This window comes from Paenibacillus sp. HJGM_3 (genome assembly GCF_045062745.1).
Taxonomy (GTDB): domain Bacteria; phylum Bacillota; class Bacilli; order Paenibacillales; family NBRC-103111; genus Paenibacillus_AA.
The window spans coordinates 115,343-173,013 of the sequence record NZ_JBJGED010000012.1; the positions used below are offsets into that span (position 1 = coordinate 115,343).

At 59.3% G+C, this 57,671-nt stretch carries 48 protein-coding genes and 2 tRNA genes; 36 read left to right on the forward strand and 14 right to left on the reverse strand.

What is annotated here, in order from left to right:
* Positions 1–125: 125 nt before the first annotated feature.
* Positions 126–1,115: a helix-turn-helix domain-containing protein gene (locus tag ACI5FR_RS15270; RefSeq protein ID WP_405455653.1), complete on the forward strand. Its 990-nt coding sequence runs from the start codon at positions 126–128 to the stop codon at positions 1,113–1,115.
* 63 nt (positions 1,116–1,178) lie between these two features.
* Here ACI5FR_RS15270 and greA read toward each other — a convergent pair whose 3' ends face one another.
* Together greA and asnB are read right to left on the reverse strand one after the other, a co-directional pair.
* On the reverse strand, positions 1,179–1,652 hold the full coding sequence (gene greA / locus ACI5FR_RS15275) for a transcription elongation factor GreA (protein WP_405455655.1): 474 nt from the start codon (positions 1,650–1,652) through the stop codon (positions 1,179–1,181).
* Positions 1,653–1,860: 208 nt separating this feature from the next.
* Positions 1,861–3,711 (reverse strand): asparagine synthase (glutamine-hydrolyzing), encoded by a 1,851-nt coding sequence (gene asnB, locus ACI5FR_RS15280; protein ID WP_405455658.1) that lies wholly within the window; start codon positions 3,709–3,711, stop codon positions 1,861–1,863.
* 268 nt (positions 3,712–3,979) lie between these two features.
* On the opposite strand from asnB, the gene ACI5FR_RS15285 reads away from it, so the two are divergent.
* Complete coding sequence (locus tag ACI5FR_RS15285; protein WP_405455661.1) at positions 3,980–5,020, forward strand: GNAT family N-acetyltransferase; 1,041 nt, start codon at positions 3,980–3,982, stop codon at positions 5,018–5,020.
* 191 nt (positions 5,021–5,211) lie between these two features.
* On the opposite strand, the gene ACI5FR_RS15290 is transcribed toward ACI5FR_RS15285, so the two are convergent.
* Positions 5,212–6,111 (reverse strand): D-alanyl-D-alanine carboxypeptidase family protein, encoded by a 900-nt coding sequence (locus ACI5FR_RS15290; protein ID WP_405455663.1) that lies wholly within the window; start codon positions 6,109–6,111, stop codon positions 5,212–5,214.
* A 176-nt stretch (positions 6,112–6,287) separates the two neighbouring features.
* Here ACI5FR_RS15290 and ACI5FR_RS15295 point away from each other — a divergent pair, with 176 nt between their 5' ends.
* Positions 6,288–8,213, forward strand: coding sequence for a WD40 repeat domain-containing protein (locus tag ACI5FR_RS15295; protein WP_405455665.1), 1,926 nt, complete (start codon positions 6,288–6,290; stop codon positions 8,211–8,213).
* Here the strand turns inward: ACI5FR_RS15295 and ACI5FR_RS15300 are convergent.
* From ACI5FR_RS15300 to ACI5FR_RS15320, 5 genes are all read right to left on the reverse strand, one after another.
* Positions 8,210–9,865 carry a GDSL-type esterase/lipase family protein gene (locus ACI5FR_RS15300; protein WP_405455667.1) on the reverse strand — a complete coding sequence of 552 codons (1,656 nt, stop codon included), beginning with the start codon at positions 9,863–9,865 and terminating at the stop codon, positions 8,210–8,212. The genes ACI5FR_RS15295 and ACI5FR_RS15300 overlap by 4 nt on opposite strands.
* 100 nt (positions 9,866–9,965) lie before the next feature.
* Positions 9,966–11,090, reverse strand: a complete 1,125-nt coding sequence (locus ACI5FR_RS15305) for a sensor histidine kinase (protein WP_405455670.1) — start codon at positions 11,088–11,090, stop codon at positions 9,966–9,968.
* The gene (locus ACI5FR_RS15310; RefSeq protein ID WP_405455673.1) at positions 11,080–11,778 is read right to left on the reverse strand and encodes a response regulator transcription factor; all 699 of its coding nucleotides are present in this window, start codon (positions 11,776–11,778) and stop codon (positions 11,080–11,082) included. The genes ACI5FR_RS15305 and ACI5FR_RS15310 overlap by 11 nt, the downstream gene beginning before the upstream one ends.
* Before the next feature lie 193 nt (positions 11,779–11,971).
* Positions 11,972–12,045 (reverse strand) — tRNA-Arg (locus ACI5FR_RS15315).
* A 16-nt stretch (positions 12,046–12,061) separates the two neighbouring features.
* Positions 12,062–12,132 (reverse strand) — tRNA-Gly (locus ACI5FR_RS15320).
* Positions 12,133–12,308: 176 nt separating this feature from the next.
* Here ACI5FR_RS15320 and ACI5FR_RS15325 point away from each other — a divergent pair.
* From ACI5FR_RS15325 to ispG, 5 genes are all read left to right on the forward strand, one after another.
* On the forward strand, positions 12,309–13,262 hold the full coding sequence (locus ACI5FR_RS15325; RefSeq protein ID WP_405455676.1) for a hypothetical protein: 954 nt from the start codon (positions 12,309–12,311) through the stop codon (positions 13,260–13,262).
* A gap of 140 nt (positions 13,263–13,402) precedes the next feature.
* Positions 13,403–14,704, forward strand: a complete 1,302-nt coding sequence (gene tig, locus ACI5FR_RS15330) for a trigger factor (protein ID WP_405455678.1) — start codon at positions 13,403–13,405, stop codon at positions 14,702–14,704.
* A gap of 219 nt (positions 14,705–14,923) precedes the next feature.
* Positions 14,924–15,505 carry an ATP-dependent Clp endopeptidase proteolytic subunit ClpP gene (gene clpP / locus ACI5FR_RS15335; RefSeq protein WP_405455680.1) on the forward strand — a complete coding sequence of 194 codons (582 nt, stop codon included), beginning with the start codon at positions 14,924–14,926 and terminating at the stop codon, positions 15,503–15,505.
* Positions 15,506–15,523: 18 nt separating this feature from the next.
* Positions 15,524–16,792, forward strand: coding sequence for an ATP-dependent protease ATP-binding subunit ClpX (clpX, locus tag ACI5FR_RS15340; protein WP_405455683.1), 1,269 nt, complete (start codon positions 15,524–15,526; stop codon positions 16,790–16,792).
* 116 nt (positions 16,793–16,908) lie between these two features.
* Positions 16,909–18,006, forward strand: a complete 1,098-nt coding sequence (gene ispG / locus ACI5FR_RS15345; protein ID WP_405455685.1) for a flavodoxin-dependent (E)-4-hydroxy-3-methylbut-2-enyl-diphosphate synthase — start codon at positions 16,909–16,911, stop codon at positions 18,004–18,006.
* Here the strand turns inward: ispG and ACI5FR_RS15350 are convergent, their stop codons facing one another.
* Entirely contained in the window at positions 18,007–18,762 is a 756-nt protein-coding gene (locus ACI5FR_RS15350) for an N-acetylmuramoyl-L-alanine amidase family protein (protein WP_405455687.1), read from the reverse strand.
* A 147-nt stretch (positions 18,763–18,909) separates the two neighbouring features.
* Here ACI5FR_RS15350 and lonB point away from each other — a divergent pair, with 147 nt between their 5' ends.
* From lonB to hemB, 13 genes are all read left to right on the forward strand, one after another.
* Positions 18,910–20,628, forward strand: coding sequence for an ATP-dependent protease LonB (gene lonB / locus ACI5FR_RS15355; RefSeq protein WP_405455689.1), 1,719 nt, complete (start codon positions 18,910–18,912; stop codon positions 20,626–20,628).
* Positions 20,629–20,819: 191 nt separating this feature from the next.
* Positions 20,820–23,156 (forward strand): endopeptidase La, encoded by a 2,337-nt coding sequence (lon, locus tag ACI5FR_RS15360; protein ID WP_405455690.1) that lies wholly within the window; start codon positions 20,820–20,822, stop codon positions 23,154–23,156.
* 16 nt (positions 23,157–23,172) lie between these two features.
* Positions 23,173–23,787 (forward strand): ribosome biogenesis GTP-binding protein YihA/YsxC, encoded by a 615-nt coding sequence (gene yihA, locus ACI5FR_RS15365; RefSeq protein WP_405455692.1) that lies wholly within the window; start codon positions 23,173–23,175, stop codon positions 23,785–23,787.
* Positions 23,788–24,196: 409 nt separating this feature from the next.
* The gene (locus ACI5FR_RS15370; protein ID WP_405455694.1) at positions 24,197–24,724 is read left to right on the forward strand and encodes a non-ribosomal peptide synthetase module; all 528 of its coding nucleotides are present in this window, start codon (positions 24,197–24,199) and stop codon (positions 24,722–24,724) included.
* A gap of 142 nt (positions 24,725–24,866) precedes the next feature.
* Complete coding sequence (locus ACI5FR_RS15375) at positions 24,867–25,448, forward strand: zinc ribbon domain-containing protein (RefSeq protein ID WP_405455695.1); 582 nt, start codon at positions 24,867–24,869, stop codon at positions 25,446–25,448.
* A gap of 339 nt (positions 25,449–25,787) precedes the next feature.
* On the forward strand, positions 25,788–26,189 hold the full coding sequence (speD, locus tag ACI5FR_RS15380; RefSeq protein WP_405455698.1) for an adenosylmethionine decarboxylase: 402 nt from the start codon (positions 25,788–25,790) through the stop codon (positions 26,187–26,189).
* A gap of 153 nt (positions 26,190–26,342) precedes the next feature.
* Complete coding sequence (locus tag ACI5FR_RS15385) at positions 26,343–26,885, forward strand: S-adenosylmethionine decarboxylase (RefSeq protein WP_405455699.1); 543 nt, start codon at positions 26,343–26,345, stop codon at positions 26,883–26,885.
* 177 nt (positions 26,886–27,062) lie between these two features.
* Positions 27,063–28,481, forward strand: a complete 1,419-nt coding sequence (gene hemA, locus ACI5FR_RS15390) for a glutamyl-tRNA reductase (protein ID WP_405455702.1) — start codon at positions 27,063–27,065, stop codon at positions 28,479–28,481.
* 30 nt (positions 28,482–28,511) lie between these two features.
* On the forward strand, positions 28,512–29,339 hold the full coding sequence (locus ACI5FR_RS15395) for a cytochrome C assembly family protein (RefSeq protein ID WP_405455705.1): 828 nt from the start codon (positions 28,512–28,514) through the stop codon (positions 29,337–29,339).
* Between the two features lie 6 nt (positions 29,340–29,345).
* Entirely contained in the window at positions 29,346–29,993 is a 648-nt protein-coding gene (locus tag ACI5FR_RS15400; protein ID WP_405455706.1) for a precorrin-2 dehydrogenase/sirohydrochlorin ferrochelatase family protein, read from the forward strand.
* 66 nt (positions 29,994–30,059) lie between these two features.
* Complete coding sequence (hemC, locus tag ACI5FR_RS15405) at positions 30,060–31,019, forward strand: hydroxymethylbilane synthase (RefSeq protein WP_405455806.1); 960 nt, start codon at positions 30,060–30,062, stop codon at positions 31,017–31,019.
* A gap of 9 nt (positions 31,020–31,028) precedes the next feature.
* Positions 31,029–32,558: a uroporphyrinogen-III C-methyltransferase gene (gene cobA, locus ACI5FR_RS15410; RefSeq protein WP_405455709.1), complete on the forward strand. Its 1,530-nt coding sequence runs from the start codon at positions 31,029–31,031 to the stop codon at positions 32,556–32,558.
* A 68-nt stretch (positions 32,559–32,626) separates the two neighbouring features.
* Positions 32,627–33,619, forward strand: a complete 993-nt coding sequence (hemB, locus tag ACI5FR_RS15415; RefSeq protein WP_405455711.1) for a porphobilinogen synthase — start codon at positions 32,627–32,629, stop codon at positions 33,617–33,619.
* Between the two features lie 82 nt (positions 33,620–33,701).
* Here hemB and ACI5FR_RS15420 read toward each other — a convergent pair whose 3' ends face one another.
* On the reverse strand, positions 33,702–33,860 hold the full coding sequence (locus ACI5FR_RS15420; RefSeq protein ID WP_405455713.1) for a hypothetical protein: 159 nt from the start codon (positions 33,858–33,860) through the stop codon (positions 33,702–33,704).
* 243 nt (positions 33,861–34,103) lie between these two features.
* On the opposite strand from ACI5FR_RS15420, the gene hemE reads away from it, so the two are divergent.
* Genes hemE through hemG form a run of 3 tightly spaced genes read left to right on the forward strand, consistent with a single transcriptional unit; the run spans position 34,104 to position 37,601 of the window.
* The gene (hemE, locus tag ACI5FR_RS15425; protein WP_405455716.1) at positions 34,104–35,186 is read left to right on the forward strand and encodes a uroporphyrinogen decarboxylase; all 1,083 of its coding nucleotides are present in this window, start codon (positions 34,104–34,106) and stop codon (positions 35,184–35,186) included.
* Positions 35,187–35,189: 3 nt separating this feature from the next.
* Positions 35,190–36,116, forward strand: coding sequence for a ferrochelatase (gene hemH / locus ACI5FR_RS15430; RefSeq protein WP_405455718.1), 927 nt, complete (start codon positions 35,190–35,192; stop codon positions 36,114–36,116).
* Between the two features lie 42 nt (positions 36,117–36,158).
* Positions 36,159–37,601, forward strand: coding sequence for a protoporphyrinogen oxidase (gene hemG / locus ACI5FR_RS15435; protein ID WP_405455720.1), 1,443 nt, complete (start codon positions 36,159–36,161; stop codon positions 37,599–37,601).
* Between the two features lie 113 nt (positions 37,602–37,714).
* Here hemG and ACI5FR_RS15440 read toward each other — a convergent pair whose 3' ends face one another.
* Entirely contained in the window at positions 37,715–38,383 is a 669-nt protein-coding gene (locus tag ACI5FR_RS15440; protein WP_405455722.1) for a Crp/Fnr family transcriptional regulator, read from the reverse strand.
* Positions 38,384–38,476: 93 nt separating this feature from the next.
* Here ACI5FR_RS15440 and hemL point away from each other — a divergent pair, with 93 nt between their 5' ends.
* Complete coding sequence (hemL, locus tag ACI5FR_RS15445) at positions 38,477–39,778, forward strand: glutamate-1-semialdehyde 2,1-aminomutase (protein WP_405455724.1); 1,302 nt, start codon at positions 38,477–38,479, stop codon at positions 39,776–39,778.
* 177 nt (positions 39,779–39,955) lie between these two features.
* Here the strand turns inward: hemL and ACI5FR_RS15450 are convergent, their stop codons facing one another.
* On the reverse strand, positions 39,956–41,530 hold the full coding sequence (locus ACI5FR_RS15450) for a phosphodiester glycosidase family protein (protein WP_405455726.1): 1,575 nt from the start codon (positions 41,528–41,530) through the stop codon (positions 39,956–39,958).
* Positions 41,531–41,802: 272 nt separating this feature from the next.
* Between ACI5FR_RS15450 and ACI5FR_RS15455 the strand changes: the two genes are divergently transcribed.
* Together ACI5FR_RS15455 and ACI5FR_RS15460 are read left to right on the forward strand one after the other, a co-directional pair.
* A complete protein-coding gene (locus ACI5FR_RS15455) occupies positions 41,803–42,678 on the forward strand; it encodes an RluA family pseudouridine synthase (protein WP_405455728.1) in 876 nt (291 codons plus the stop codon).
* A 92-nt stretch (positions 42,679–42,770) separates the two neighbouring features.
* The gene (locus ACI5FR_RS15460) at positions 42,771–44,141 is read left to right on the forward strand and encodes a LysM peptidoglycan-binding domain-containing protein (protein WP_405455731.1); all 1,371 of its coding nucleotides are present in this window, start codon (positions 42,771–42,773) and stop codon (positions 44,139–44,141) included.
* A gap of 100 nt (positions 44,142–44,241) precedes the next feature.
* Here the strand turns inward: ACI5FR_RS15460 and ACI5FR_RS15465 are convergent, their stop codons facing one another.
* The gene (locus ACI5FR_RS15465) at positions 44,242–44,406 is read right to left on the reverse strand and encodes a hypothetical protein (RefSeq protein ID WP_405455734.1); all 165 of its coding nucleotides are present in this window, start codon (positions 44,404–44,406) and stop codon (positions 44,242–44,244) included.
* Between the two features lie 636 nt (positions 44,407–45,042).
* On the opposite strand from ACI5FR_RS15465, the gene ACI5FR_RS15470 reads away from it, so the two are divergent.
* The 4 genes from ACI5FR_RS15470 (at position 45,043) to ACI5FR_RS15485 (ending at position 52,234) form a co-directional block, all read left to right on the forward strand.
* Positions 45,043–47,715, forward strand: coding sequence for a valine--tRNA ligase (locus tag ACI5FR_RS15470; RefSeq protein WP_405455736.1), 2,673 nt, complete (start codon positions 45,043–45,045; stop codon positions 47,713–47,715).
* A gap of 30 nt (positions 47,716–47,745) precedes the next feature.
* A complete protein-coding gene (locus ACI5FR_RS15475) occupies positions 47,746–49,122 on the forward strand; it encodes a bifunctional folylpolyglutamate synthase/dihydrofolate synthase (protein WP_405455738.1) in 1,377 nt (458 codons plus the stop codon).
* Between the two features lie 8 nt (positions 49,123–49,130).
* Complete coding sequence (murC, locus tag ACI5FR_RS15480; RefSeq protein ID WP_405455740.1) at positions 49,131–50,528, forward strand: UDP-N-acetylmuramate--L-alanine ligase; 1,398 nt, start codon at positions 49,131–49,133, stop codon at positions 50,526–50,528.
* A gap of 215 nt (positions 50,529–50,743) precedes the next feature.
* Positions 50,744–52,234 (forward strand): SPOR domain-containing protein, encoded by a 1,491-nt coding sequence (locus ACI5FR_RS15485; protein ID WP_405455742.1) that lies wholly within the window; start codon positions 50,744–50,746, stop codon positions 52,232–52,234.
* Between the two features lie 62 nt (positions 52,235–52,296).
* Here ACI5FR_RS15485 and ACI5FR_RS15490 read toward each other — a convergent pair whose 3' ends face one another.
* Positions 52,297–53,784 carry an N-acetylmuramoyl-L-alanine amidase gene (locus tag ACI5FR_RS15490; protein WP_405455744.1) on the reverse strand — a complete coding sequence of 496 codons (1,488 nt, stop codon included), beginning with the start codon at positions 53,782–53,784 and terminating at the stop codon, positions 52,297–52,299.
* 227 nt (positions 53,785–54,011) lie between these two features.
* On the opposite strand from ACI5FR_RS15490, the gene ACI5FR_RS15495 reads away from it, so the two are divergent.
* From ACI5FR_RS15495 to ACI5FR_RS15515, 5 genes are all read left to right on the forward strand, one after another.
* A complete protein-coding gene (locus tag ACI5FR_RS15495; RefSeq protein WP_405455745.1) occupies positions 54,012–54,254 on the forward strand; it encodes a DUF4321 domain-containing protein in 243 nt (80 codons plus the stop codon).
* A 35-nt stretch (positions 54,255–54,289) separates the two neighbouring features.
* Positions 54,290–54,877: a Maf family protein gene (locus ACI5FR_RS15500; RefSeq protein ID WP_405455747.1), complete on the forward strand. Its 588-nt coding sequence runs from the start codon at positions 54,290–54,292 to the stop codon at positions 54,875–54,877.
* A 25-nt stretch (positions 54,878–54,902) separates the two neighbouring features.
* Positions 54,903–55,640, forward strand: a complete 738-nt coding sequence (locus tag ACI5FR_RS15505; RefSeq protein WP_405455749.1) for a glycerophosphodiester phosphodiesterase — start codon at positions 54,903–54,905, stop codon at positions 55,638–55,640.
* 253 nt (positions 55,641–55,893) lie between these two features.
* Positions 55,894–56,583, forward strand: a complete 690-nt coding sequence (radC, locus tag ACI5FR_RS15510; RefSeq protein ID WP_405455750.1) for a RadC family protein — start codon at positions 55,894–55,896, stop codon at positions 56,581–56,583.
* A 54-nt stretch (positions 56,584–56,637) separates the two neighbouring features.
* Positions 56,638–57,669, forward strand: coding sequence for a rod shape-determining protein (locus ACI5FR_RS15515; RefSeq protein WP_405455753.1), 1,032 nt, complete (start codon positions 56,638–56,640; stop codon positions 57,667–57,669).
* The last annotated feature ends 2 nt before the right edge of the window (positions 57,670–57,671 follow it).

Genomic DNA, 57,671 nt, shown 5'->3' on the forward strand with positions numbered 1-57,671 from the left:
AGTGCTAATTAGCCTAGGATAATCATAGCGAATCGGGATCGCTGCTGAGAACGACATTTTGTTGGGAGCGTTTATCATTTTGTTGCTTTTCGTAGTTTTATAATTTGATGACGGAGGAGTACCGCTTGAAGGAGTATGCACACGAGTACGCGGAGTTCAAATATAGAATGCCTGGCGACCTGGAGCGGGCCGGAGGCCTATGGCCTCTAAGAATCGGCTGCAACATCGCAAAGCCGAGCTATTGGGTAGGGCCGAGGGCGATCGAATGCTACAGCATCCATTGGGTTCGGAGCGGAAGCCTATTGTTGGACTCTCCGGAAGGACGTTACCGGCTGGAGGCTGGGGATTGGTTTTGCAAATTCCCGCAGGTCGTCTACCAGTACGGGATCGCTGGGACAGAGGAAGAGCTTGCAGGAAGGAGCGCTGGTCCTTTGAAGCTGGGCTGGTTGGCGTTCGACGGACCGCAAGCGGCGGCGATGCTTCAGGGAGCCGGCGTCACTCCCGAACAGCCGGTTAAGCGTGCGTATCGAGCCTTAGGATGCGGGCATGCAGAAGAAGACCCTCCGGAGTGGAAAGCTTTGTACACCGCATTCGACGAAGAAGACCGAGGACTCCCATCGGCCCTCCGGCTTCAGAGCTCGCTCTATGCTTGGTTCAGCCGCTTGACGGCGGTCTCGACCCCCAGCTCGCTTGGCTCTACAACAGCAACATCACCCGGCCCAATGTATGCCATGTCCGAGCCTTCACCCGCATCCGACGGGGCCGCTTCTCCCATCGAGCGAAAGCTGCTCGATGCCGAAGCTTATATGAAGCTGCATTACCGGGAGGGCATCACGGTCCAAGAGGCTGCTTTGCACGTCAAGCTGAATCGATCGTATTTCACCCAGCGGTTCGCCGAACGGTTCGGCCTTCCGCCCCGCGAATACTTGCAGCGGCTGCGCATGGAGGAGGCGCGTGCCTTGCTGGGCACCTCCGACCGCTCCATTACCGAGATCGCGCTCACGGTGGGATATCCGGACTTGTACGGGTTCACAAGAGCGTTCGTCCGGGAGCACGCGATGTCCCCGACCGCCTACCGACGCATGCACCGAGGGGTTGCGAGCGATCGCGGGTGATGAACGCGGGCACGCCGCCGAACCCCCATTGTGGGTTGCCCGTCATGTATCCTGGTGCTTGTCTTAGCCGATCTTGATCTCGAGCAGCTCGTACTCGATCGTACCGGCCGGAGCGGCGACCTCGATCCGGGCGCCTACGGATTGGCCCATCAGCGCTTTGCCGAGCGGGCTCTCGTACGAGATTTTGTTTTGCGACACATCGGCCTCGGCGGCTCCCACAATGCGGTATTCGACCCGCTCCGCGAATTCGATATCGTTCAGGATCACGGTCGACCCCAGCTGAACGGTGGACGCATCCTGACTCTCTTGAATGCGGGCGTTTTTCAGGATATGCTCGATCTGCTTGATCCGGCTTTCCATGAACGCCTGATCGTTTTTGGCCGAATGGTATTCGCTGTTCTCTTTCAGATCGCCGTAGCTGATCGCCACCTTGATCCGCTCAGCCAATTCCTTGCGCTTCACGACCTTCAGGTCCTCCAATTCCGCTTCCAATTCCGCATATCCTTGCGGGGTTAACAACATTAGTTCCTGAGCCATCTATTACAGCACTCCTACTCATTCGGATATTGGTTTCAAAGTTCTCATTGCTTCATTCTACACTTGTTTGGGGAATTGTATAGCCTTCCATGGAGAAAAATTTCGATCGCAGCGATGCCGGATCCAAAACAGAAGCCTGCAGCCCCCTAACGGAGGCAAGCAGGCTGGTTTTTGGCGGTAAACGCAGGGAGAGCATGCTCCAGTTCGATTATTGCCGGACCACGCTCACATTGTACTCCTTCAGCCACATGTTCATCATCCACAAGTACGCGAGCAGCTGCGGCCCCGACATGAGCTGCCCGAACCAGGGCAGATTCATCTGCGACGCGTCGGACTCCGCCAGCCTGCGCACCCGCGCGACATCGATGAACTCGAGGATCGGGGAGGAAGGCTCGTTCAGGACGTCCAGCAGCTGCCCTTGCAGCGCTTGCAAGTAGTTCGGATTATGCGTCTTCGGATACGGGCTTTTCTTGCGGAACAGGACATCGTCCGGCAAGATGCCCTTCAGCGCCCGGCGGAGGATGCCCTTCTCCCGGTCGCCGGCCGTCTTGATCTCCCAAGGGATGTTGAACACGTAGTCGATCAGCCGATGGTCGCAGAACGGCACGCGCACCTCGAGCCCGACGGCCATGCTCATCCGGTCCTTCCGGTCGAGCAGCGTCGGCATGAAGCGCGTGATGTTCAGGTAGGACATCTCGCGCATGCGTCGCGCCACACCGGTCTCGCCGGCGAGCCGCGGCACTTCCGAGATCGCCTCCTCATAGCGGGCGGCGAGCACCGCCTGCGGCTGGAGCCAGTCGAGCAGCTCCGGCGACAGCATGCTGAGCCGCGTCTCGGCGGAGAGTGACCAAGGGAACGTGTTCGCGTTCAGCGACTCTTCGCGGTGGAACCACGGGTAGCCGCCGAAGATTTCGTCGGCCGCCTCGCCCGAGATCGCGACGGTGACGTCCTTCTTGATCTCGCGGCAGAACAGGAGCAGGGAGCCGTCGATGTCGGCCATGCCCGGCGTATCGCGGGCGAGGACGGTGCCGCGCAGCGCCTCCACGAGCTCGGGCGTGTCGAAGCGAATATCGTGATGAATGGTGCCCAGGTGCTCCACCATGCGCTGGATCCAGGGGGCGTCCACGTTCGGCGTGAACACGCTGGATTGGAAATGCTTGTCGTTGTCGACATAATCGACCGAGAACGTCTGCAGCGCGCCCAGGCCGCTGCGGTTGTACGCCGCGACCGCGATGGCGGTCAGTGCACTCGAGTCGAGCCCGCCGGACAGCAGCGTGCCGACAGGCACGTCGGACGCGAGCTGCCGCTCGACCGTGTCGACGAGCAGCTCGCGCACCTTGGCCGCCGTGGCGTCTACGTCGTCTTCGTGCGGCCGGCTCTCGAGCTGCCAATACGTCTTCACGCTCAATCCGTTCGCGTCCACAACCATGCAGTGGCCGGGCTTCAGCTCGGCCATGCCGCGGTAGATGCCCTTGCCCGGCGTCCGGGCCGGACCGATCAGGAACAGCTCCGCGAGCCCTTCGCGGTCGACCTCGGGCTGGAAGCTCGGGTGGGCGAGAATCGCCTTCGGCTCCGAGCCGAACAGGAACGTGCCGTGCTGGTAAGAATAAAAAAGCGGCTTCACGCCGACACGATCCCGCACCAGAAACAAGTTCCGCTCTTCCTCGCTCCAGACCGCGAAGGCGAATATGCCGTTCAGCCGGTCAACGCATGCGCGCCCCCACTCTATATAGGAGACGAGCAGCACCTCCGTATCGCAGGTCGTGGAGAACCGGTAGCCGCGCCCTTCCAGCTCTCTTTTCAGCTCCGGCGCATTATACAACTCCCCGTTATAGACGATCGTATACGCATAATCCCCCTTACGTCGGGTCATGGGCTGGGCGCCGTTCTCCGGATCCATGACGCTGAGCCGGCGGTGCCCGAGCGCGCAATGGGGGGACAGCCAAGTACCGGAGGCGTCCGGTCCGCGCAACGCCATCGTTTCCGTCATATTCACGAGAATGGACGGATAGCTGGTCAAATCTTTCCGATAGTCAACCCATCCCGTAATTCCACACATGAGTCTTTCACCCTCTCGCCTGACAAAATCGAACTTCCATTTCCGCAACAATACTTTAGCCTATGCGCTTGGCCTGTCTGAGTTGCGTGTCCGAGCCCGGGGGGATCGGGCAGTTGCCGGATGGCGGCAGGCAAGTTTGGTTCAAATCATCCTTTCCCTATGGCACGGAGGGAGCTGGATTTTATACTTAGTTTGGGGTGCAGGATGAGGGATAGACGGAACAAACGCCCTGAACGAAGACGGATCCAATCGAAATGAGGTGTGCCAATTGATCGTACTGAGAGCTCTGCAGCTGCCCGACGATTACCCGGCGCTCGCGCGCCTATTGAACGAATATTGGTCCGAGCCGACGACGGCGGAGAAGCTGGAGGAAGAGGATGGCAAGCTGTATAAGGTAGGCAAGACCAGCTTGAACGAGGAGGGGCGCTTGATCGGCTACGACCGCGAACGGCAAGTGGCGGTGAATGAGCGGGGCGAGATCGTCGGATACGTCTGGTCCTGGAGAGCGCCGTGGACCGAGCCGGGCTATCTGAACAATACGCTGGTCGTAGCCCCGGCACATCGAGGCCAAGGGATCGGGGACCGGCTGCTTCGCCATATTGCGGATTGGGCGAGCCGTCTGCAGGCTTCCGACCTGATCACCGAAGTATGGGACGACGACCCGGCCGCGCTGCGGTTCGCCGAGCGGCGCGGCTTTGCCGTGGAGCGCCACTCGTTCCAGTCCGTGCTATCGCTCGAGGATGAGAGCGTCGCCGTGCGTTTGGCTCATACGGATGTGGTCCGGGAAGTGGAAGCGTCCGGCATCCGTTTCCTGACGCTGGCCGACGAGCCGGGCGAAGCGAACGAGCGGAAGCTGTACGACATGTATGTGGCTACGCTGAGAGACATCCCCGGGTTCCTGGGCGATGTCCCGGGTTATGGCGAATGGCGCAAATGGTACTTGTATCCTGAAGGCGACAAACCCGACATGGTGCTGATCGCAGCGGAAGGCGACCGCTATGTAGGCGTTGCCAATCTGATCCAGAACAGACAGACGGGCGCCGTGTACCACGAGTACACCGCCGTCAGCGCCGCCTACCGGGGTCGGCGTATCGCAATGGCTTTGAAGCTGCTCGCCATCCAGAAGGCGATCGATTGCGGAGCGCCGTACATCCGGACGGACAACGATTCGCTGAACGCCCCCATGCTCGGCATCAACCGCAAGCTCGGCTACGAGCCGCTGCGCGGCCGGTATCGCATCGTGGCCACGCTCGTGCAAGTACAGCGGGCTTTAAGTGCTGTGACTAGTCTTCAATCCAAGGAAATGTAACTGCGTCAAACTTGATACCAACACCGAATACCGTCCGCGAACCGGACGGTGTTCGGTATTGTATAAGAAAAGCTCCTAATGGAGCCTTCTCGGAGATGTCGTCGAGTCCTTCTTTAGAGAAGCTTTTGTTGCGAGCAGAAAGTTCAATTCCGAGGCGTCAGGAAAGCTTATAGAGATGGTGTTTGAAGGGCTCACTTGACCTTCCCCACAATACGGAAGCCATAGTCGAGCAGCTTGGCCGTCTCCGTGAAACGGGCCTCCGGCGTCTCGGTCCCCATGACGACGGTAATCAAGCGCTTGCCGCCCCGCTCGGCCGTTCCGGTGAAGCAATAGCCGGCCGCGTCCGTGAATCCGGTCTTGAACCCGTCGACGCCGGGATAAGCGAACGGCTGACCGTCGAGCAGCTCGTTGGTCGTGGTGAGCTTGATCTTGGACGCGGGCAGCACCACCTCCGACTGACGGGTCACACTGAGCGCCTCCGGGTATTGCTGGATGAGCGCCCGGGCGAGGAGGGCCGTATCCCGGGACGTCAGCAGCGTCTCTTTGTGGGCGTTCTTCGGGGCATAGGAGCCTAGGTCGGCAAGCGGCAACCCCGACGCGTTGGCGAAGTAAGCGCGGCTCGACAGCCCGAGCTCCTTCACCTTGCGGTTCATCCGGTCGACGAACGCGCTCTCGCTGCCCGCCAAGTGCTCGGCGACGGCGACCGCGGCGTCATTCGCCGACTGGATCGCGATCGCTTGAAACATTTGCCGGAGCGTAAGCGTATCGCCCGACTTGAAGCCGGCTTGCGAACCGGTCACATCTGCGGCATACCGGCTAGTCTTCACAGGCTCGTCCCATTTGGCTTTCCCTTTGCGTACGTCCTCGAGGAGCAGCAGCTCCGTCATCATCTTCGACATGCTGGCGGGCGGCAGGGCCGTGTCGGCATTGAACTCGTACAGGACGCGGCCAGTGTCCGCGTCGAGCATAATCGCGGCGCGAGCCTGCAGCTGCACCGGCCGCTCGCTTGAAGCCCATCCCTCCGTCTGGGTCGATATATAGTAAGCGAATAACAGGCCGAGAGGCAGCACGATCGCGAACAGTCGTTTCATCACCAAGTTCTCCTTCTACTAAAGTTAGGATCATTATAGAAAGGAGAGTTTAAGCAAACTGTAACGAATTCATAAGCTTTCCTAAAATTTTCTTAAGGCTGCCGGAAAAATAACTTGTCTTTATCCTGTATCGGGTGTATATGTAAGGCAGGGAATCGAGTTGAGGAGAAGAGAGGGTGTTTGGTTTGGCAATCAAAGCGCTAGGCAGTCCCATCCATACCGTCAGCATCGTAGCGGCGGCCTATGATCCGAGCGAGGCAGAGCGGCCGTGCATTTATGCCGTATCCTGCGGAAAAGTCGCAACCCTGCACATCATCGACGTGTACGAGCGGCGTTCGGTGCGAAGCTTCGAGCTGGAGGGCTCCACCCACTGCTGGGGCGTGGTCCGACTGCCGGACGGGACGCTGTACATGAGCAGCGCGCAAGGGATGCTGTACCGGCTGCGAGCGGGGGCGGATGCGCTTGAGAACTTGGGCAAGCCGATCGAGAGCGAAGCGTTTCTGTGGAATCTTACATACGACGAGCAGGGCCATGTGTATGGGGGCACGTGGAACGGAGGCAAAGTATTCGGCTACGATCCGGCGAACGGAACGTTTCGCGATTACGGGACCGTCGTGGAGGGAGAGCAGTATGGCCGGTGCGTGTCGGCCGCAGGCGGCTATGTATACGCGGGGATCGGGACAGTGCGCGCTCATTTGGTGGCGATCGATACGCGTACTGGGGACAAAACGGAGATCCCGCTGCCGGAAGGCTGTGAAGCCGAGCAGACCGTCTATGATGTGACGTGTGCAGGCGGTTACTTGTTCGCGCGGCTATCTACGACGAATACGATGCTCGTATACGATCTGGCGGCTCGGGAATGGATAGACCGGGTCGGGGGCTGCATCGGCTGGAACGTATCCGACCCTCATCCGGAGTCGGGGCGCTTCTACTTCGTGAAGGACAATCGCATTCATGGGTACGATGCGGACACCCGGGAGCTGTTCCCGACTTCATGGACGTATGCGGCGCCGGCACGGAACTTCGTCTGGATCCGATGGGAGGATCAGACGCTCTACCCGGGCTGGAGTTTGCTCAGCGTTATGTCGGACGGCAACTTCTTCGTCTTCAATCCTCAGGTGGATCGGGGCGCGATCATAGAGACGAATTTGCCGGGACAGCCGAACAAAATCCAAAGCTTGGCGGTTAGTCCGGACGATCGTTTATATGCGGGCGGATTTTTCTCCGGAGGCAATGCGATGTACGATCCGGAGGCGGATGCAGTGACCGAATACGGCTCCGTGGGGCAGCCGGAAGGGATGCTCGTACACGAAGGCTCTTTGTATATGGGCATTTATTCGTACGCGATTATGTACCGATTCGACCCGAGGCAGCCGTGGAAAAAAGGGGTCAACCCGGCAAGGCTGTTCTCGCTCAAGGAACATGGACAAGACCGTCCGTTCGCGCTCGTCTCCGCAGGCCGCCGGGTGGCGATCGGCACGGTGCCGACCTATGGCCAGCTGGGAGGGGCGCTCACGCTGTACGATCCGGAATCGGGAGAGATCGACGTACATCGGCATGTCGTCGAGCATCAGAGTATCGTCTCCCTGGGGTATCGCGATGACATCGTGATCGGCGGCACGTCCGTTCACGGGGGGCTGGGTACCGTTCCCGAAGCGGCCGAAGGGAAGCTGTTCCTGTGGGACCCGAAGACCCGTTCGAAACTGTGGGAAGGCGTGCCGGTGCCTGGCGAAAAAGTCGTCTATGCGCTGGAGTTCGATTCTGAAGGCCGCCTGTGGGGGGCGACCGCCCTGCATCTGTTTCAATTCGATCTCGCCGCCCGCGAAATCACCCGAGTGATCTCCCTCGAGCCCTATATCCCGGAGGAGGCGAAGAACGGTTGGAGCGGCTGGCATGCCGGTTCCATCTGGCCTCGGCCCGACGGCTCCCTGGGTGTCCTCATGCTCGGCGTGCTGTTCCGGTTCGACCCGGGAACGGGCGAGCTGAAGGCGCTGCAGGAAGGCGTCGGGCGCGCGATCGGCGATGGAGCGGGACGCACCTATTTCACGCGGGATACGGAATTGTTCCTGATGGACGCTATGGACACAACGGACGCGAGTTAGGCGGAGAAATGCCGCTGCACGAACTCCACGATCGGCGACGGGTCCTCCAGGCTGTGCGGATGATGGCCGACTCCCGGCTTCACGATAGTAACGATTTCGCCGCCGAGCGATTCGTACGTCCGGGCGAGCCGGGCACCGTTCTCGTGGTACGGCACCGGCAGATCCTGATCGCCTGCGACCAGGATGACGGGAATACACGCAGCCGCGAGCGCGGCCGTCTTATCCAGCGGATTGCCGGTGAAGTGGTCTGCCATGTCTTCCGTCAGGCCATAGACGGCCATGCAATCCTCCCAGTTGGCGGCTGTTGAGCCCGCCCCATCGCCGCGTCCCGCCGGCCAGCTGCGGATATCCAGCACGGGCGCGTCGAGATAGAGCGACGACACATCCTCCGGATAGGCCGCGGCGTAATTAACCGCGTACAGCCCTCCGCGGCTGAATCCGAACAGCGATGCCTTGGGGGCTAAGGCGTACTTGCTCTCGAGATAAAGCTTGAATGCCCGCATCCGTTCCACGGCGAACGGACAACCGTACATGTGGCTGAGCCGGCAGTAGGCGATGTGCCAGCCTTGGCGCAGCAGCTCCAAGTCGGCTTGGTTGAAATCGTACAAAAATTCCGCGCGCCATATCCACGGATTGCCCGGGGCCGGGTGCGCCGGACGAATCAGAATGCATTCCCGGCCGTCCAGGTAGAAATCCGTGCGAGCATAGCCATTCCAGTCGTCCGTGGTCTCGAGCGTCGCCCCTTCGCCCGCATAGAGCTGGTGCAGCCGGGCATCGATCGCCTGACTGCGCTCAATGGCTTCGTCGAGCGGCAGCGCATCGGCTTTGTTCGGATTCGTATGCCCGACATGCTCCTTCCAGGCCGCGCTGAGCAGCCGGTGCCGCTGCAGGATCAGCTCGGCCGCTTCCGCGGGCGGCTCCGCAGCCACCTCGTGCGGGACGCGCTCCAGTGTGATGTTGAACAGTCGGCTGAGCAGCGTTTTAGCGATAACCCAGTGTCCGTCCGCATTCGGATGAATCCCATCCCCGGACCGGTAATCCGGCTGTGCAGCGCGGAGCCGGTTCACGGCCGCCGTCAGCGGAGAGTGAATGTCGACGGCTCCGTCCGCTTCCTCGCCCAACGCCAGGACCCATTCCGCATATCGCTTGAGTACGTCGTCGTACCCGACATACGGAGCGAAGTACGCGTACTGATCCTCCCCGTCCGGCAGCAGGTTCCCGTCGAAGGAAGCCGCATCGAATGGGGGAGGGGTCATGACGATCGCCTTCGCCCCAGCGTCGCGAACGTGTCCGATCGTCCTCCGAATGCCCGCTCGATAGGCGTCGAACCGCTCCTCGGAGAACGGGTGATAGATGCCGTCGTTCATGCCGTAACAGATTACGACCCAGTCGGGCTTCGACCGTTCGAGCGCCTGATCGAGCCGATCGTGGACGCATGGGCGGGGGAACGGATGCGCGGGCTCGCTCGTCCCGGCCGCCGTCTCGCTGCTCACGCCGAGGTTGATGAACACGGGCCGCAACGCCGGAAGATGACGCGCGAAATACGCGTCCATGTAGGCCATAAAAGCACCGTTATCGGTAACACTGTCGCCCAAAAAAACGACGCGCAGCGGCGTCGGAATGGCGCAATCTTTTTGAAATAAAGATGGCATCGATAAAACTCCCTCTTATTTTCGTATGAAGCCTGGAGCGGACTGGATATCAAATCTCTCACCTGCCATTGTATCAGAAAAGAAAGGGAGCGAGACAGCGTTATTTTGTGACGGATCTCGGTTGAAGCTCGGGAGGCCGGTTCAGCGGAAGACGCACGATGAAGGCGGTTCGGCTGGAGCCGCTTTCCGCCAGGATGGAGCCGCCGTGACGCTCTACAATGCTCTTGGAAATCGCGAGCCCCAGACCGGAGCCGCCCGTATGCTCGTTCCGCGAGCGGTCGACCCGGTAGAAGCGTTCGAATATATGCGGCAGGTCCACGGCCGGAATCGGCGGTCCGTAATTGACGACTTCGATCATCGCGTCGGTCCCCTCCCGCCTTACGTAGACGTCCAGCTTGCCGCCTTCCTGGCCGTAGACGATCCCGTTCGTGAACAAGTTGTCGAACACGCGGAACAGCTTATCCGGGTCGGCGACGAGCGGGAGCTCCGTCTCCGCCGTATGGAGATGGCCGGTCATCCCCGCCTTGCGCAGCGACAGCCGATAATGGACGAGCATCTGCGACATGATTTCGACCGCGTTAATGGGCTTCATCTGCAGCGGGATGGCATCGTGGCGCAGCCGCGTGAACTCGAACAGATCCTGGATCAGCACATGGAGCCGCTGCGCTTTCTCATACGCGATCTGCACGTACAGGCGCAGCTCCACCTCGTCGCGGTACCGGTCCTCGTCGATGAGCGACAAATAACCGAGGATGGAGGTGAGCGGCGTACGCAGGTCGTGGGACACGTTTGTGACGAGCTCGTTTTTGCTCTGCTCGGCTTGGCGTTCGTCCTCGATCGCTTGCTGCAGTTGCTCGAGCAGCCGGTTGATGGACGAAGCGAGCTCCCCCACTTCGTTCTTGGCGGCGACATTCACTTTTTGGTCCAAGTGCCCCTCGGCAATATGCCGCACGGAATTCGCCACTTTGGCGTAAGCTCGGAACCGGCTCCAGTTGAGTGCGATCATCCACAGCACGAAGTAAAAGAAATTGAGTGCTCCCAGCATAATCGTCTCGCCGAACGCGTCCCTGAAACCCCGGAGGATGCCGCCCATTATCGGAAAATCCCTCACCACCCCGATGACCACATAAGCGGTAATAAAGGCGGCCGGAACCATCAGAATGGCGCTCAGCACGATTTGACCGACTAACCGGAGTACCATCCGGCCCATACCTTTAGTTGTCAATTTTGTAGCCTACCCCCCATACGGTGGCGATCAGCTTGTCGCCCAATTCCTGCTCGAGCTTGTCCCGCAAGTTGCTGATGTGCACCATGACGGTGTTGTTGGCGTCGAAGTATTTTTCCTTCCATACTTGGCGGAAAATGTCCTCGGCGCTGAATACCCGCCCCGGCTGTCCGGCGAGCAGCAGCAGGATGCCGAACTCCTTGGACGTGAGCGCGAGCGGGCGGCCGTCGACCTCCGCCGTGTGATTGCGCTTGTTGATCGCGAGCGAGCCGATATGAATCCGCCCTTCTTCCTCTCGATCCATTTCATTCGGGCTTCGATCGGCATAAGCCCGCCGCAGCAGCGCCTTCACCCTGAGTGTGAGCTCGAGCGGATGGAACGGCTTGATCACATAATCGTCGGCACCGGTCATGAGGCCCGTAATGCGGTCGAGGTCCTGCGCTTTGGCGCTGACCATGAGAATAGGCACGCTCTTCGACTTGCGAATGTGGCGGCATACCTCGAGGCCGTCCATCTCCGGCATCATGATGTCTAGCACGACGAGGTGGAACGGCTCGGCTTCGAACAGCTCGAGCGCTTCCCGCCCGTTCGCCGCGAGCTTCGTCTTGAACCCTTCGTTTTTCAAATAAATTTCTATCAGTCCGGCGATTTCCCGGTCATCGTCAACGATTAAGATCGAGTAGTTCATGGCGGCGATACTAGCTCCTCTCCGGCTACTTGCGTACGTTTAATATAAATCAATTCGGGCCGACTGTGTGGCGTTCCGGCGCATCTTAAGCATTATTATGGGTTTCTTTAGATTTTATTAAAAAATGGGATACGTCATCCGGTCCGGAAACAACAAACAGGTCCGGACCAAATGGTCCGGACCTGCATTAAGACGACCCAGAAGAGATTCGAACTCCCGACCGACGGCTTAGAAGGCCGTTGCTCTATCCAGCTGAGCTACTGGGTCCTGTGAGTGCGGAGTAAGCGGGTGAAGGGAATCGAACCCTCGCCTCAAGCTTGGGAAGCTGGCGTTCTGCCATTGAACTACACCCGCACGCAAATTAAAGTTAGTTCGTGATGAAAATTTTGAAGCAAGAGTAATAATAGCACATGAAAATCGGAAAAGCAACAAAAGAAATCCAAATCGGATGACGTATTCTCCAAGCAAATCTGATACAATATATGGATCATAACTTACAATATTCGCTATTATTCGACGAGTTCAGGGTGGTGGCTCCCATCGCAGAAAGCAACTTGATTTTGTTTCCCAAAACGATCGACTACTATCAAATTGAATTGACCCGCATGCTGGAAACCGAACGTTACCGGGAGGCGATCGGCGCGCTGCGCTTCTTGCTGCAGTGCCGTCATGAGGACGAGAGCACCCGCAAGGAGTGGGGGTCGCTGCTCGACTGGCTGGAGACGACATTCCCCGATGCCGCGGCAGACGCAGGCACTCCCGGTTCCGGAAGTGCCGAAGGATGGGGCGAGAGCCAGGGAACGGCGGAAGAGGACGAGGTAACGGAGGAGGATTTGATCCGCCGCCGCGTCTGGCTGAAGTCGGCCGAGGATTCCCAGTACGTCCCGAAGCTGCTCGAGACGCTCGTGCAGACCGACGCTCCGGACAAGCAGCTGCTAGCCCTGGAGCAGCTGCGCCACGCGGAATTCAGCCGGACGAACCGGACGATCCGCGAGTGGCTCGAGACGAGCCGCGTGCATCCCGTCGTCCAGTTCCGCGCCCTTCAGGTGCTGCGGGGACGCGGCGAGGCCGGCAGCCTGAAGCTGCACAAGCTGGGGCAGCAGCTTACGCTCGACATCGCCGAGACGCCGATGTCGTATGACGACTTTCCTCCACAGATCGGTCAAATTCGCGAGCGGGTGAAGGAAGTGAACGAAGTCAACCATCCGACATTGGCGTACTTCGTCGAGCAGATGTGGAATGATTTCCTGGCCTTCATCTATGGGACGTCGATATACCGCGAAATGCTCGGCATGGATTCGGGAGCGCTCAACATTTGGGCAGCGGCGCTGCATCATTCCTTACAGGAGACGATGTTCGCGAGCGCAGACGAGCGGGACACCCGCGAATTGTTCGGACTGGCCGACGAGCAGATCAAAGCATGGCAGAAGGCTAGCCAGGTGATGAAATTGTTCCTGACCGTGACCGCCCCGGCCGAACCGTAGAACTTGTCGATTGTGACCTTGAAATGAGAGAATTTTGTGATATAATATAGTGGTTATAAATGCCCATCGTACAGGTGTCAGGTCCAACATACCGGACACGTCTACCATGTAACGGATAATTTCTGGAGGGGAAAGCATAAATGAAAGCTAGCTGGGAAAAAATAGAGAAGAATCGTATCAAGCTGACCGTCGAAGTGGACGCCGAACAAGTAGCCGTTGCGTTGGACAAGGCGTTCAAGAAGGTTGCCGCCAAAGTAGCCGTTCCTGGATTCCGCAAGGGCAAAGTGCCTCGCGCCATCTTCGAAGCAAAGTTCGGCGTGGAAAGCTTGTATCAGGATGCACTCGACATTATTTTGCCGGAAGCTTACGTGCAAGCTATTGAAGAAAACGACATTACGCCGGTTGACCGCCCTGAGGTGGACGTTCAACAATTCGCCAAAGGACAAGCTCTCCAGTTCACGGCTGTGGTCACTGTGAAGCCGGAAGTTCAGTTGGGCGAATACAAAGGCATTGAAGTGGAAGAAAAATCCAATGAAGTGACCGAAGAAGATATTGCGGCCGAACTGCAGCGTCTGCAACAGCGCCATGCCGAGCTGATCGTCGTTGAAGATAGCGCAGCCGAGAATGGCGACACGGTCGTCATCGACTTTGACGGTTACGTCGACGATGTAGCTTTCGAAGGCGGCAAGGCGGAGAAGTATTCGCTCGAGCTCGGATCGGGCAGCTTCATCCCGGGCTTCGAGGAGCAGCTGGTCGGCTTGAAGGCTGGCGAAGAGAAGGACGTCAACGTGACGTTCCCGGAAGACTACCACGCGGAAGAGCTGAAGGGCAAAGCAGCGGTATTCAAGGTGAAGCTGCATGACATCAAACGCAAAAACTTGCCGGAGCTGGACGACGAGTTCGCCAAGGATGTGAGCGAGTTCGACACGCTTGACGAGTTCAAGCAAGACATCGAGAAGCGCCTGAAGGACCGCAAGACGAAGGCGAACCAGTCCGAGATCGAATCCGCGGTTGTAGAGAAGGCGGCGGAAGCGGCGGAAGTCGAGATTCCGGACGCGATGGTGCTGACCGAAGTGGATCAAATGTACAACGACTTCGCGAACCGCCTGCAAATGCAAGGCATGGATCTGAAGATGTACTTCCAATTCACCGGCCAAACCGAAGAAATCGTGAAGGAACAAATGAAGACCGACGCAGCGAAGCGCGTTCGCAACAACCTGGTGCTCGAAGCGATCGGCAAAGCCGAGAACATCGAAGCTACTGAGGAAGAGCTGACCCAAGAGCTGGAGAAGATGGCTACCCAATATAGCCGTACGCTGGACGAGATCCGCACGATCTTGAGTGCGAACGGCAGCCTGGACAGCCTGAAGAGCGAATTGACGGTTAAAAAGACAGTGGACTTCCTCGTTCAACACAGCAAGCAAGGCGCTTCCGTAGCGTAACGCATACCAATTGGATGAGAAGAAGGCACGTTTAGATTCTTAAGCGTGCCTTCGTTGTATATGGGGGTCCGTACGGTCCGAAGCCGCTCCCTGCATGGAATGCGGAGCCGCTACATACAGTGGTAGTAGCTGGGAAGGAACCGGATTTTGCATTCGCCCTCAAACCGTGTTATTTTAGAATGAAGCAAGAGAGTTCCCTATAGAAATGAGGTCATGCATATGAGTCTGATCCCAATGGTCGTCGAGCAGGAAAGCCGAGGCGAACGCTCTTACGACATTTATTCCCGTCTCCTCAAGGACCGCATTATCTTCTTGGGCAGTGCGATCGACGACGATGTCGCCAATCTGGTTATCGCCCAGCTGCTGTTCTTGGCGGCGACGGACTCGGAGAAGGACATCCATTTGTATATCAACTCTCCCGGCGGATCCGTTACCGCGGGCATGGGCATATACGACACGATGCAGTTTATTAAGCCGGATGTCTCCACGATCTGTGTCGGGATGGCGGCCAGCATGGGGTCCTTGCTGCTCACAGCCGGTGCGAAGGGCAAGCGGTTCGCGCTGCCGAACAGCGAAGTGATGATTCACCAGCCATTGGGCGGGGTGCGCGGTCAAGCGACCGACATCAAGATTCATGCCGATTGGATCATCAAGACGAAGCAGAAGCTGAACAACATCTATGTGGAACGGACGGGTCAGCCTTACGAGAAGATCGAGCGCGACACCGACCGGGACAATTTCATGTCGGCCGAAGACGCCGTGGCGTACGGGCTGATCGATAAAGTCATTACCACTCTATAATCAGTAGGAGGTGATCCGATGTTTAAATTCAACGACGAAAAAGGACAGCTGAAATGCTCCTTTTGCGGCAAATCCCAGGATCAGGTCCGGAAGCTTGTAGCGGGACCGGGTGTATATATTTGCGACGAGTGTATTGAATTATGCACCGAGATTGTGGAAGAAGAGCTCGGCAGCGAAGAGGAATTGGATCTGAAGGACGTACCGAAGCCGAAGGACATCCGTGTCATTCTGGACCAATACGTCATTGGCCAGGATCAAGCGAAGAAGTCGTTGTCGGTAGCGGTTTACAACCACTACAAGCGGATCAACTCCCAGAACAAGCTGGAAGACGTCGAGCTGCAAAAGAGCAATATCGTGCTGATCGGGCCGACCGGCAGCGGGAAGACGCTCTTGGCCCAAACGTTGGCCAAAATTCTGAACGTGCCGTTCGCGATCGCCGACGCTACGTCGCTGACCGAAGCCGGATACGTGGGCGAGGACGTCGAGAACATCCTGCTCAAGCTCATCCAGGCGGCGGACTATGACGTGGAGAAGGCGGAACGCGGCATTATCTATATCGATGAGATCGATAAAGTGGCGCGCAAATCCGAGAACCCGTCCATTACCCGCGACGTGTCCGGAGAAGGCGTGCAGCAAGCGTTGCTCAAAATTCTGGAAGGTACGGTAGCGAGCGTCCCTCCGCAAGGCGGCCGCAAGCATCCGCATCAAGAGTTTATCCAGATCGACACGACGAACATCTTGTTCATCTGCGGCGGGGCCTTCGACGGCATCGAGCAGATCATCAAGCGCCGGATCGGCAAGAAGGTCATCGGCTTCAACAGCGAGGGCCACAAGAACGATCTGAAGCCGGGTGAATATTTGTCCATGGTGCTGCCGGAGGATTTGCTGAAGTTCGGCTTGATTCCGGAGTTCGTGGGCCGTTTGCCGGTCATCTCCACCCTGGAGCCGCTCGATGAACCTGCGCTTGTCCGCATCTTGACGGAGCCGAAGAACGCGCTTGTCAAGCAGTACCAAAAGCTGCTCGAGATGGATAACGTGGCGCTTGAGTTCTCGCCGGAGGCGCTCGACGCCATCGCGAAGGAAGCAATTAAGCGGAACACGGGCGCGCGCGGCCTGCGGGCGATCATCGAAGGCATTATGCTGGACGTGATGTTCGAGGTGCCGTCCCGCGACGACGTCATCAATTGCACGATCACGAAGGAAGCGGTGCTCGAGAAGATCGCTCCGGAGCTGAAGACGAAGGATGGCAAGTCCGTATCGGTGAAGAAAAAAGAAGAAAGTGCTTAACATAGAAAAGACCCGAACCTTCCTCCGCCTGAACGCGCTTGTATGCGTGTGTCTGACGACCCTGTCAGAACGTCGTTCGGGGGGAGGATGTTTGGCGTCCATGGGAGAGTTTCCACATGTACCATAGATCCGAGACCGTGCCTGTCCGCGTAGGCGATCTGACGATCGGCGGCAGCAACGAGGTCATCATGCAGAGCATGTGTACGACGAAGACGGCCGACGTAAAGGCGACGGTCGCCGAAATTCACCGGCTGGAAGAAGCGGGCTGCCAGCTCGTCCGCGTCACCGTGAATAACCAGGAAGCCGCTGCCGCGATCAAGGACATCAAGCGGCAGATTCATATTCCGCTCGTGGCGGACATTCACTTCGACTACCGGCTCGCGCTGGCCGCGATCGAGAACGGTATCGACAAGGTGCGGATCAACCCCGGCAATATCGGCCGGCGCGAACGCGTGGAAGCGGTCGTGAAGGCGTGCAAGGAGCGAAACATTCCGATCCGGATCGGTGTCAATGCGGGGTCGCTTGAGAAGCACTTGTTGGACAAGTACGGCTACCCGACGCCGGAGGCGATGGTCGAGAGCGCGCTGTTCCATATCGGCATTCTCGAGGAGCTTGATTTCCACGACATCATCGTGTCGCTGAAGGCGTCCGACGTGCCGATGGCGATCGCGGCTTATACGAAGGCGTCTGCTGCGTTCAAGTACCCGCTCCATCTCGGCATCACCGAAGCCGGCACGCTGTTCTCCGGCACGGTCAAGAGTGCGGCGGGGCTCGGCGCCCTGCTCTCCATGGGACTTGGGTCGACGATGCGCGTCTCGCTCAGCGCCGATCCGGTGGAGGAGATCAAGGTGCAGCGCGAGCTGCTGAAATCGTTCGGGCTCATTACGAATGCTGCGACGCTCATCTCCTGCCCGACATGCGGAAGGCTGGACATCGATCTGTTCTCGGTCGCGAACGAAGTGGAGCAATATATCGAGAAGCTGAAGGTGCCGATCAAAGTATCGGTGCTGGGCTGTGCGGTGAACGGTCCCGGAGAAGCGAAAGAAGCGGACATCGGCATCGCCGGCGCCCGCGGGGAAGGCATGCTGTTCCGGTACGGCGAGATGATCCGGAAAGTGCCGGAGGCCGAACTCGTAAGCGAGCTGAAGAAGGAAATCGACCACATTGTCGCCGAGTTCGAACGGACCGGCACGATTCCCGGTCGGAAGCATTGATCATTTGTACGGCTGGCTGGAGAACGCGATTAAATATTCCCGAATGGCGGAGGCGATGGCTTCCGCCATTTTTTGTTGCTTGGCGGGCTTAGTCAAATAATCGCGATCCGCGGGGCTGCTGATGTAGCCCATCTCCACGATGACCGCGGGACATGGGGAATGATTCAGCAAATAAAACGGCTTGCCCAAATAAGGGCTCTCTCCGGCACGGCCGTATAACGCGTTCAGTCGGCGCTGGATCAAGTGAGCGGCGGCGTGGCTATGCGGGTTCATCTGGAACAGCACGGTCGCTCCGGACCTGCTCGGTTTCTTGGCCCAGTTCGTATGCAGGCTGACGACGAGCTTCGGCCGCAGCGCCTCGGCGAGCAGCTTCCGCTGGGACAAGTCGCGAAGGTGCCGGGAACGGGTGCGAAGCCACTCGTTGTCGTCGCTCAAGGCATAATCGGTCGTGCGGTTGATGGCCGCCCGGACCCCGGAACGGGTCAATTGCTCGTATACCTTCAGCCCAATCTCCAGGTTCACATGCTTCTCCAGCAAATCGCCGTAACTCGTGCCGCCGTCGATTCCACCGTGCCCGACGTCGATCACGATATCGGCGTCCGGCAAGGCGATCGGGACCGCCCAGCCTAAATTGCTGCTGATGGAACTATTGGAATTTCGTGTTGGACGGGGTTTCCCGTCAGCCGAGGCCGTCCCTCCGCTTATACCAGTGGCTAACAGCAAGCAGCCGGCCAACAGGAGCTTTAACGTTCGCATCGTTTTCCAACCGCCTTTTCTCAAGATACGCATAATTCGGCTTCCTTTAGCGTGTGCAAACTTTTTGTTCTCATACTCGGTTAACCCGTCCTGCGCAGGGGAATACTGCTAATAGAGTAAAAGTGAACTCGCTAGGAGGAACAAAACATGAGTTTAAGCATTGTCCTGATGATCATTCAGGTGTTCTTCGCCATTGTCATCGGCTTATATTTCTGGAACCTGCTGCGCAACCAGCAGACGAACCGCACCGCGGTCGACCGCGAATCGAAGAAGGAGATGGACAAGCTGCGGAAGCTTCGGTCCATCTCGCTGACGAAGCCGCTGGCGGAGAAAACCCGGCCGTCCTCACTCGAAGACATCGTAGGGCAGAAGGAAGGTCTGCGCGCGCTGAAGGCGGCGCTGTGCGGTCCGAATCCGCAGCACGTGATCATCTATGGGCCCCCCGGGGTGGGCAAGACCGCTGCGGCGAGAGTGATCCTGGAAGAGGCGAAGAAGAATCCGGCGTCCCCTTTCCGGTATGACGCCAAGTTCATCGAGCTGGACGCGACGACGGCCAGATTCGACGAACGGGGCATCGCCGACCCGCTCATCGGCTCCGTGCACGATCCGATTTACCAAGGCGCGGGCGCGATGGGCGTAGCCGGCATTCCGCAGCCGAAGATCGGGGCGGTGACGAAGGCGCACGGCGGGGTGCTGTTCATCGACGAGATCGGTGAATTGCATTCCATTCAAATGAATAAGCTATTAAAAGTGCTTGAAGACCGGAAAGTGTTCCTCGAGAGCGCCTACTACAACTCCGAGGATCCGAATGTGCCGAGTTACATTCACGACATTTTCCAGAACGGCTTGCCCGCAGACTTCCGTCTTGTGGGCGCGACGACACGGACCCCGCAGGAAATTCCCCCGGCGATCCGTTCCCGGTGCATGGAAATTTTCTTCCGACCGCTCTTGCCGGAGGAGATCGAGCGCATCGCGGTGAACGCCCTGCGCAAGATCGGGTTCCGCGACAACAGCCAAGCGGTCGAGGTGGTCAAGAAATACGCCACGAACGGACGGGAAGCGGTCAATATGATCCAGCTGGCCGTAGGGGTTGCGATCTCGGACGGCCGTCAAGACGTCACGGCTGCCGATGTCGAATGGGTCGCCAACAGCAGCCAGCTGACCCCGCGACCGGAGAAAAAGGTGCCCGCCGAGCCGCAGATCGGCCTGGTGAACGGCCTCGCCGTATATGGCCCGAACCAGGGCATGCTGCTCGAGATCGAAGTCACCGCCACGCCGGCTACGCAGCCGGGCGCGGGCCATTATACGATCACGGGCGTCGTGGACGAGGAAGAGATGGGCGGCGGGTCCAAAACGCTGCGTCGCAAGAGCATGGCCCGCGGCTCGATCGAGAACGTCCTCACGGTTCTCCGGCGGGCGGGACTTAACACGCAGGATTACGACTTGCATATTAATTTTCCGGGCGGCATTCCGATCGACGGACCGTCGGCAGGGGTGTCGATGGCGACGGCGATCGCTTCGGCGATTCGAGGCATCCCCGTAGACAACAAACTGGCGATGACGGGCGAGATCAGCATCCACGGCAAGGTGAAGCCGATCGGCGGAGTCGTTGCGAAGGTGGAAGCGGCGTTTCAGGCAGGGGCAACCCGGGTTATTATTCCAAAGGAGAACTGGCAGGACATCTTCGCGAATTTAACCGGAGGGCTGCAGGTCATCGCCGTGGAATCGATCGAGGAAGTGCTCGCCCATGCGCTCAGCCTGCAGGAGACCGGTGGAGCGATCGTGCCGCCGAATGCGCCGGACGTGCTGATCGCTTCGCCGCCGCCGCTTTTTCACGCGCGGCCCGATCGCAGCACCGAGGCTTAGCGAATTGGTGTTTTGCCTGCAATTTTGATAAAATGGTGACTACATCCAACCTAGAAGGTTTCGCCCACCTGGACAGATCGGGCATAAGCTAGGGTCACCTGCATCGGGGCTTGTCCTGGAAAACACTTCGGAGGTCCTGCGTCGCATGTGCGGGGGATGAGTTGGGGCAAAATTGGTGGGAGGTGCTGGGCATGGGACCGAATAAGTCGAAGGCGCGCAAGCTGCCTTTGCTGCCGTTGCGCGGCTTGCTCGTATACCCGAGCATGGTGCTGCATCTGGACGTAGGGCGCGAGAAGTCCGTGAAGGCGCTCGATCAGGCTATGGTAGACGACAGCATGATTCTGCTGTGCTCCCAATCCGAGATCAATATAGAGGACCCGGCGGCGGACGACATCTACCGGATCGGTACGATCGCCAAGGTCCGGCAAATGCTGAAGCTCCCGAACGGCACGATCCGGGTGCTCGTCGAGGGCATCGTACGGGCGGAGATCGTGGAGTTCACGCCGAACGCCGAGTATTACATGGTCGTGGCCAAGGAGCTGCCGGAGCAGGAGACGTCCGATTCCGAGACCGACGCCTTGATGCGAACGGTGCTCGGCCAGTTCGAGCATTATATCAGCTTGTCCAAGAAGGTGACGCCGGAGACGCTGGCGGCCGTATCCGACATCGACGTGCCAGGCCGGCTGGCGGACGTGATTACGAGTCATCTGTCTTTGAAAATAAAAGATAAGCAGGAAATTCTCGAAACGGTCGACGTCCGGGAGCGGCTGGAGAAGCTGCTCGGCTTCCTGAACAATGAGCGGGAAGTGCTCGAGCTGGAGCGTAAAATCAACCAGCGGGTCAAAAAGCAAATGGAGAAGACCCAGAAGGAATATTACCTTCGCGAGCAGATGAAGGCGATCCAGAAGGAGCTGGGCGAGAAGGAAGGCCGCGCCGGAGAGGTCGAGGAGCTCCGCGCCCAGATGGAGGAAGCTCAGCTGCCGGAGAAGGTGAAGGAGAAGGTCGAGAAGGAGATCGACCGGCTCGAGAAAATGCCGGCCACATCCGCCGAGGGCGCGGTCATCCGCAACTACCTGGATTGGCTGCTGGCGCTGCCGTGGTCGAAGAAAACCGAGGACGATCTCGACATCAAGAAGGCCGAGGACATTCTGAACGAGGATCACTACGGGCTCGAGAAGCCCAAGGAGCGCGTGCTGGAGTACCTGGCCGTGCAAAAGCTCGTGCAGAAGATGAAAGGCCCGATTCTTTGCCTAGTCGGCCCGCCGGGGGTCGGCAAGACGTCCATCGCCCGCTCCATCGCGCGTTCGCTGGACCGCAAGTTCATCCGCATCTCGCTAGGCGGGGTTCGCGACGAGGCGGAGATCCGCGGCCATCGCCGAACCTACGTCGGCGCGATGCCGGGCCGGATCGTGCAAGGGCTGAAGAACGCAGGCAGCCTCAACCCGGTAATGCTGCTCGACGAGATCGACAAGATGTCGATGGACTTCCGGGGCGATCCGTCCGCGGCGCTGCTCGAAGTTCTCGATCCGGAGCAAAACAGCACTTTTAGCGATCATTATATCGAGCTGCCGTTCGATCTGTCGAACGTCATGTTCATCACGACGGCGAACGCCGCTCATAACATCCCGCGTCCTCTCCTGGACCGGATGGAGCTGCTGTACATCCCGGGCTACACGGAGCTCGAAAAGCTGCAGATCGCGAAAAAATATTTGCTGCCCAAGCAAATTCGCGAGCACGGGCTGCACGAAGACCAATTGAAGGTCGACGAAGAGACGCTCATGAAGCTTATTCGCGAGTATACGCGCGAAGCGGGTGTGCGGAACCTGGAGCAGAACGTCGCGAGCCTGTGCCGTAAGTCGGCGAAGGAGATCGTCTCCGGCGAGAAGACGTCCATCCACATCACGAACGCCAATTTGGCTGATTACTTGGGCCCTGCGAAGTTCCGCGTCCATCTGGCCGAAGAGGAGGACCAAGTGGGCGCCGTGACCGGCCTCGCCTGGACCGAGGTAGGAGGCGATACGCTCGTCATCGAAGTGACGGTCATGCCGGGTACCGGCAAGCTGACGCTGACCGGCAAGCTGGGCGACGTCATGAAGGAGTCGGCGCAAGCCGCATTCAGCTATACGCGTTCTAGAGCGGAACAGCTGCACATTCCGCCGGACTTCCACGAGAAGAACGACATCCACATTCATATCCCGGAAGGCGCGATTCCGAAGGACGGCCCTTCGGCCGGCATCACGATGGCGACCGCGCTCGTGTCAGCCTTGACCGACATCCCGGTGTCCAAGACCGTAGCGATGACAGGCGAGATTACGCTTCGGGGCCGGGTGCTGCCGATCGGGGGCTTGAAGGAAAAGTCGCTCGCCGCACATCGCGCCGGTATTCGCAAGGTGCTGATGCCGAAGGACAACGAGAAGGATCTGCAAGAAATTCCGGCTAGCATTCGCGAGGAAATGACCTTCGTTCCCGTATATCATATGGACCAGGTGCTGGAACACGCGTTAGTGAACCCAGTCTCGGTACATTGACGGGAGGAGAGACGGGATGAAGGTGCATAATGCCGAGTTCGTCATCAGTGCGGTCGGTCCGAGCCAGTACCCGGAAGACGGCTTGCCGGAGGTAGCCCTCGTCGGCCGCTCCAACGTGGGCAAGTCGTCGCTCATCAACCGCATGATCGAGCGGCGGAATTTGGCCCGTACGAGCTCGCAGCCCGGCAAGACGCAGACATTGAACTTTTACCGCATCGAGTCGAAGCTGTACTTCGTCGATTTGCCCGGCTACGGCTATGCGAAGGTGTCGAAGACGAAGCGCGCGGAGTGGGGCAAGTTCATCGAGAAATATTTGACCGAGCGGGATAAGCTGAAGCTGATCATCCAGATTATCGACCTTCGGCATCCGCCTACTGCGGACGACCTGGCGATGTATGAGTGGCTCGTCTACTACGAGCTGCCGGTATGTCTGGTGGCGACCAAGGCGGATAAAGTGCCGAAGGGCAAATGGCAAAAGCATCTGAAGATCATAAAGGAAGCGCTCGGGAAGCGGCCGGAGGATCGGATGGTGCTGTTCTCCTCGGAGCTCGGCATCGGCCGTGACGAGCTGTGGGAGGCCATCGGCCTTGCCGCGGGTTTATATGAGGAAAGCTCGGCCGAAGTCGAGTAAGTCGGAATTATGCAACCTCTGGAGGGATGACCTCCGGAGGTTTTTTGGTGCGCTGTTCACTCCGAAAAGGGGCATTCTTTAAGTGAATCAATTCTGGTTTCGGCCGGAGGAATTGCATGAATATACAAGGGAATCGAAGAAGAGATAGAAAGATACATGCAATTGTCTTGCCTTCCTCCGGGAGAGTGCCGATTTTTCTGAATTTTGATTGTTTTTGGGCGATAAGTTAGCAGGAATAATCCTGAGCGATATAGTATAATAAATAAAGTAAGGCGTGAAGTCATTTCAAGAACGACGTCCGTTGGAGTAGAAATGATTTGGGTTTAAAACAAAGAATCGAGGGATTTTTATGGCTCAGCGGTTAGCGACGGAATATGTCAAAACCTGCTTGCATTTAACAGAAGCCGAAATGTCTAGTTTTCTGGATTTGCTTAAAAGGAATGAAGCCAATCCTCGGATCAAGGTTACGGAGAACGGAAGCCAGGAAATTGCCATTCAGGATGAAGCAGGCGAAGAAATTTGTTTGTCATTCGAACGACAGCAAGACGGATATGTATGCGTTGGCTCGTGCCGCGTCAGCAATCCGAAGCTGGCCAATCTGATGCGCAAGGCCGTGGCGGAATTTAAGGGAGATGCGATCGTCAACCGGATTTATTCGTCCTACACGATGAACTATATTTATAAGCACGGGTCGGTCGTGCAGATCATGGAGATTACGAAGGACCACAAGCGGCTCGTGTTCGAGTATAAGGACACGGTAGGCCAACTGGAACGGTTGTTTCAGCAAAAGCGGGTGGAGCAGGACATTCAGGACGTCCTGAACCGGATCAACAGCCTGCTGGATGCGCGCAACCGAGCCAACCACGATGGCGAGATCGCCGCGATCGACAACCAATTGAAATCATGGACGCATCAATTGTTCGTACTGGAAGCGTGAGCAGCCATATAGATGGAGAGGGGTCGAGCGATCGGCCCCTTTTCTCATGGTTTCCCCGAAATGGCGGGCGGGCTGCGTATAATATAGAGATGTATGCCATCATAGCTGCGAGTATTGAAACCAGATCTGGAGGGACAACGGCATGAGCTTTTTTCAAAAAATCAAAACCGGCGCCGCCAAAGCGGCCGACAAAGCCCAACGTACCGTAGAAACGACGAAGCTGTCGGCGCAAATCGCCAAGAAGCGCAAAGAATTGAAGGACAATTACACCGAGATCGGAGCGATCGTATACAAGGCGTACCAGACCGGGGACCTGTCTCTCGCGGAGCCCGACATCGCCCGTCTCGCTCAAGCGAACGCCGCTATTGAAGAGGTCATCGCCAGCTTGCACGAGAAGATCCGCGAACTGAACGACGAGCACCTCTGCGTGTGCGGCCAGACCGTACAAGCGAACGCGGCCTATTGCTTCGCCTGCGGGCGAAAGCTGGAGGTGGAGGAGCCGGCGGAGGACATAGAGGAAGAGGAAGCACCGGAGATCGGCGAGGCTGAGCTCGAGCCGTGGGCAGAAGCCCAGCAGGCGGAACGGCCGGATGACGAGACTCCAGTGTATCAGGGGATCGCGGAAATTCGTTGCAAAATGTGCGGCGAATATATCCGTCCGGACGATCGGGCCTGCACCCATTGTGGGGCCGTACAGGGCACGCCAGGGGACACGATGCGGTAGAGATCTTTTGTGTCTGCCGAATGGGCGGACGTCCTGAATAGGCGCTTCAGACCTTGTACGAGGTCCGAAAAATTGCGCGAATTACGCACCAGATCGTTCGTGCTGACATACGTTGAGTACTGGAGTGACAATCGTCCCGGTATTTGCACTCTTAACAAAAAAAACTATTGCATTTCTGGGCTGAAGATGTTATTTTTATTCTCGTTGAAAACAATATAGGAACCAGGATTCACTCAGGACATGTAATGTTGCGAGAGATTATTCCCTCGAGAAGTGAATGACGTAGGTCCTAGCGGATGAAATCCAACAATTTTATTCCTAGGAAGGGGGAACCGAAAGATGGAATACTCAACTTTCGGAAGACACGTTGCTGTTGATACTTGGGGAGCCGATTTTGACAAGCTGAACAACGCAGAATGGCTGCAAGCCCAAATGGTGGAAGCTGCTGAGGTATGCGGAGCAACGGTACTGTCCGTCCAATCCAAGCAGTTCGAGCCGCAAGGCGCAACGGTTTTGGTATTGCTGTCGGAGAGTCACATCTCGATTCATACGTATCCTGAGAAAGGATTCGCAGCACTCGACTGCTACACTTGCGGGGAGACCGTAGATCCGCAAGCGGCAATTGATTATCTCGTATCCGTCTTGAAGCCTGAGAGAACGTATGCCAAGAAGCTGATCCGTGGCGTCGGCGAAATGACGGTGGAGACGCCGGCCATGCCGCAAGCCGTATTGGCGAAATAATGGCGAATGCAATGAAGCTGGATAGCTTTCTAAATATGTAATGTGAATGGCCATGGAGCGCAATCCATGGTCATTTGTTTTGAGTTCGTCCCATACACATACAAGGAAACCCCTGTACCGCTTTTTGGGGAGGTTTTGGGGAGGTAATGACGTATGGGAAATCAAGCCAAGCGATTGATGAGGAGAGGGGTCGTCTGGCTCGTCGTGGCGGTCCTGATCGTCTGGCCGGCGTATCGGATTCTGCACAGCCTGGGGAGCGGGGACAAGAGGTACGACTCGACCAAGCTGCTGTACCAGGTCGCACAGTTCCAGATGGAGCTGTTGTCCAGCGCGCTGTCCGAGTCGGGCAAGATCAAGGAGACGGAAGAGTTGAACGAGCTGCGGCTGATCGTCTATTCCGCGAACTACACCCATGAGCGGCTCGTGCTCGCGATGGGCGAATCGAAGCTGACCGCGCTGCGGTCGCTCCCGGAGCTGCTGCAGCTGCTGCTGCGCTACCAGATCGGCGGAGAACGGCCGCTGAAGCCGGACGAGACCGACACATTGAACCGGGCGGCCGGCCTGTTCAAGCCCATCTTCGAGAGCTACGGCAAGCTGCTGACGTCCGGGGGCGAAGTGGTCGGATCGGCCGACGACAAGCTGCACAAAGCCGACGAGGAATTGTACGCGATGCTGCACAAGAAGCTCCTTCCATAAAAGGGCTCCGGTATAGGCGTTTCCATGAACGAACATACTAGTGGGAGCGGCCGGACCGTCATAATTTCTTCATACTTTGCCGGGACGCTCTTGTCGAACTATGGTATAATAGACCCGGACAAACCCGTAAATTGATTTCAACAAAGACACTTTTCACATAAAGGCAGGTGATTATCGATGCACATGATAGTCGTCGGATTGAATTATCGGACCGCCCCCGTAGAAATCCGGGAGAAATTCACATTCGCGGAATCCGAGCTGGCCGGCGCCTTGCAGCAGCTCAAGGACACGAAGAGCATCCTTGAGTGTGTCATCGTGAGCACTTGCAACCGTACGGAGATTTATGCCGTCGTCGACCGGCTGTATATGTGCGGGTATTACATTCGCAGCTTCCTCGAGAAGTGGTTCGACATTCCTCGGGAATACATGAAGGATTATTTGTACATGTACGAAGACCGTCCGGTGATCGAGCACTTGTTCAAGGTGACGTGCGGGCTGGACTCGATGGTGATCGGGGAAACGCAAATTCTCGGTCAAGTGCGGGACGCCTTCCTGAAGGCGCAGCAAGAGCACGCGACCGGGACCTTGTTCAACATGCTGTTCAAGCAAGCGGTGACGCTGGCGAAACGGGCGCATTCGGAGACGGCGATCGGCGAGAACCCGGTCTCGGTCAGCTATGCGGCGGTGGAGCTCGGCAAGCGGATCTTCGGCCAATTCAAGAAGAAGACGGTCATGATCATCGGCGCGGGCAAGATGAGCGAGCTGACGCTCAAGCATCTCGCCGGCCAGGGCGCGGACCGGGTGCTCGTCGTGAACCGGACGGCGGCGAAGGCGGAGGAGCTGGCACGCAAGATGAACGGCACCGCCGTCCCGCTGGAACGGATGGTGGAGGAGCTTCGCCATGTGGACGTCGTGATCAGCTCGACCGGCGCCTCGGACTACGTGCTGCACGAGGCGGACATCCGCCGGGTGATGCAGGCCCGGAAATCGCGCCCGCTGTTCATGATCGACATCGCGGTGCCGCGCGACCTGGATCCGCACATCGCGAACGTCCCGAACGTGTACCTGTACGATATCGACGACCTGGAGCTGATCGTGGAGACGAATGTGAGCGAACGAAGGAAAGAAGCGGTGAAGATCGAGGCGATGGTCGTGGAGGAAATCGCGGCGTTCGAACGGTGGTTCAAGCTGTTGGGCGTAGGTCCGGTCATTCAGGCGCTGCAGGAGAAGGCCAGCGCGATCCATGAGGAAACGATGGACAACCTGCTGCTCAAGCTGACCGACTTGGACGAGCGCGAAGTGAAGCTGATTCGCAAGCTGACCAAGAGCATGCTGAACCAGATGATGCGCGATCCGATTCTCCGGATCAAGGAGATGGCCGGCGAGCGCGGCGGCGATCAGGCGCTCGCGATGTTCACGGAGCTGTTCGCCTTGGAGTCGGAAGTCAAGGAAGCGGCGGCCAAGCAAGCCGTACCGCTCGCCCGGAAGCAGGCGCAGCCCATCCGGGAGGACGGCGTGTTCGCCGCCGGAGCGAAGCCGCAGGAACGGGCGCCGATCTTGACCCTCGCCGCGGGCGAAATGCTTGCCGGTTCCTGACGGGCCGGCTGGGGAAGCAGGTAGCTGGCGATGATAACAACCTGGTTGTACGATGCGATTGTTTACTTATATGCCCTGAGCCTGTTGTTTTACTTCTCCGCCGCGGTCGGACGCCGACGGAGTGCAAAGCGTATGGGTGCAGGGCTGCTTGCTTTTGTGTGGCTCATGCAAACCGTCTATCTCGGCTATCGGATGTATGTGCTGCAGTATGTGCCCGTCTTAACGCTGTTCGAGAGTCTATTTCTAGTCGTCTGGTTGCTAGTCTCCGTCTCGCTAGTGATGAGCTGGTGGCTGCGGCTCGACATGATCGTCTTTCTCGTCAATGTGGCCGGGTTCGCCATTCTGGCCGTCAACCTGTTCAGCGATCCGGCCATCTCGGCGGGCAGCAAGCAATGGGAGGCGCAGGACCACCTGCTGTTCATTCACATTACGCTCGCGATGAGCAGCTATGTGGCGTTTTTGTTCAGCGCCATCTTCTCGCTCACCTACTTGTACATGCATCGGCAGCTGAAAGAGAAGACGTGGTCGAAGCTGATGACCCGCTTCCCGAGCCTGGACGCGATCGAGGACTACACGTACCGGTCGGTGCTCATCGGTACGCCGCTGCTCATCCTGTCGCTCGTGCTGGGCATGGTGAAGATCGGTCTCCAGGGCAACAATCATTTGCTGCTCGATCCCAAAGTGTTCAGCACGTTCGTCATTATGCTCGCCTACGTGTCATATCTCGTGCAGCGGGCGACGGGCAATTACCCGGGCTTCAAGCTGGCGCGCTGGAATTTGGCCGCCTTTGCGCTCGTCGTGCTGAATTATGTAGGCCTCAATTTTATGTCGCGTTTCCATCAATGGATCTGGATGTGACCTAGCATGAGCGATTATCCCGCGCTGCCGATGCAAGTGCGGCTCGCCGGCCGGCCGTGCCTCGTCGTAGGCGGCGGCCGGGTGGCGGAGCGCAAAATCGCCGTCCTGCTGGAAGCCGGGGCGGCCGTGCACGTCGTGAGCCCGGACGTGTCGGACCGGGTGCAGGCTTGGATCGACGCCGGAGCGGTGACGGCGTCGCGGCGCGCCTACGCGACTGAGGACGGCGAAGGCGCGTTCCTCCTCGTGGCCGCCACCGATCAGGCGGCCGTCAATGCGCGCGTAGCCGCCGACGGGGCGGCGCGCGGCCAGCTCGTCAATGCGGCGGCGTCGCCGGAGCTCGGCTCCGTGACGCTGCCGGCGGTGCTGCGGCGCGGGCGGCTCGTCGTGGCGGTGTCCACGACGGGCGCGAGCCCCGCCGCCGCCGCGGCGATCCGCGACCGGATCGCCGCGCTGCTCGGCGACGAAGCGGAGCGGCTGCTCGAGTTCCTCGAGCGGTTCCGCCGGGAGGCGCTGGCTCGCGTGCCGGATGCGGCGCGTCGCCGGGAGCTGCTGCGGGACGCGATGCGCGGTGATGTGTTCGCCCGGCTCGCGGCGGAAGGCTGGGACGCGTACGAGCGGGACATGCTCGCGCGGCTGGAGGCGGCTGCGAAGTAATCGTTACGGCGTCTGGCGACTGTTGAAGATAGATGAATGGTGTTACAGGTAAAAAGGGGGATCGTCATGCGGACCATTATAGTAGGATCGCGGCAGAGCGCCTTGGCGCTGACGCAGACCGGACAAGTGATCGACCAGCTCCGCCAGGCGGCCGAGCGCTACGGCGTCGCCTGCGAGTTCGAGATCCGGAAGATCGTGACCAAAGGGGACCGGATCTTGGACGTGACGCTGTCCAAGGTAGGCGGCAAAGGGCTGTTCGTGAAGGAGATCGAGCAAGCGCTCCTGGACGGGGAGATCGACATGGCCGTCCACAGCATGAAGGACATGCCGTGGGAGCGGCAGGCGGGTCTCGTCATCGGCGCGACGCCGGAGCGCGTCGACCCGCGCGACTGCCTCGTCACCCGCGGCGGCGTGCCGCTCGCGGAGCTGCCGCAAGGCGCGAAGCTCGGCACAAGCAGCCTGCGCCGGGCGGCGCAGCTGAAGGCGTACCGCCCGGACCTCGTCATCGAGTCGATCCGCGGAAACATCGACTCGCGCATCCGTAAGCTCGAGACGGAAGGCTTCGATGCGATTATGCTGGCCGCGGCGGGCTTGCACCGGATGGGCTGGGCCGACCGCATCCACGACTACGTGCCGACGGACGTCTGCGTCCCGGCCGTCGCCCAGGGGGCCCTCGGCATCGAATGCCGCGAGGGCGACGCATTCATGGTCGATCTGCTGAGCAAGATCGACCACGCGCCTACGGCGCTCGCCGTGCGGGCCGAGCGCCGGTTCTTGGGGCGCCTGAACGGGGGATGCCAGATCCCCCTGGGCGCCTACGCCGTCGTGCGGGAGCCGGAGGGCGGCCGCACGGGAGCTGGCGGGTCACCGACATTGGAGGTGACTGGCATCGTCGGCGCGCCCGACGGGAGCGCGCTGCTGAAAGAGATCGTGCGCGGCACCGATCCCGACGCGTTGGGCGACGAGCTGGCGGACAAGCTGCTCGCGATGGGCGCGGATCGCATACTGGCCGAACTGAGAGGATGAGCGAACGGCATGCCTAGGGGAAAAGTATATTTGATCGGAGCCGGTCCCGGCGATCCGAAGCTGATTACGATTAAAGGCAAGGAAGCGATCGAACGGGCGGACACGATCGTATACGACAGGCTGGCCAATCCTCGCCTGCTCCGGCATATGAAGCCGGGGGCTGAGCGCATCTTCGTCGGGAAGCTGCCCGACAAGCATATTCTGAAACAAGGGGAAATCAATCAGCTGCTCGTCGATCTGGCGCTGCAGGGCAAAGTGGTAGCGCGCCTGAAGGGGGGCGACCCCAGCGTCTTCGGCCGGGTCGGGGAGGAGGCGGAGCTGCTCGCCGAGCATGAGATCCCTTACGAGATCATCCCGGGCATTACATCGGCGATCGCGGTGCCGGTCTATGCGGGCATTCCGATTACGCACCGCGATTACACTTCTTCGTTCGCCGTCGTCACGGGTCATGAATATCCGAACAAAACGTACTCGAACGTGCATTGGGATCACCTCGCGGTGGGAGTCGGGACACTCGTGTTCCTTATGGGGGTGGCCAATATCGAAGCGATCACCGAGCGGCTCATACGGCATGGCCGGTCTCCGGAGACGCCAGCGGCTGTCGTTCGCATGGGCACATGGATGGAGCAGACGACGCTCGTCGGCACCGTCGAGACGATTGCGAAGCAAGTCCGGGAGGCGGATCTGCAGTCGCCCGCGATCATCATCGTGGGCGAAGTCGTCCGTATGCGCGAGAAGCTCGCCTGGTTCGAGAAGCGGCCGCTCTTCGGCCGGCGCATTCTCGTCACCCGCGCCCGCGAGCAGGCGAGCGAGCTCGTGCTCGGCATCGAGGAACTGGGCGGGGAAGCCGTCGAGTTCCCGGTCATCCGCTGCCAGACGCCGACTCAGCCCGAGGCCGTGCACGCGCTGGACGAAGCGTTAAGCCGATTGCCGGAGTATGATTGGCTGCTGTTCACAAGCGTCAACGGGGTCGAGTACTTCTTCCGCCGGCTGATCGAGACGGGCCGCGACATTCGCAGCTTCCATCAAGCGCAGATCGCCGCCGTAGGCCCGAAAACCGCGGATGCGCTGCGCATCCGCGGTTTGACAACCATGGCCCTGCCGGCAGAATTCCAGCAGGAAGGGCTGCTGGACGCCCTGGCTCCGCACGTGCGGCCGGGACAGCGCGTACTGATCCCTGCGGGCGACCTGGCCCGCGACGTACTGCCGACGCGGTTGCGGGAGTGGGGGCTGGGCGTGACGACGGTCGTCGCCTACGAGAACGTGCTCTCGACGGAGAACGGCGAGGAAGCGTTGGACCTGCTGCGGGGAGATGCCATCCAGGCGGTGACGTTCACCAGTTCGTCTACGGTGACGAATCTGCTCGAGGCTCTGCGCCGGCTCGGCGAGGAACGGCCGGAGCTGCTGCTGGCTCGGACCGCGATCTATTGCATCGGCCCGCTCACCGCGAAGACGGCCGAAGCCGCCGGACTGAAGGTGCATCGGGTCGCCGAACAGGCGACGGTACAATCGCTGCTGGAAGCCATTTTACACGATTAATTAGCACTCTTCCAAAATACTTCTAATATCTGACATACAATCAATTAACTCAAACGGGAGGGACTATCATGAGCTTTCCAATCGTGCGCAACCGCAGGCTGCGGGGAACCGCGGCGCTGCGCAATCTCGTCCGGGAGACGCAGTTGACCGTGCATGATTTCATCTATCCGTTGTTCGTGACCGAAGGAACCGGGGTTCGCGAGCAGATCGGGTCCATGCCGGGCGTCTTCCATCTCTCGATGGATCAGTTGGAAGCCGAGATTCGGGAAGTGCAAGCCCTCGGCATTCAAGCGATTCTGCTGTTCGGCGTACCGGACCACAAGGATGACTTGGGGTCAGAAGCCTACGGCAACCACTCGATCGTGCAGAGAGCGACCCGCGCCATCAAAGAGTGGGCGCCCGAGCTGCTCGTCGTGGCCGATACTTGCCTGTGCCAATACACGAGCCACGGCCACTGCGGCGTCATCAAGCACGATGAACGCTCGAACCGTACGGAAGTCGACAACGATTTGTCGCTCGAGCTGCTGGTCCAAACCGCGGTCTCTCAGGCGGAGGCAGGCGCCGACATCATCGCGCCGTCGAACATGATGGACGGATACGTGCAAGCGATTCGCGCAGGCTTGGACGAAGCCGGGTTCTCGCACGTGCCGATCATGGCTTACTCGGTCAAGTACGCCTCGGCGTTCTACGGTCCGTTCCGGGACGCCGCGCATTCCGCGCCGCAGTTCGGCGACCGCAAAACGTATCAGATGGATCCGGCCAACGGACGGGAGGCGCTGCGCGAAGCGGAGTCGGACGTGCGGGAGGGAGCCGATCTGCTTATGGTGAAGCCGGCGCTGGCCTACATGGACATCATTCGGCAGCTGAAGGATCAGTTCGACTTGCCGGTCGTGGCGTACAACGTAAGCGCCGAATATTCGATGGTGAAGGCGGCGGCGGAGCGGGGCTGGATCAATGAGCAAGCGATCGTGCTGGAAACGTTGACCGGACTCAAGCGTGCGGGCGCGGACATCATCATCACGTATCATGCGAAGGATGCGGCTCGTTGGTTGGCGCAATAAACGCTCGGGCACAATAAAAGACGCGGCCAGGACCTCGTATGGGGTCTTCGCAGCGTCCTTTTTTGCATATAAGGGTAGGAGTTCATTTCGCTACGAACCAACCGATCACCGCCATCACCAAGACCGCGCTGAAAAACATATAGCTGAACAGCCGAACCGGCTTCGGCAGCAGGGTGGGGGGCTGAGGGGGTATGGCCTCCCGATCGATCGATTCGTCTTCATCCTGCTTTTGATTGGCCACTGGCATCACCCTCCCACATTTCATGTATGCGCTTTCTTACTGATTATACGTTACAACTTGCTCTAAAGTTGCATCAATTACAAAATTTACCGATCGCCTGACACGAGACGTCACATTGTCATCATTTTGTCGGATGTTGTCCGTCCGCGTCGGTTGTTACCCTGGTAGATTTCGGGCATAATGAGATGAAAAGGCGTCCGAACCGTACGGACCCGCATTGGAACAAGGAAAGAGGAGAACGACATGCCCTACAACGACACTTTCATCCGCGCCTGCCGGAAGCAGGACGTCGACCGGTTGCCGGTCTGGTACATGCGGCAAGCCGGGCGTTACGACCCCGAATACCGCCAGATCAAGGAGAAGTACACCTTGCTGGAAATATGCGAGCAGCCCGAATTGGCGGCCGAGGTGACACTGCAGCCAGTACGCAAGCTGGGCGTCGACGCGGCGATTTTGTATTCCGACATCATGAATCCGGTTGCTTCGATCGGCATCGATTTCGATATTGTGAAAAACATCGGTCCGGTCATTCACAATCCGGTTCGGAACGCGGCGGATGTAGCGGCTCTGCGTCCGATCGACGTGGAAGGGGACTTGTCGCACGTGATCGAGACGATCCGCATCCTCGACCGGGAGCTCTCGATTCCGCTCATCACGTTCGCGGGCGCGCCGTTCACGATCGCGAGCTACTTGATCGAAGGCAAGCCGTCGAAGAGCTACATTCGCACCAAAGAGATGATGTACGGCGCCCCGGACGTCTGGTTCGCCCTGATGGACAAGCTGGGGGACATGGTCGCCACATACTTGAAGCATCATATCGCGGCCGGCGCCAAAGCGGTGCAAGTGTTCGACAGCTGGGTCGGCTCGCTGGCTCCTAGAGATTTTGAGTACTACGTGCTGCCTACGATTCAAAAGATTTTCCGCGAGCTGTCCGCTTACGACCAGCCGAAAATTTATTTCCCGGGCGTCAGCTCCGGCGAGCTGCTGCCGGCGATAGCGGCGTGCGAGCTGGAAGCCGATGTGATCGGGCTCGACTGGCGCGTGTCCATCGCGGAAGGCCGGCGCCGGCTGAACGAACGCTATGCGGTACAGGGCAACCTGGACCCATACGTGCTGACCGCGCCGCAGTCCGTGATCGAGGAGCATGCCCGCGCCATTATCGACGAAGGGCTGACGCAGCCGGGCTATATTTTCAACCTGGGGCACGGGCTGTTCCCGGAAGCTTCCCTCGAGAAGCTGCAGGCGTTGACCGCGTATGTTCATGATTATTCGGCTCAAGCAATCTTGAAGCGGAAGGCGGCCGCGATCGGCCCGGAGAGGAGCTAGACGATGGCGAAACGAACGATGGGAGTCTTGGTGATGTCTTACGGGACGCCCGAGAGCATGGATCAGATCGAAGCTTACTATACGCACATTCGCCGGGGAAACGCGCCCTCGCCCGAGCAGCTGCAAGAGCTGACCGAACGGTACGAAGCGATCGTGGGCGGGTTCTTCCCGCTTCGCGAGAACACGAACAAGCAAGTGGCCGCGCTTGAGGAGACGCTGAACCGGGAGCATCCGGATCTGACGTTCCGCTGCTATCAGGGGCTTAAGCATGCGTCTCCGTTCATAGAGGACGGAGTGCACCAGATGGCGGAGGACGGCATTCAGGAGGCAATCGGCGTCGTGCTCGCCCCCCACTACTCGATTATGAGCGTAGGCGGCTACATTAAACGGGCGCAGGAGGCGGCCGCAGCCGCAAACGTGAACATGCAGTTCGTGAAGCACTATCACCTGCATCCGCTCCTGATCCAAGCGTTGTCGGACCGGGTGAAGCGGGCGATGGCACGGTTCGCCGAACCAGACCGGTCGCGGGTTCGCGTAATTTTCACCGCCCACAGCTTGCCTGCGCAAATCTTACAAATGAACGACCCTTACCCGGATCAAATGATGGAGACGTCGAAGGCGGTCGCCGATCAAGCAGGTGTGGTCAGCTGGCAGTTCGCATGGCAAAGCGCCGGCCGTACCGCAACCCCTTGGCTCGGGCCGGACATCCTGGACGTGCTGGAGACGATTCACGAGGAAGAGCAGGTGAAGCACGTGCTGATCTGCCCGATCGGGTTCGTGTCCGACCATCTGGAGATTCTGTACGATATCGACATCGAGTGCCAGGGCAAGGCGAAGGAGCTGGGCATGCAGCTGGAACGGACCGAGTCGCTGGGCACGGACCCGCTGTATATGCGGACGCTGAGCGATGTTATCGGGCAGTTCGTGTAGCCGATGTAGCCGTGTAGCGAATAGAGAAAGAAGGGTAGCGTTATGGGGAACACTCGCCACAAGGTTGTCGTCGTTGGCGGCGGGATTACCGGGCTCAGCGCGGCGTTTTATGCCAAAGCAGCTTTGCGGGAGAGCGGGCTGGATGCCGATGTGCGGCTGATCGAGAAGAGCGGCCGGCTGGGCGGGCGAATCAACACGCTGCGCCGCGACGGCTTCGTCATCGAGAAAGGGCCGGACTCGTTCCTGGCGCGCAAGCTGCCGATCATCGAGCTGTCTCGGGCGCTAGGGCTCGAGGACGAGCTCGTCGGGACGAATCCGAACGCGAAGAAGACGTATATTTTGCACAAAGGGAAGCTGCATCGGATGCCGCAAGGGCTCGTGCTGGGCATCCCGACGGAATGGTCGCCATTCCTGAAGACCGGGCTGATCTCCACGGCCGGCAAAGCTAGAGCGGCGCTCGATCTCGTGCTGCCGAAGCGGACGGATCCGTCCGACGAGTCGCTGGGCCACTTCCTGGAGCGCCGCCTGGGGCGCGAGGTGCTGGAAAATATCGCGGAGCCGCTCTTGGCCGGGATTTATGCCGGGGACACGTTCCAGCTGAGTCTCGCGGCGACGTTCCCGCAGTTCCGCGCGGTAGAGCAGAAGAAGCGCAGCCTCGTGCTCGGGATGATGGCGAGCCGCAAGGAAGGCCAGGCGCTTCCCGGGCTGCCGGCGGCGGCCAAGTCCAGCGTGTTCCTCACGTACAAGAACGGCTTATCCACGCTTGTCGAACGGCTGGAGGCGGAGCTGGGGGATATCGTGCAGACCGGACGCGGCATCGTCTCGCTCTCGCAGCATATCGCAGCTGACGGCCGGGCGGAGTATGATCTGGAGCTGGACAGCGGTGAGCGGATCACCGCGGACGCCGTCGTCTTGACGCAGCCGGCGGCCGCGACCGCGAAGCTGCTGGCCGGGATTCCGGAGGCGGAGCACTTGGCGGGCATCCGATATGTGTCCGTGGCGAACGTCATTCTCGCATTCGACGCGAAGGACATCCCGCTGCCGCTCGACGGGACCGGCTACGTCATTCCACGCAAGGAAGGGACGACGATCACGGCGTGCACATGGACGTCTACGAAGTGGCTGCATACCGCTCCGCAGGGCAAGGTGCTGCTGCGGTGCTATGTCGGCCGATCCGGCGCCGAGCAGTGGGTGCATTGGTCGGACGAGGAGCTGATCGCCAAGGTCCGGACGGACCTGCGCGAGATGCACGGCATCCAGGCGGAGCCGCTCTTCCAAGAGATTACCCGCCTGCCGCATTCGATGCCCCAGTATCCCGTCGGGCATCTGGACGCCCTGCGCCGCCTTCGCGCACGGCTGGCCTCGGAGCGGCCCGGCGTGTACGTCGCCGGCGCGGCGCTGGAGGGTGTCGGCCTGCCGGATTGCATCCGGCAAGGACGCGACGCGGCGAAGTCGGCCGTCGATTACATTCGCGGCCATAGGTAACCCATAACGCAACAATCCGCGGGCGGCCGGCTCGCGGATTGTTGCGGGTTCATACAAGTTGACGGGTTGAATGGACATGGCTGGAAACTTCCACTGAACTCGTATAAAATGAGTTAGGACGGCTGCCGCAGGCGATCGAGATGCAACGAGAAGTCGTTCGAGCCGAGCGTTACGATCCGCTTATCGGTCAAATCCCGCATCACCTGCATGAGTACGTTTTTCTGCACGCCGGCCATTTGCGAGATTTCGTCATAGTTGAGCGGATGCCGCACGACTATCAAGTTCCCGTTGCGAATCCCGTTCTTGTTCGCCAGCATGATCAGGTTCTTGATAATGCGCGAGCGGGCATCGAGGAACGTCAAGTCATATACGTGCTGGTTCGTATCCCGCAGACGCTGGCTCAGCTCCTGCAGGATGCCGAGCGTAATCTCGAAATTGTTGCGCATCACTTCCAGGAAGCTGTCCGCCGAGAGCGCGATCAGAATCGTGTCTTCCATCGCCTGGGCGGTTGCGGAGCGGGGCTTGCCGTCGATGAGCGACAATTCGCCGAAGCTCTCGCCTTCCTTGAACAAGGAGAGCATTTTCTCCTCGCCGGCGCTATTGGACGTGAAGATTTTGACCGATCCCATGTACACCACATAGAAAATCGAACCCGGCTCCTTCTCGCGGAACAGGATGGTCCCCGAGCGAACCGCCTTTTTGCTGCAGATGCCCGCGATCAGGTTGAGCTGGTCTTCGTTTAACTTGGCGAATAGCGGCACTTGTCGAAGAAATTCTATCATTCCTGCACCCTCGAATAGGTATTATGGACTACCCACATATTTTACCATAGAACCAAGCAAACATAAATAATGGACAGGGGCGTGTATTCAAAAATGGACATTCAGCGCAAGCGGGTCGATGTCAAATCGAAGGCGGCATTCGAAGAAGCGAAACGGATCATTCCCGGCGGAGTCAACAGCCCGGTGCGGGCGTTCAAATCGATCGGCCTGACTCCGGCCTTCATCGAACGCGGTGCCGGCTCGCGCGTCTACGATATCGACGGCAACACGTTCATCGACTATGTCGGCTCCTGGGGGCCGCTCATTATGGGACATGCCCATCCGGAAGTGGTCGAGGCGATCAAGCGGATGGCCGAGCTCGGCACTAGCTTCGGCGCTCCGACGCTGATCGAGACGGAGATGGCGAAGCTCGTATGCGAGCGTGTCCCTTCCATCGAGGTCGTTCGGATGGTCAACTCCGGCACGGAAGCGACGATGAGCGCCTTGCGGCTCGCGCGCGGCTATACCGGGCGGAGCAAAATCCTGAAGTTCGAAGGCTGCTACCACGGGCATGCCGACTCGCTGCTCATCAAGGCCGGGTCCGGCGTAGCGACGCTGGGCTTGCCCGACAGCCCGGGCGTTCCGGAAGGCGTGGCGGTGAACACGATCACCGTCCCTTACAATGACTTGGAGTCGGTCCGGCTCGCGTTCAGCAAATTCGGCGAAGAGATCGCCGCCGTTATTGTGGAGCCGGTCGCCGGCAACATGGGCGTCGTACCTCCGCTTCCCCGCTTCCTCGAGGGGCTGCGCGAAGTAACGACGCAGTACGGCTCCGTCCTCATCTTCGATGAGGTGATGACGGGCTTCCGCGTCGGCTATCACTGCGCCCAGGGACGCTTCGGCATTACGCCCGACCTGACCTGCCTCGGCAAGGTCATCGGCGGCGGGCTGCCGGTCGGCGCCTACGGCGGCAAGCGCGAGATCATGGAGCGGATGGCGCCGAGCGGCCCGATCTATCAGGCCGGCACGCTCTCGGGCAATCCGCTGGCCATGATCGCAGGGCTCACGACGCTGCAGCTGGTCGGCCAGCCTGGCGTCTACGAGGAGCTCGAGCGCAAGTCGGCTCGGCTCGAGCAGGGCTTCGCCGCGAACGCCCGGGAGCTGGGCATCGCCAGCACGATCAACCGGATCGGCTCGATGGTGTGTCCGTTCTTCACCGAAGAACGCGTCATCAACTACGAGACGGCGAAGACGTCCGACCTCGGCCGGTTCAGCCGCTATTTCGGCCATATGCTGGACTTGGGCATCAGCGTCGCGCCGTCGCAATTCGAAGGCATGTTCGTCTCCGCTGCTCATAGCGATGAAGATATCGAAGCGACAATCGCCGCGCATTATGAGGCGCTCAAACAACTGTAGGGCAAGCGTACCCATGGAGTAAAAATAGGGGGAAACCATTGTATAGGTGGTTTCCCTTTCTTATGTCAAAGGGATGATCTCGGTTTTAGAACAAAAAGGGACGGAGCGAGGGGGTTCCCCGGCTCCGTCCCGTTCAAGGATAGCCCATGGCGCAGGCTTGTATGTAAATCGAAACTATCAGTTAGACTTGGGCGTGCCGACAGGCGTTCCGGCTGACGGGGTGCCCGACGTGCCGGTGACGGTATTGCCCGGGGTTGAAGTTCCTTTCGGTGTAGGGGTTGGCGTAGATGTGTTCGGCGTCGGCGTCCCTGTCCCCGGCGTTGCCGTGTGAGCGGGTGTCGGAACGGGCGTAGTGCCCGTTCCCCCCGTATTTCCCGTATTTCCGGTGCCGCCGCCCGTGTTGCCCGGCGTAACGGTCGGGGTTGGGGTCGGGGTCGGCTTCGGCGTTGACGTCGGTGAACCGGTTGCCCCGTTGCCTGCCCCGCCTGTTGCCCCATTCCCGCTGCCCGTGTTACCCGGCGTAACCGTCGGTTTCGGCGTCGATTCCGGCGTCTTGGTCGGCTCCGGCGTTTTCGTCGTTTGCGGCGACAGCGTTGGTGTCGGTTTCGGCGGATTTTGCAGCGCCTTGCGCTTCAACTCTTCCTGTTCTCTCAAAAACTCGGGATGGTCGAACGCGCCTCCTGCATTGATCTTCGTCAAGCCGTCCCACACTCGATCGGCGACGTATGTGGACGGATCGTCGTAGACGAGAAGCCCTGACGGCAGACGGCGCTCGCCGTAGCGGCTGGAAGGGTTCGTCACGACTTCGTTGTTCACGACGAGCTCCGTGGAGGCGCCCCCGTCGAGCAGACCGGCGTTGACGGCGCCCTCCTTCAGCAGCAGATCCATGACTTCCTGCAGCGTCGCGCCTACACTTGTGGTAGAGCGGCCGTCGATGGCGAGGAAGATGATAGTCCCGTCCGCCTTTTGCGCGATGGCGGTCCGAGGTGCGCGGCCCCAGCCGCCGTCCCCGGTAATTTGCGGATTGCCGTTCGCGATCAGGCGCGGGGCCAGGAACGAGACGGCTTCCTTCGCATCGAGCTTGCGCAGGTCGTTCAGGCTGTACATGCCTACCAACAGGGTGCCTTCCGATGTGAACCCTACTATATTTTGCTTCGTGTCGTCATCGGTATCGGTATAAATCGGCTGCTTGTCGGACATGATCAATCCGATCGGCGCGAAGCCGTTCCCAAGGCCGTCGGGATCGATGAAGCCGCCGCCGTTGATGCCCGCGACCGCGCCGGTGCGCTTCGTCATCGAGCTGATGCGCTCGCCTTCGCCGGCTATGTGCGGGGTCACGACGCGGATGGACGTCGGATCGTAAACATAGATCATCTTGCCCTTCCAGAACTTGCCGGAGACGTCCTTGATCTCGCTGATCAATTCCGCGGCGGTCCGTTTTTTGCGCGCTTGATGGTTGATCAAGCCCAAATCTTGTACCTCGCGCGCCGATTCCTCGATCTCCGCATGGGTGCGCATGACCATGTAATCCCGCTTCTCCGCGCCAACGAATATCCAGGCCCAGTCGCGGTGCTGGGTCGTAATGACCGTCTCGGCCAGAAACTCTCGAATGGCGAGCCCGGGCGGAGTCAAATAGAGAAAGCTGGATGTACAAAATATAAGAATGGAAAATAGCAAAAGCCCCTTCTTCAACCAACTCCAGGAACCTACCCATTTTCTCGTCTGAACCAACAGTTGTGCGGCCGTACTCAACCCATATCGCTCCTCTCATCATCCAACCTTCATCATATCATAGTTTCATTTCGTTCGGACCAACAATTTTGTTACAATAGCGGGAGAGATCCGTCAAGATCGGATTCGCGGAAGGAAGGCCAGACGACGGTTATGACAACCTATTATTTATTCGGATTCCCGCTTCAGCTGATCGCGGTAATGGGAGGCTTCGGCCTGCTTCTCCTCGGCATTGTGGCGCTTGCCTGGAGACGGTCCCGCGCGGCAACGCACCCCAGGAGGAAACCGAAGCTATGACCGCCTATGAACGCAAGGGCGAATGGCTAGAGATCCGACTCCCTTCTGACGTTCCGGAATCGTTTAATGTTTCAGACTGCGCGGCGCAATACTTGCGGCTCACACCGAAGGAGATCGCTCGGCTCTCGCATGCGGCGGGGCTGGAGGGGAAGGGCGGCCGGCTAAGGGCGCGCCTGTTCCCGGAGGAGCTGCCGGCCTTTGAGCCGGAATGGACCGAGCTCGACATTTTATATGAAGACGATTTTTGTCTCGTCGTCTCGAAGCCGGCCGGGATGGCCGTTCACCCGGGTGTCCCGGGGGAAAGAGGGACGCTGGCCGGCGCGATGGCCGCCTATTACGAATCTACCGGGCAGCCGGTCGCCGTACGGCACATCCATCGGTTGGATGCGGATACGACAGGGCCCGTCCTCTACGCGAAGAATGCATACGCGCACGTGCGGCTCGATGAAGCGATGCGGCGGGGGACGATCGGCCGTACTTATGTCGCGGTCGTCTCGGGCCGGGTCGCCCGGGACCGCGGCACGATTGCGGAGCCGATCGGCAAAGATCGGCACCATGCGGCGAGACGCCGGGTGTCGCCGGGGGGCGATCCGGCGGTCACGCATTACGAGGCGGTCGAGCGCTTCAACGCTGCTACGCTCGTGCGCGTACGGCTCGAGACCGGCCGCACGCATCAGATTCGGGTGCATTTCAGCCACTTGGGCCACCCGCTGCTGGGAGACTCCCTATACGGAGGCCCTAAGGGGCCGATCGGGCGGCAAGCTTTACACGGGGCAAGCTTGCGGTTCTCCCATCCTTTCTCGCAAGAGTTGATAGAAACGGAGTGTCCGCTCCCGGAAGATTTTAGAGCGTTGCTGGAAAATTTAAAATAGTGTCATGCTCTCCCTCCTTCGTCCATATAATTTTATAGAGTTCCTAACCGAACAGACCAGTTTGCGTACGGTTTCGAAAGGAGGAAGGGGAATTGAGCCAACAACCCGGGTTGCGATTTGATATTTACGAGCGAATTGTGCTGCCGGATGAAGCGGTATCGATTCGTGAGCTTGACGGGGTCGAGCTGGTTCCGCATATTCTAGTAGACGTGGAAGGCGAACAAGCGGTCGTCCGTGGGCATTTGCTGCTGGAGGGCACGTATTCGAGCGTGGGAGAGTCGCGATCTCAGGAGGTGCTGACGCATCTGATCCCGGTCGAGATCACACTGCCGCTCAATCGGGTCAGCAGCGTGGATGAAATCGCCGTTCAGATCGACAACTTCGATGTGGATCTGATCTCGGAGCGAACGCTGAACGTGACGGGCGTATTGTCGCTGCACGGGCTTGAGGTGCAAACCAGCGCCCCGAACGAGTGGAATGGGGAAGAAGAGGTCGTCTTCGTGCACACCGCGGACGGGCAAGAGCGGGACGAGGAGCCGGTCGAGGAGGAAGCTGCGTATGCGCCGCCGGGAGCCGCTCCGTGGCTGCAGACGCCGGCCGTGAATCCGGCTCGCTACGAGCAGGCGAATGCGTATGCGCCGATCGCCGCCGTTCCCGAAGCTCCGTTCGAGGAGCCGGAGGAAGAGGTGCAGGAGAGGGAGGCGTACGATTCCGGCGAGGAGGAGGAGGAAACCGCGGAAACGGTGGGTGCGGCCGAAGCTAACGAGGAAGTAGCAGCTTACGAGCCCGAAGAAAGCGAGAATCAGGACGTCGTCTACACGTCCGCAGCTCCGCCGGCCGTCTACCAGCCCTTCTCGTTCCAATCCCTCGTCTCACCCCCGGCTCGACAAGAAGAGTCGGCCCCGGAACAGCAATCCGGGAAGCCAAGAGAAGAGATTCTCGTTGACACATACGAGGATATGACGCTGCTTGACCAGTACGAAACCGAAGCCGTGCTGGAGGAGGACGCCAACAGCACGCTGTGGGGCGGCAGCTCTTCAGGCGCCGCAGCCGAGGATGCAGTCATGGATGCCGACGAGGACGACGACCGCGACAAGTCGATGAAGATTGCGTTCGCCAGCAAAAAGTCAGAGGAAGCCCAGTCGTTGGACTTCAAAAACTACCTACATAAGCAGGAGGCGACCCGCAAAACGGAAGCCGAAACCGGCGCCGTCCAAGTGGCCGAGCAATTGCGCAGCCCGGCGGAAGAGACGGGAGCGAGCGATGCCCTGGAGTGGAAAAAGCTCTTCTTGTCGGAGACGGAGGAGCAGAAGTTCAAAAAAGTGCGCATGGTGATCGTGCAGAAGGAAGAAACGATCGAGTCGATCGCGAGGCGCTACGATCGGAAGCCGCAGGAGCTGAAGCTGTATAACAAGCTGCAGGAGCTCGACGTAAGCGCGGGTCAAGTGATCTATATCCCTTAACCGGAATCGGGAAAAGACGAGGAAGCCCCGGAGCGTGTTGGAAACTCAACGGCTCGCGGGGCTTTCTACACACTAGGGTCGATTGCTGGTCCGGTTTCTTTTAATAGATGTTCAAGAGGAAGCCCAAATAGATTAAAAAGAGTGCAAATAAGATAAACACGTCCAGAGGATTCGGGATAATCAGCGTTCGGACGAACTGGATGCAGATTAATGGAAACAAGATCCCTCTCACCGTAAAACGGACCTTCCACCACCATTTATCCATTGTTTTTCCACCCCCTATTAGATCGACTTCTGTTTTTGAAGCTTATTCGTTCACGCTTGCCATCGTTCTTCCCTAGTTCAGTGTATGAACCCGCCAAGGGTGGATATGCTGATGATATTGAGAGCCTTTCAGGAATTCGACGAGAGGATGAGGCTGACCGATGACCGTCGCCCAAACCATTTATCAATCCGTCTGGATTACCCTTTTGATCGCCCTGATCATCTACATCGTCCGCCAGGTGCTGAAGCAGGATAATTCGGAGTAGACGCCCGGAATCCGGGGGAAGCATTGACTCCGGGACGCATTATCAGTATCATACATATATGTATGTACCCCACAAAGCGATATAAATCGAATCCATCCAAAAGCGTCGACAGGGAGTAGTAAGCAGCCAACCCTTCAGAGAGCGGAGCCGGTACGGTGAGAGGTCCGCAGGTCGTAAGCGCCGAAGTCGCCCTTGAGTTGCCTGATGCCGATGCGTTAGGCCGGCCGCAGCCGTTATCTGTTCGAGTGCCGTATCCTGCGTGGATGCGGAATGAAGGTGGTACCACGGAAGCTCATCCTTTCGTCCTTTGCGGCGGAAGGATTTTTTGTTTTTCTTTAACGCGTTAGGCACTTAAAGAGGAGGGTTCTATCATGTCAGATACTCAGGAAATGAAAGCATCCGGCACATCGATGCCGACCACGTACGATCCGAAAGCTGCGGAAGCAAAATGGTACCCCTACTGGCTCGAAGGAGGATTCTTCAACGCCGGGAAGCGTCCCGACGCCAAGCCCTACACGATCGTCATCCCGCCTCCGAACGTAACCGGCATGCTGCACATCGGGCACGCGCTCGATTGCACGCTGCAGGACATTCTCATCCGCGTGAAGCGGATGCAGGGCTACGATGCGCTGTGGCTTCCGGGCACCGACCACGCCGGCATTGCGACCCAGACCAAGGTGGAGCAAAAGCTGCGCGAGGAAGGCTTGTCGCGCTACGACTTGGGCCGCGAGAAGTTTCTCGAGAAGGTGTGGGAGTGGAAGGAGCTGTACGCCGACCGCATTCACGAGCAGTGGGGCAAGGTAGGGTTCTCCCTCGACTATTCGCGGGAGCGGTTCACGCTCGACGAGGGGCTGTCCCGCGCCGTTCGCGAAGTGTTCGTCCGCTATTATGAGAAAGGGATCATCTATCGCGGCAACCGCATCATCAACTGGGATCCTGCCGCCCGCACGGCGCTGTCCGATATCGAAGTCGAGTACAAGGAAGTGCAAGGCGCTCTGTATCACTTGCAATATCCGCTCAAGGACGGCAGCGGGCATATAACCGTCGCGACGACGCGTCCGGAGACGATGCTGGGCGATACGGCGGTCGCCGTACATCCGGAAGACGAACGGTACAAGCATCTGATCGGCAAAATGCTCGTCCTGCCGGTCATCGGCCGCGAGATTCCGGTGGTGGGCGACGAGTATGTGGAGAAGGAGTTCGGCAGCGGCGCCGTGAAGATCACGCCGGCCCACGATCCGAACGACTTCGAGGTCGGCCTGCGGCATAACCTGCCGCAAGTGCTCGTCATGGACGAATCCGGCACGATGAATGCGAATGCGGGTCCTTATCAAGGCTTGGACCGGTTCGAGTGCCGCAAGAAGCTGGTGAGCGACCTGAAGGAGCAAGGCGTACTGCTGAAGATTGAGGAGCACGTGCACCAGGTCGGCCATAGCGAGCGCAGCGGCGCGGTCGTCGAGCCGTACTTGTCGATGCAATGGTTCGTCGACATGAAGCCGCTCGCCGCTCAAGCGATCGAGGCCCAAAAGACAGGGAAGGGCGCGAACTTCGTACCGGACCGGTTCGAGCGGTCTTACCTGCAATGGATGGAAAATGTGCGTGACTGGTGTATTTCCCGCCAGCTGTGGTGGGGGCACCGCATCCCGGCATGGTATTGCGGGGATTGCTCGGAGACGATCGTGTCCAAGGACGACGTGACGGTATGTCCGAAATGCGGCGGCACGCATTTGAGGCAGGACGAGGATGTTCTCGATACGTGGTTCAGCTCGGCGCTCTGGCCGTTCTCCACGCTCGGATGGCCGGACGAAACCGCGGATATGAAGCGGTACTATCCTACCGACGTGCTCGTAACCGGCTACGATATCATTCCGTTCTGGGTATCGCGGATGATTTTCAGCGGGTTGGAATTCACAGGGGTTGTTCCGTTCAAGGACGTGCTCATCCATGGTCTCGTCCGGGATGCCGAAGGGCGCAAAATGTCCAAGTCGCTCGGGAATGGCGTCGATCCGCAAGAGGTGATCGAGAAGTACGGCGCCGACGCGATGCGCTATATGCTGTCCACGAGCAGTACGCCGGGGCTCGACTTGCGCTTCCGGTGGGAACGCGTGGAGCAGGCCCGCAACTTCGCCAACAAGATTTGGAATGCCTCCCGTTTCGCCCTGATGAACTTGGAGGGCTTCACATACGCCGACATCGACCTGAGCGGAGAGCTCGGTACGGCCGACCGTTGGATCCTCCATCGCTTGAACGAGACGGTACGCGACGTAACCCGCCTGATCGACAGCTATGAATTCGGAGAGACGGGCCGCCTGCTGTACAACTTCATCTGGGACGATCTGTGCGACTGGTACATCGAGTTCGCCAAGCTGAGCTTGTACGGAACGGATGAGTCGGCGAAGAAGACGACCCAGTCGGTGCTCGCCTACGTGCTCGATCGGACGCAGCGGCTCCTTCATCCGTTCATGCCGTTCATCAGCGAAGAGATTTGGCAGCACTTGCCGCACGAAGGGGAGACGATTGTACTGGCGGAATGGCCGGTCTACGACGCCGCCTTGGAAGCGCCGGACGCGGTGAAGGAAATGAACCTGCTGATGGACGTCATCCGCTCGGTTCGGAACATTCGGGCGGAAGTAAACGTGCCGATGAGCAAAAAGGTAGAGCTGCAAGTTCGTCCGGCAGACGTAGGAGCGGCCGCTATTCTGAGCCGCAACGAGGATTACTTGCGCCGGTTCTGCAACACTTCGTCGCTCGCGATCGGTCAGGATCTGGCGAATCCGGAGAAAGCGATGACGGCCGTCGTGACAGGCGCGGAGCTCATGCTTCCGCTGGCCGGACTGATCGACATTTCCCAGGAAATCGCTCGGTTGGAGAAGGAAATTCAGACTCTGACCTCGGAGGTGGACCGGGTGGACAGGAAGCTGGCCAATGAGGGCTTCGTGGCCAAAGCTCCGGCGAAGGTGATCGAGGAAGAGAAGGCGAAGCGGGAGGATTATGCGGACAAACGCGAGAAAGTGATGGCCCGGTTGGCCGAGCTTCGCGGTTAACGAGCGGACAAGAAAGGTGACGAGGGACCGATGAGCGACGAAATGCAACATGAGGGGGCTCCGTTCCAAACGGTGGACGAAGCGATCGGCTGGATCACCCAGCGGATGCCCCAATTCGGAATACAAGTCGGATTGAAGCGGATGGAGCGGTTCATGGAGCTGCTCGATCACCCGCACCGGCGGCTGAAATTCATCCATGTGGCCGGCACGAACGGCAAAGGCTCGACATGCGCCTACTTGACCCGCGTGCTCGTGCAATGCGGCTATGATGTCGGCACGTTCACTTCGCCGTATATCGAGCGCTACTCCAACCGGATTCAGATGAACGGCCAGGATATCGAGGACGAGGCGCTGTTGAAGCTCGCGAATCAGGTGAAGCCGATCGCCGATCAGATCGCGGCTACCGAGCTGGGCGCACCCACAATGTTCGAGGTGTCGACGGTCATCGCCATCCTGTACTTCGCCCGGATCGCGTATCCGGACTTCGTCGTCTGGGAGACGGGGCTCGGCGGACGGCTCGATTCGACGAATGTGGTCACGCCGATCGTCTCGGTCATCACGAATATCGGCCACGACCATATGGACATTCTCGGCCACTCCATCACGGAGATCGCGGCGGAGAAGGCTGGAATCATCAAATCCGGCGTGCCGATCGTGACGACCGTCGAGCAGCCGGAAGTGATCGACGTCATGGAACGGACCGCGGCGGAGAAGCGCAGTACGCTCTACTTGCTCGGACGGCAGTTCTCCTATGAGGCGGTGTCGCAGGAACTGAACCGGCAGGTGCTCGATTTCACCGGTCCATTCCGTACGATTCCGTCGATCGCGATCTCCCTGAACGGCTCCCACCAGTTGAAGAACGCGGCGCTCTCCGTCATGACGCTGGAGGTGCTGCGGCAATATTATGCGGTGCTGATCGATGACGAGCATCTGCTGGAAGGGATGCGTACCGCGTCTTGGCCGGGCCGGCTCGAGCTCATCCGGCAGGAGCCTCGGCTCCTGCTCGACGGTGCGCACAACCCGGAAGGAGCGGCGACGCTCGCCGAAGCGCTCCGAACGGTATATACGTATAAGAGGCTCCATCTCCTGATGGGAATGATGCCGACGAAGAGTCATTCCGACTACTTGAGGCATATACTGCCTTTAGTGGATACTTTGATCGTGACGGAGCCGAACTTCTTCAAGAAAATGGATGCGGACGCGCTAGCCGATCTCGCTCATCAGGTGGCGGCGGAGCTCGGGCGCCCCATTTCGATTGAAGTGGAAAAGGATTACAAGCGGGCGCTCGGCATGCTGGCCGACCGAACGAATCCGGACGACTTGGCTGTCGTTTCAGGAACGTTGTACTTGATCTCCGACGTTCGTTCCTGGATCTTGTATCGAACGGATTCTGACAAAGGCTGGTGAAGAGCGGCGTGAATGCGGCGGAGCATATACATTTTATCGGCATCGGCGGATACGGCATGAGTGCGATCGCCAAGGTGATGCTAGAGATGGGTTATCAAGTGACGGGCTCGGATCTCGCTCGTCAGGAGCTGACTGACAAACTTGCGGCCAAAGGGGCCCAAGTCTACATCGGCCACCACGAAAGCCATGTGCGCGGGGCGGATGTAGTCGTATATTCCACCGCATTAGCGAAGGACAATGTGGAGATGCAAGCGGCGGAAGCGCTGAACATCCCGATTATCCACCGTTCCCAGATGCTGGCCCGGCTGATGGCCGACCGCAAGGGCATCGCCGTAGCCGGCGCTCACGGCAAGACGACGACCTCGTCGATGATCTCGCTTATTATGGAGCAATGCGGACTCGATCCGACCTTCATCATCGGCGGCGAGATTATGAATGTAGGCAGCAACGCCAAGGCCGGGCGCGGCGAATACGTCGTAGCGGAGGCCGACGAGAGCGACGGCTCGTTCCTGCAGTATCATCCGCTGTACGCGGTCGTGACGAATATCGAAGCGGACCATCTGGAAAATTACGACGGCGACTTCGAGAAGCTGAAGACGGCTTATGCCCGGTTTCTCAGTCAAGTCAATCCCCGGGGCAAGGCGGTCGTCTGCATCGACGACCCTCATCTGCGGGCGATGCTGCCGCAGCTGACCGTACCTACGATTACGTACGGCTTCGATGCGGCGAGCGGGGCGGACTGTTATGCCGAGCATATCGTGCCGGGCGATCGCCGCGTCTCGTTCGAAGCGGTGTTTCGCGGCGCTCGGCTGGGGCGGGTAGAGCTGTCCGTACCCGGACGGCACAATGTGCACAATGCGATGGCGGCGATCATCATCGGCTTGGAAGCGGGTCTGCCGTTCGCGCGCATCGCGGACGCCATCCGAGATTTCCGCGGGGCGAAGCGGCGGTTCCAGGTGCTGGGCGAGACGAACGACATGCTCGTGATCGACGATTACGCCCATCATCCGACCGAGATCGAGGCGACGATCAGCGCCGCCAAGGCGACGGGCAAGCGGATTATCGCCGTATTCCAGCCGCAGCGGTATACGCGGACGTTTTTCCTGTTCGATCAATTCAGCCGGGCGTTCCATGAGGCGGATGAAGTGATCATCACGGACATCTATTCCCCGGCCGGGGAGAAAATGATCGAGGGCATCAGCTCCGCGAAGCTGGTGGACCTCATTCGCACGAACAGCAACCCGAACGTGCGGCATTTCGCCACGAAGGACAGCGTGTTCGGCTATTTGATCGACCGCGTGCAGCCGGGCGATCTTGTCCTGACGATGGGTGCCGGCGATATTTGGAAAGTGGCGTCCGAGCTGGCGCGGGCACTGGAAGCAAGGTCGGGTTCGTCCGGCAAATAAACAGGATCGTCCTTATATGTTGGGTCTTCCCCGTCGCTCCATCAAGGAGAGCGGGGATTTTTTGCCTATCTATGAAATCATAAATCCCGGGGTCCCCGCAAAGTAATAGGAATAATCTTCGAAGGCTCACGTCACTTTGTGGGGTTTATTATCATATTCTTTCTTTCTCTATCATAGGTTAAGAGTATGTAGCAGGGACAAGGGGAGAGCGAACGATGAGTCAAAAAGCGAGAATTACATACCGGTTCGAGCAACCGGAACATAAACGGCCGACTTCTGCGAAAGGCGGACAAGAGGCCGGGCGGGATGCCCGCGTCATTCCTTTGCTGGCCGAGGAGTATCATGTCGTGGAAGAGCAAGTGCAGGTGCAAGCGCAGGACGATCCTCCAGTACCGGACCGCCGGGAGGCGGATGAACCGCGATGGGAGCGGACGGCGTTCTCCAGCGGGATGTTCGACAGGCGGACGCCGCTCAATCAGTTCACGACGGACTTCGGCTCGTGGAGCAGTCCGTTCGACGAGGAGACGGAGCGGGTAGAGCGGGCGATCCGCGAGACGGGGCAGGCGACGATCCAGGAGGAGGCCGAAGAGCCTCCGCAGGATACGCGGGTGACCGCACGGCCTTCGGGGACTCCGGTCGTGCAGGAGGAGGCCGGATACGATCCCGGCCCCGAAATCTGGCCGGAGGAGCCGGTCTCCCGGTACGCCGAATCGGACCGCATGACTGTGCGCAGCGGCGGCACGCGCTTCGAGCGCCATACGCGCCCCCCCTGGCTGCGAATCGTCGCCTCCGTCACAGGTGCGGTTACGACTGGGGTGCTGATCGGCTTCTTCGTGCTCCACTTGTTCTCCGGTGAAGACGGGAAGTCCGGCAATCCTTCGGCTACGACTCCGGTGACGTCCGGGAATCAGACGGGGGCCGGTACGAACGGCAGCGTGCTCGGGGGGGCGGACGCCCAGACCGGCAAGCCTGCCGCCGGCGCGAGTCCCGCTGCCTCGGCTTCCGGCTCGACCTCGGGCGCGGCAACGGCGGCTCCGGTATCGGGCTCGTCGGGCTCGTCGGGGGCGGCCACCGTCTCGGTCCGTATCCCGGCGCGGACGGTGACCTTGCTGCAGGTTGGCGCCTTCGCAAACCAGCAAGGCGCGGATCAGGCGGCTGCCGATCTGCGCAAGCTCGGGCTGGCCGCCGCTACGCAAGCGGCCGACAAGGTGTACGTCTACGCCGGCCTGACGACCGGGCGTGATGAGGCGCTTGCGCTCAGCAACAAGCTGAAGGCCCAGAAGACGGACGTGTACTTGAAGACGCTCTCGACGCCGACCGTGTCGAGCATCAAGTGGAGCGGCAAACAGGCGACCGTGGCCGATACGTACTTCGCCCAGGCGGCCAAACTGACGACCGCGCTGATCAACGTCACCGCACTGCATCTGAAGGAATCAATGCCGGGTCCGCTCGAGGACAATACGCTGCAGACGATCCGGACCGCCCACCAGGCGTGGAGCGGTACCGCTGCCGGCATGGGCGAAGGGCTCGCCGAAGGGCAGCGGGCGGTGCTGCAGAAGATGAACAACGCGCTGAATACCGCGGTGCTGTCGCTCGACGAATACAAGAAAAATCCGTCCGCCTCGTTCCTCTGGCAAGCGCAGAGCGGTGCGCTGCAGTATGTGCTGCTCGAGAGCGAGCTGCTCGCCGCGATCGCCGCGGGATAATCAGGCCGGATTATTAGAAAAGAAACACCCCTGACCATGGACATCGTCAGGGGTGTTGCACGTTACGGCTTCGGCGTGGCCGAAGGTGCCGGGCTCGAGCCCGGTGTCGTCGACGGTGACGGAGTTTGCGTTGGCAGCGGAGTTGCACTCGGCGTCACGCTCGGCGAGGGCGTCGCGGAGGGACTGACGCTCGGCTTCGGCGTTGGGGTCGCGCTCGGCTTCGGGATGTCGGCGGGCTTCACCCGGTCGAGCAGCGTCGCCATCTCCGCGCGCGTCATGCTCTTGTCCGGGGCGAACTTGCCGTCGGCGACCCCGTTCACGAGCCCGCGCTGCGACAGCTGCACGATCGCAGACGCGGCCCAGCTGTCGCCGGGCACATCCGTATAGCCGGTGCTCGTGACCGGCTTGTCCGGCTTCACGAGCAGCATGACCCGCTGCAGCAGCAAGGCGGCTTCCGCCCGCGTCACCGGCTGGTCGGGACGGATCGTCCGATCCGGGTACCCGTCGACATAGCCGAGGGCGTACGCTTTGTTGAACACGTCCACGGCCCAATGTGTCGCCGGAAGGTCTTTGAAGGAAGGCGTGCCGTTCGATTTGGTGTATCCGACGAGCCGCGCGCCGAAGTCGAACTGCCGGTTCAGCATCGTGAGCAGCTCCGCTCGCGTAATCGAGCGGTCGGGATTGAAATATTTGGCGCTCTCGACTATGCCTTTGTCTTTCAGACGGATGACGGCGTCTTTGGCCCAATGTCTCACCAGATCCGCGAACTCCGCCGTTTCCGGGGTCGGCGCCAGTATCGCTTGAATGCCGTCCGCGATGCCGGAGGCGAACTTTTGCCGCATGGTGTTGTCCGCCAGCACGTATGAATCGCTCCAGTTGCTCAGGAAAGCGGTTTCGACCAAGATGCTCGGAATTTGTCCCATCCGGACGACATAGACGGCGCTCGGGACGAGCCCTTTGTTCGGCAGCTTGGCGACCGCCAGGACGCTGCTCAGCACCGACTGGGCGAGCGCCTTGCTCTTTGGGGTCAAGGCCGTCATGGCGTCGCTGGCGGGATAGTCGGATTGAGGGTAATCTTGATCGTAATACAGCACTTGGGTGCCGCTGATGGCGCTGGACGGGTTGGAATTCGCGTGGATCGATACGAACAAGTCGGAATTGGACGCATTCGTGATGGCGACTCGGTCCGCCAAACTTATGTATCGGTCATCCTGTCGGGTCATAGCGACCTCATAGCCGCGAAGGATAAGCTCGCTTTGAAGCTTCTGGGCAATGTCGAGGTTGACTTCCTTTTCCTTCAGGCCGGTAACGCCGATGGCGCCGGGATCGCTGCCTCCGTGGCCGGCATCTACCATGATTTTGGCCGCTTCGGCGGAGAGGGGGGTTCCGAGCAGGAGCATCCCGGCCATCACCGCGCTGGTGAGGGTAATCCCGATGGACTGGGGATGGAAGCGAAAAGGGTTCTTGCGGGCGATCGGGCCGCTTGTCGGGACGACGGTACGGCGGCGGATATCGCGGTTCGTCTCGCTGTCGTTCTTGTTGCCAATCATTGAGTAAAGGCTCCTCCTAGTAGTAGCTACATCTTATGCTAGATTCCTTCGTATATTTATTGTACAAGGGAAATGATAGATGCGTAACAGGAAAATGTGCCTAATTTGTGTGTTTTCGACACGATTTTCCCTATCGTTCGACATGGATTGTCTACCAAGGTCGTTCCGTTTATAATGAAAAGCATGAAAATATTGGACATTGGTATACTAGGGAGAGGTTGAGATCGTTGAAGAAAAACAGTTTCACGCTGTTTCTATTTGTGCTGCTGGGCTTGCTGACCGGGGCGATCTTCACCCAACTGCTGAGCGGGATCGACTGGTTAAGCTTCCTGACCCGGTCCGCCCAAATCTCCTGGGAGCCGAGCGCAGACTTCAATGTAGTGAAATACGATCTGGCGCTGCATATTAAGCTCAATCTGATCAGCATTGTGTGCGTCGGGCTAGCCATCTGGATTTACCGTAAAATGTGAAGCAACGAAAATTATTAGGTTTGGAGCGCAAAACGATGCCAACGACTGCCATTCCCCTCATTTTAGCTTCCTCCTCCCCCAGAAGACGCGAGCTGCTGGACCGGCTCGGCCTGGCGTTCGTCGTCCAACCGAGCTCGGAGGAGGAGTCGGTGCCGGCCGGTACGCCTCCCCGGGCTATGGTCGAGATGCTCGCCGAACGCAAGGCTAGGTCGATCAGCCGCGAGCACGATCAAGGCCTCGTCATCGGTTCGGACACGATCGTCGTGCTGAATGGAGAAGTGCTGGGCAAGCCCAAGGACGCCCAGGACGCGTTCCGCATGCTGTCCGGCCTCCAAGGCCGCACGCATACGGTCTATACCGGCGTCGCGGTTATCGACGCGGGCGGCGGCCGCTCATCGGTGCGCAGCTCTTCTACGGAGGTAAGAATCAAGCCTCTCTCCGCCGATCGGATCGAGCGGTACATCGCTACGGGCGAGCCGAACGACAAGGCGGGCGCCTATGGCATTCAAGGCTTGGGAGCGACACTCGTTCAGGAAATACATGGCGATTATTTTACCGTTGTAGGCTTGCCAGTCGGTCTCCTAAGTGATATGCTGGCGGAGTTTGGAGTCCATGTGATGTAGATGAATATGCAGGGGAGAGAGAAGCATGAGCAACCAACCGTTTCTGGTAATCGGCCACCGCGGCGCGATGGGAGAAGCGCCCGAGAACACGATCGGCGCCTTCAAGCTGGCGCTTGATCAGGGGGCGAACGCTTTCGAATTGGACGTACATATGTCTGCCGACGGCGCCATCATCGTCTGTCACGACGAGACGGTGAACCGTACGACCGACGGCAAGGGTGCGATCCGGGGGATGACCGTATCCGAGCTCAAGAAGCTGGACGCCGGCAGCTGGTTCGACCCGTCCTTCAAGGGCGAGCGTCTGCCGCTGCTGGAGGAAGTGTTCGACCTGGTGCCTGCCGACTTCGTCATTAATATCGAGATCAAGGATCACGCGGAGCACCAGCTGGAGCAGCGCCTCGTCGACTTGCTGAACCGGGCGGGCCGAATGGAGTCGGCCGTCATCTCCTCATTTAATCACAAAAGCCTCTATAAGCTGAAGCAGCTGGAGCCTGAGATCAAGGTGGGGCTGCTGTACGCGGCGAATCCGGTCAGCCACGTGCTGTTCGCCCGGGCGTCCAACATGCCGGTCTATTCCCTGCATCCGCACTTCACCCACATCGATGCGCGCGACGTGCGGCAGGCGACCGAGCACGGGTATCAAGTGTACCCGTGGACCGTGAACTCCGAGGCCGATATGAACGCGATGCTGGACGCCGGCGTACCCGGCATCATCACGAATTTCCCGGCCCGGCTGAACAAGCTGATTGCCCAGCGCGGCTAACGGCACTAATTCCCAAGAACCTGCACCGAGCAGCTTTCGGTCAGGTTTTTTTGTTTGAGGGGCGAATTTCGGGTGAATCGTAATTTCCACTGCCATGAGTAAGTCAAAGGCGAATATATTTTCGATCCTCCGGCCCCATTTTAGGGGGTCGCGGTTTCAAATTCCGTTATATTTTCCTCCGCACATCGCTCCAAGATAATGCTATAATGGGGAAACGATCCCTGCTAGGATCGCCAATGAAAGAGGGGAATGTATGGAATCGCCTACTGTCACGTTGCGCGATCTCCCCCATGAGGACCGACCCCGAGAACGCATGCTTCAGTATGGGGCTCACGCACTTAGCAACGCAGAGCTGCTAGCCATTCTAATCCGCACCGGGACGCGCTCCGAGTCCGCGGTCCATCTGGCCCAGCGGCTGCTCACGCAGACGAACGGGCTGCGCCAGCTGGTGGAGATGAGCACCGAGCAGCTGACCGCGGTTCGCGGCATCGGCGCAGCCAAGGCGCTGCAGATCCAGGCCGGCATCGAGCTGGGCAAACGGCTCGCCCGGACAAGCCAGGCCGAGACGGTCACGATCCGTTCTCCCCGGGACGTCACCGACCTGCTGGGAGAAGATTTGCGGTATTTGCAAAAGGAACATTTTGTCTGCTTGTTCCTCAACACGAAGAATCAGGTGATCGGCCGGGAGACGCTCTCCATCGGCAGCCTGAACGCCTCCATCGTGCACCCCCGCGAAGTGTTTCTGGCTGCGGTCAAACGAAGCAGCGCCTCGATCGTATGCGCGCACAATCATCCGAGCGGAGATCCGACTCCGAGTCCCGAAGATATCCAGATTACCCGTCGCCTGGCTGAAGCCGGCGAGCTGCTTGGCATTGAGCTGTTGGATCACATTATTATCGGAGACCGGACATGCGTCAGTTTGAAGGAGCAAGGCTATCTGTAATATAATATAGGACGGACTGCAATTTACAGGCAGCATTAGGAAGGAGATTACAACATGTTTGGCAGCTTTACTAAAGATTTAGGCATCGACTTGGGAACCGCAAATACGCTTGTGTATGTCAAAGGCAAAGGCATTGTGGTCAGGGAGCCTTCCGTGGTGGCCCTGCGTACCGATACAAAGACGATTGAGGCGGTCGGCGAAGCGGCGAAGAAGATGATCGGCCGGACTCCGGGCAACATCCGGGCGGTGCGTCCGATGAAGGACGGGGTTATCGCCGATTTCGACACGACGGCAACGATGATCAATTACTTCCTGAAGCAGGCGCAAAAGCAGCGCATGCTGTTCCGCAGCCGTCCGAACGTGATGGTGTGCGTGCCGTCCGGCATTACCGCGGTAGAGAAACGCGCGGTGGAGGACGCGACCAAGCAGGCGGGCGCGAAGGAAGCGTATACGATCGAGGAGCCGTTCGCGGCGGCGATCGGCGCCGACCTGCCCGTGTGGGAGCCGACCGGGAGCATGGTAGTCGACATCGGCGGCGGGACGACGGAAGTCGCCGTCATCTCGCTCGGCGGCATCGTCACTTGCCGCTCCATTCGGATCGCGGGAGACGAGATGGATGAGGCGATCACGCAATACATCAAGCGGATGTACAACCTGATGATCGGGGAGCGCACCTCCGAGCAGATGAAGATGGAGATCGGCTCCGCGCTGCCGATGGATAAGCCGGAGACGATGGAGATTCGCGGCCGCGATCTGGTCAGCGGGCTGCCCAAGACGATGAGCGTCACGTCCGACGAGATCACGGACGCGCTCACGGACACGATCAACAACATCATCGACGCCGTCAAGGTGACGCTCGAGAAGTGCCCGCCGGAGCTGTCGGCGGATATTATGGACCGCGGCATCGTACTTACAGGCGGCGGCGCCCTGCTGCGCAATCTGGACAAGCTTTTGTCCCGCGAGACCGGGATGCCGGTGCTGGTCGCCGAGAATCCGCTCGACTGCGTAGCGATCGGGACGGGCCGCGCGCTCGAGAATATCCACTTGTTCAAATCGAGACCGGGAGCGTCGAGCAAACGAAAGTAATT

Coding starts and splice junctions, on each gene's coding strand:
- greA (WP_405455655.1), bottom strand. CDS start 1,652: ATGGCTCAGGAACTAATGTTGTTAACCCCGCAAGGATATGCGGAATTG.
- asnB (WP_405455658.1), bottom strand. CDS start 3,711: ATGTGTGGAATTACGGGATGGGTTGACTATCGGAAAGATTTGACCAGC.
- ACI5FR_RS15290 (WP_405455663.1), bottom strand. CDS start 6,111: ATGAAACGACTGTTCGCGATCGTGCTGCCTCTCGGCCTGTTATTCGCT.
- ACI5FR_RS15300 (WP_405455667.1), bottom strand. CDS start 9,865: ATGCCATCTTTATTTCAAAAAGATTGCGCCATTCCGACGCCGCTGCGC.
- ACI5FR_RS15310 (WP_405455673.1), bottom strand. CDS start 11,778: ATGAACTACTCGATCTTAATCGTTGACGATGACCGGGAAATCGCCGGA.
- tig (WP_405455678.1), top strand. CDS start 13,403: ATGAAAGCTAGCTGGGAAAAAATAGAGAAGAATCGTATCAAGCTGACC.
- clpP (WP_405455680.1), top strand. CDS start 14,924: ATGAGTCTGATCCCAATGGTCGTCGAGCAGGAAAGCCGAGGCGAACGC.
- clpX (WP_405455683.1), top strand. CDS start 15,524: ATGTTTAAATTCAACGACGAAAAAGGACAGCTGAAATGCTCCTTTTGC.
- ispG (WP_405455685.1), top strand. CDS start 16,909: ATGTACCATAGATCCGAGACCGTGCCTGTCCGCGTAGGCGATCTGACG.
- ACI5FR_RS15350 (WP_405455687.1), bottom strand. CDS start 18,762: ATGCGAACGTTAAAGCTCCTGTTGGCCGGCTGCTTGCTGTTAGCCACT.
- lonB (WP_405455689.1), top strand. CDS start 18,910: ATGAGTTTAAGCATTGTCCTGATGATCATTCAGGTGTTCTTCGCCATT.
- lon (WP_405455690.1), top strand. CDS start 20,820: ATGGGACCGAATAAGTCGAAGGCGCGCAAGCTGCCTTTGCTGCCGTTG.
- yihA (WP_405455692.1), top strand. CDS start 23,173: ATGAAGGTGCATAATGCCGAGTTCGTCATCAGTGCGGTCGGTCCGAGC.
- ACI5FR_RS15370 (WP_405455694.1), top strand. CDS start 24,197: ATGTCTAGTTTTCTGGATTTGCTTAAAAGGAATGAAGCCAATCCTCGG.
- ACI5FR_RS15375 (WP_405455695.1), top strand. CDS start 24,867: ATGAGCTTTTTTCAAAAAATCAAAACCGGCGCCGCCAAAGCGGCCGAC.
- speD (WP_405455698.1), top strand. CDS start 25,788: ATGGAATACTCAACTTTCGGAAGACACGTTGCTGTTGATACTTGGGGA.
- ACI5FR_RS15385 (WP_405455699.1), top strand. CDS start 26,343: ATGGGAAATCAAGCCAAGCGATTGATGAGGAGAGGGGTCGTCTGGCTC.
- hemA (WP_405455702.1), top strand. CDS start 27,063: ATGCACATGATAGTCGTCGGATTGAATTATCGGACCGCCCCCGTAGAA.
- ACI5FR_RS15395 (WP_405455705.1), top strand. CDS start 28,512: ATGATAACAACCTGGTTGTACGATGCGATTGTTTACTTATATGCCCTG.
- ACI5FR_RS15400 (WP_405455706.1), top strand. CDS start 29,346: ATGAGCGATTATCCCGCGCTGCCGATGCAAGTGCGGCTCGCCGGCCGG.
- hemC (WP_405455806.1), top strand. CDS start 30,060: ATGCGGACCATTATAGTAGGATCGCGGCAGAGCGCCTTGGCGCTGACG.
- cobA (WP_405455709.1), top strand. CDS start 31,029: ATGCCTAGGGGAAAAGTATATTTGATCGGAGCCGGTCCCGGCGATCCG.
- hemB (WP_405455711.1), top strand. CDS start 32,627: ATGAGCTTTCCAATCGTGCGCAACCGCAGGCTGCGGGGAACCGCGGCG.
- hemE (WP_405455716.1), top strand. CDS start 34,104: ATGCCCTACAACGACACTTTCATCCGCGCCTGCCGGAAGCAGGACGTC.
- hemH (WP_405455718.1), top strand. CDS start 35,190: ATGGCGAAACGAACGATGGGAGTCTTGGTGATGTCTTACGGGACGCCC.
- hemG (WP_405455720.1), top strand. CDS start 36,159: ATGGGGAACACTCGCCACAAGGTTGTCGTCGTTGGCGGCGGGATTACC.
- ACI5FR_RS15440 (WP_405455722.1), bottom strand. CDS start 38,383: ATGATAGAATTTCTTCGACAAGTGCCGCTATTCGCCAAGTTAAACGAA.
- hemL (WP_405455724.1), top strand. CDS start 38,477: ATGGACATTCAGCGCAAGCGGGTCGATGTCAAATCGAAGGCGGCATTC.
- ACI5FR_RS15455 (WP_405455728.1), top strand. CDS start 41,803: ATGACCGCCTATGAACGCAAGGGCGAATGGCTAGAGATCCGACTCCCT.
- ACI5FR_RS15465 (WP_405455734.1), bottom strand. CDS start 44,406: ATGGATAAATGGTGGTGGAAGGTCCGTTTTACGGTGAGAGGGATCTTG.
- ACI5FR_RS15470 (WP_405455736.1), top strand. CDS start 45,043: ATGTCAGATACTCAGGAAATGAAAGCATCCGGCACATCGATGCCGACC.
- ACI5FR_RS15475 (WP_405455738.1), top strand. CDS start 47,746: ATGAGCGACGAAATGCAACATGAGGGGGCTCCGTTCCAAACGGTGGAC.
- ACI5FR_RS15485 (WP_405455742.1), top strand. CDS start 50,744: ATGAGTCAAAAAGCGAGAATTACATACCGGTTCGAGCAACCGGAACAT.
- ACI5FR_RS15490 (WP_405455744.1), bottom strand. CDS start 53,784: ATGATTGGCAACAAGAACGACAGCGAGACGAACCGCGATATCCGCCGC.
- ACI5FR_RS15500 (WP_405455747.1), top strand. CDS start 54,290: ATGCCAACGACTGCCATTCCCCTCATTTTAGCTTCCTCCTCCCCCAGA.
- ACI5FR_RS15505 (WP_405455749.1), top strand. CDS start 54,903: ATGAGCAACCAACCGTTTCTGGTAATCGGCCACCGCGGCGCGATGGGA.
- radC (WP_405455750.1), top strand. CDS start 55,894: ATGGAATCGCCTACTGTCACGTTGCGCGATCTCCCCCATGAGGACCGA.
- ACI5FR_RS15515 (WP_405455753.1), top strand. CDS start 56,638: ATGTTTGGCAGCTTTACTAAAGATTTAGGCATCGACTTGGGAACCGCA.